We start from the raw sequence: 57,671 nt of genomic DNA, 5'->3' as shown, positions 1-57,671 counted from the left end.
TTGAAGAAACCATAGGTCCCGGATGCGGAATTGCGCCCATACAGACTGATGGATCGATTGGCCCAGTCACCCGTCAAACCAAGCTGTCCCCAGGTCTTGAGGCCGTCCAAACCCCGGCGGGCGGACTTGGAAAATGCCGCGTCCACCTCGGCAAGGTTCATGCCTTTAATGGGGTTGTCTTTGTTGACAAAAACTGCCAAAGCATCCACTGCAACTCGCACCGGAGTCGGTTTGTAGCCGAATTTCTTTTCGAATACGTCAATCTCCTTGCCCTTCATCGCCCTGGACATGGGCCCCAACTGGGCGGTGGCGGAGATCAAGGCTGGTGGAGCCGTCGAGGAGCCCTTGCCTTCCACCTGAATGTTCACGTTGGGATAGAATTCCTTGAATTTTTCCGTCCAGAAGGTCATGAGATTATTAAGGGTATCCGAACCTACGCTGTCCAGATTGCCGCTGACTCCCTGCGATTTCCCATAAGCCTTCAAGGCGGGATCTACTTTTATGGCCTCCGCCCACGCCGAACCAGTTGAAAAACCGGCTATTACGAGGGAGAGCGTTAACGCTTGAGCCACCTGTCTTAGTTTCATTTTTTTGTCCTTTTTTTGATTATTAGTGTGCCGAACTTATGTTAGGGTTTTGTTAGATTCATGTTAGAAACCCTTGAAACAACGAGTCTGAGATCCTTTATTAACTTGAAAAAGAAGCCGGGGGACATCCGAGATTGAATCCCCCCCGACCTGAAATCACCTTTGGAGGAAGGTAATCAAAAAAAATTTATCGTTCCCTTTGCCTGATCGTTTCTCTTCTCACAGGGGTCCGTGTTTTTTTAATCTCTCGGAAATAATAAAAGACCCGTATGAGGAAATGATTAGCGGAGGATGAGAAGTGCGTGATTTCAGAAAAATCAGTAAAAGGCGTATTACAGCTGCATGATCGCGGAGGAATTTTGCGGGAAGGAAGATCTAAAAATTAACTTGAAAGCGGAATTAGTAGATGTGCAAATCTCCCCGGTCCACAGCCGGTGCTCCGGTGATGTCGGCGTGCACGTAATTGAACATGATGCGGGTGTGAGGGTTCAGATACCAGTTGAGGCCGGCGGTGACGTCCTTCTCCTTCCCTCCGGCGATGCCGCCGTCATTGAGGTCGATGGTGGAAAACCGTAAGGCCATCTCTAAGGCCCCCAACCCACGGCCTTCCAGAAAATTTTTCCGTGGCTAGACCCGAGTAAACGCTCCGCGGTTATATTTTCGGTGCTCGCCAGTGAGGAAATAACTGACCATCACATAGCCTCCATTAAAATTTACACTCGAGTTACCGGACGGACGACTCACTTTGACGAGGGTGTATTCTCCCTGAATGCTGAACGAATTAAAAACTGCCGCGGCCTCCCAGCCGAATAGGTGTGCCTGTTCGGCAGAAAAGGCTCCCGTATCCACAAAGTTAACGGCCGTGAGATTTGATTCCGGCTTGGAGTCAAACTGGAGCGTGGACTCGTTGGATTCACTGAAACTGTATCCAAACCCGATATGAACCAGCTTCCTGCCTTTTTCCAGTTTTACGGGAACTGCCGTCAGCCGGGAAGTTATGCTGTAGCCGTCGTCGCTTTGAATCCGGGGCGGGTTTTCTCCTGTAGGCCGAAAAACCCCAATAGCCCAGGTGGCACGGTCTTTAAGAATGGAATCATAAAATGACGCGCCGATATTTCGAAGCGGAGCAAACGCAAGCATTAAAGAATCTTCCATGAAGGTGTCGAAATTGGAACTGGTGAAAACTTCAAGCGAAAAGGGTTCAAAAAAATGTCCCACCTGGAAATTCCCCACGAAGGGAAGTTTGGTGAGCCCCAGGTAGACATGCTTGAAAGCGGTTTGACCGACAAAATCATACTCGGCCTTGAACTTGACCCGGTTATAAAGAAGCCCCGATATAAAAAACCGGGCGCGGCGGAATTCCGCACCGCTGGCAGGTTCACTGAAGTTGGATTGAAAGGTTTCATCCGCGCTATAAAAATCATAATCCGTGTGCAGACGGCCGCCAATCATGTATTTGAATTTCTCATCGGGAGAAATAAACACAAGTCCATTTCTAAAATAGACTCGCATCTCATCATCCCTTTCCCGCAATTGCTTTTCGACCGCTTGAAGACGGCGCTCCGTGTCATCCGGGTCTGCCCATCCGCTCACAGGCAAAAACCCCGCTGCCAGGAAAAAAAAGATCAAAGCATAAACTGGTCTAGCGATTTTCATCGAACTGTTTTTTCCCTCATTGTGTGGAATCATCTTCCCACTCGTGCACCGTTTTGATCGCCTTGATATGAGCATAAACTTTCTGGCCAACAGCGATATTCAATCGGGCCAGTGATTTTCGCGTGATGGTGGCGAGAATCGGCTGACCCACATCCAGCTTGATATCGACGGAATAACGGCTTGCATCGAGAGCCCCCACCTCCATCACTTTGGCTTCCAGTATATTGAGGACACTGGTCTGGTTGTTGGGCTGGGAGGTCACGACGCTGACATCGTTGGAATGAATGTGAAGCCTAATCGCTTGCCCCACCTCGGCTAATTGCCTGGGAACATACAACTGGTGACCCATGAATTGCAAACGGGTCAGGCCAAACTCCGGCTCGTGATCCGCCACGGTCGTATCGAGAACCGCTCCCACCGCTTTTGGGTCGATATGGTTGCGAAGCTCCAGTTGGGAGAATACTTCATCGACAGGCCCCTGAGCAACCACCTTTCCCTGTTTCAAAAGCACCATGGTATCCACCAACTGCAAAATTTCACCGAGGGAATGACTGACGTAAACGATGGGAATTTGCCATTTTGTCTGCAGGCGCCGAATATAAGGCAACAGCTCGCGTTTGCGCTGAGTGTCAAGAGACGCCAGCGGTTCATCCATGAGGAGCAGTTTGGGGCTGGTGAGCAGCGCACGGCCAATCGCCACACGCTGGCCCTCGCCTCCGGAAAGAAAGTTGGGTCTGCGGTCCAGCAGATGGGCGATGTCCAGAACATCCACCACCTCGTCCAAAAAAATTCGCCGCTCCGGCGAAGGAATTCGTTTGAATCCGTAAAGCAGATTGGATCGTACACTCAAATGCGGGAACAGACGCGGCTCCTGAAATACAAGTCCGATCGAACGCTTGTGAACGGGGACGAATATTCCCTGCGCTTCGTCCTGCCAGACAGTGTCTCCAAATTTCAGGGTTCCGGTGGGCGAGCGTTCCAACCCCGCGAGACAGCGAAGCAGAGTGGTTTTCCCGGACCCAGAGGGACCGAACAAAACCGTCACGCCCTCGTCAGGAAGTTCCAGCCGGGTCTGCAAATGAAAACCGGGAAAGCGCACGTCGAAATTTGCGGATAAGTTACTCATGTGACGTGAATGGGAAGTCGCCGGTTGATGGTGTAGACGATCAACAACACCAGAAAAGAAAATACCAGCAAACCGCCAGACAGGATATGAGCCTGGGTGTAATCCATCACTTCCACGCGCTCATAAATGTCGATGGAAATGACTTTGGTTTTTCCGGGAATGCTGCCGCCAACCATCAACACCACGCCAAACTCCCCCAGAGTATGAGCGAATCCCAATACAGTGGCGGTGATGAATCCTCGCAACCCCAGAGGACAGATGACGGTCAAAAAAGCATCCCATTTGGAAGCGCGTAACGACCCCGCCGCCTCCAGAGGGAGTTTCCCCACCGCTTCAAATGATGAGTGTAATGGTTGCACCACAAAGGGAAGCGAGTACAGGGTGGAGGCGATCACCAGTCCCGTGAATGAGAAGGAAAGCGCTGAACCCGTTAATGACTTTACGGGTCCGCCGATTAAGCCGTTGGGGCCGAGGGCTATCAAAAGATAAAACCCCAATACCGTCGGCGGCAACACCAGCGGCAAAGCCACCGTAGCCTCCACATAGGTTCTGAGCCGGGAGCGGGTATGCGCCAGCCACCAGGCAATCGGCGTTCCCACCAGAAGCAGTAACACCACGGTGACGCTGGCCAGTTTCAGGGTCAATAAAATGGGACCGAGATCTATATTTGAAAATTCCATGAACCGATTTCCTTAAGGGCACCTCTAAAAATTGACTAAATGCTCCTAATCGTCAATTTAAGGAGATGGTTTTATTTTAGTGGGACAGGCGACCTGCCCTTAAATTTAAGGATAGGTCGCCCGTGCCACTGATACAAGAAATCCTTGTACAATGTTCGATTTCCTGTAATAAACTAATTTTTAGAGATGCCTTTAATTTAATTGATAGCCATAATCTATAATTATTTTCCGGGCGGTTGCGCCGCGGATGAAATCCAGCAAGGCGATGGCGGCGGGATTGCCTGCGCCGCGTTTCAATAGCACCAGATCCTGCGCAATCGGGTCGTGAAGATCGGTCGGAACGTCCCAGCGACTGCCCTTAAATTTATTTTTCGGGTCCAGAACCTGAGACAACGCCACAAACCCCAACTCCGCATTGCCGGTGGCGACAAACTGAAACGTCTGGCCGATATTTTCTCCCTGCACCACTTTGCCCTGAAGTTGATCCCAGACTCCGAGTTTTTTAAGCGTCTCAAAAGCCGCCCGGCCATAAGGAGCGCCTTTTGGATTGGCCATCGCCAGGAAATTAAAATTTTTATTTTGAAAAATTTTTGCTCCTTCCCCATTAATTTGGCGAGGATCCCGGCTCCATAACGTGAGTTGACCGATCGCATAAGTGAAGCGGGAACCGGGAACCGCAAACCCTTCTTCCTCCAACAAGCGCGGACGCAAATCGTCCGCGGCCAGCAACAGGTCAAACGGAGCGCCGTTTTTGATCTGGACATAAAGCTTGCCCGTAGAACCCGGAATCACCACCACACGGTGACCGGTCTCCTGCTCAAAGTGACGTGCAATCGCTTTCAGCGGATTGATAAAATTGGACGCCACCGCCACATGGACTTCTCCCGCCTGGGCGGAAGTATAAACACCACTGAGTGGGAATATCATTATTATGAATAAAACAAAACGCATACACCCTCGCAAACTAATAAGTCAGTTTTAAACGTTATGTATATAAAAGCATAACGAAATCCAGGGCCATATTCAACAAAATATAACGAAATGTCAATAAAAATGGCTTGGCTGAGGATAAATCAGGAAGCGAGTAAAGCCTTATAAATAAATACTAAGGTGTCAAAAACCTCACTTGCGAACAAATAGAATATGCCGAAATTAGCGAGGAAACAAAATTCCCGGATTACTTAAAAGTCACATGGGCCGACGAAGATACTTTTACCTGCGAAATGGTGAAAAAGGATGAAGAACCGGAAAGCTAGGAATGGTAGAAAAAGCTAGTTTCAAGAGGTCTCGGATTGGAACGGGGAATTCAAGTGTCCTTTCTCAGAAAAAATCCTACCTATGATCCCACGATTTTTAATTTTAAACGCACCCCTCTTAAAATCCCCCTAACCCCTGTGATATTTAACATTAGCTCTCATGCCCGGCACGGGTACTTTACAAAGGGGGAATAAAGAGGCTCCCCCTTCCATGAAGGGGGCGGGGGGGGATTTGTAAAAATACCCATTCGGACAGGATACTACGATTCAACCAAAAAACGATTGCTCAAATAAGACCGACCGAGGGTTCTTAAGGGCACCTCTAAAAATTGACTAAATGTTCTTATATCGTCAATTCAAAGAAGTGTCTTTGTTATAGTGGGACAGGCTTTCCAGCCTGTCCGCACGGGCTGGAAAGGCGGAATTAAATTCCGCACTTCCGCATAAAATTTAAGGATAGGTCGCCCGTGCCACTGATTTAAGAAACTCTTTACAATGTTCAATTCCCTTTTAAAAACTAATTTTTAGAGGTGCCCTTAAATTTTCGGAAGAGTGATTGAGAAGGTACTGCCCTTGCCCAGGGTGCTGTCGGCTTTGACGGAACCTTTGTGGACCTGGGCGATATGTTTGACGATGGCGAGGCCGAGGCCCGTGCCTCCCAGATCCCGGCTGCGGGCCTGATCGACCCGGTAAAATCTCTCGAACAGACGCGGCAAATGGTCTTTACCGATGCCATTCCCAAAATCGCGAACCCGGATGACGATCGTATTATCTTGTTGTTCGCCCACAACCTCCACCCGTTTTTCTTGTCCGCTGTATTTCACGGCGTTGTCCACCAGGTTGACAACCGCCTGCTCGATCAGTTGCCGATTGATTTTTATCTTAATATTATCAGCGCAGAGCAAATCGATGGTTGCACTCTGCTGGGCGGCGCGGTTGGAACAAGCCTGAATCGCGGACTGCAACACATTATTTAATTCCACTTCTTCCATTTGCAGGACAAAATGATCGGGGTCCTGCTCCAGCTTGGACAGGCTGAGCAGGTCGTCAATAATGGCATTCAACCGATCCACCTGCCTTCCAATAATATCCAGAAACCGCAGGGCGTCTTTTTGATTGTTGATCGCCCCTTTCATGAGAGTATCCACAAACCCCTTGATGGCCGTGATCGGGGTCTTGATTTCATGCGAGACATTGGCGACAAAATCGCGGCGCATATTCTCCAGCCGCCGGAGCCTCGTCACGTCATTCAATACAATCAACGCGCCGATTCTATTGTCACTGGCGTCCTTCAAGACCGTTCCACGCGCTTGCAGATTCCGCTCCTGGGGGCCTTGTAAAACAAAATCCGTCTCCACCACTTCCCGGCTGTTCAGGGCTTTTTTCACAAACTTCTGAAGCTCGTTATTGCGGACCAACTCTTGAACGCTTTTCCTCCTAAAATTCTTAATATCGACACCAATCAATTGCGCCGCCGCCTGGTTCATACTGATAAAGCGCTCTGCCACATCCACGGAGAACACCCCCTCGACCATACTGAAGAGTACCGCTTCGCGTTCGTTGCGCTCCTCGGTAATACCGCGGATGCGGTAGTCCAGCTGTCGGGCCATTTGGTTGAGAGCTTCTCCCAACCCGGCAATCTCCAAAGAGCCGGAAACCGGAATTTTTCCGGGAACGCCTCCTCGGGCGAATTCTTCCGCCGCCTTTTTCATCAATTCCAAGGGCCGGCTGATTCGCCGTGAAACGCCGAGGCTGACGATCGCGGCAAACAGAGCCACGGCCAATGCTCCCCAGGCAATTTTGATCTCGATCGACCGGAGTGCGTTATCTATAAAGGTGATCGAAAGAGAGGTTCGCACCACGCCAATAATCTTCCCCTCACTCTTGACCGGGATGGCCAGGTACATCATCTTTTTCTGGAGGGTATGACTGAAACGAACCGACACGCCTCTGTTACCAGAAAGAGATTCCTTAATTTCCGGACGGTCTCCGTGGTTATCCATACGCGCCGGGTCTTCGTGGGAATCGCCAAGCACCTCGCCTGTGGGTTGAATCAGGGTCACGCGCATGGAAGCACTCTTGCCCACTTCCTTGCTCAGGGAATCGAGCCGCGATTTATCTTTTTCGGAAAATTGGTCTGCAACCAGGCGTTCCACCAGCCGGGCCCGAACTTCGAGATCCATCGAGGTCCGATCGTAATAAAATTCTTGCAGAGAACTCAGCGCATACCACCCGATGGAAATCAAAGCCAACAGGGTGATCAGCAGATAGGTTGGATAAAGCTGCCACAAGAGCCTTTTTTTGACCATAACTATTCCTTGAACCGGTAACCCACTCCGCGAACGGTTTCGATGCGTCCCGCCGCGGATGCCAGTTTTTTACGCAACCCCACCACCTGAAAATCCACCGAACGCTCGGTGACTGCATAATCATCTCCCCTTACGGCTTCCACGATCTGATAGCGGGTGAACACCCACCCAGGCCGGCCCGCAAGAAACTGGAGAATACTGAATTCGGTGAAGGTCAAAGAAATGGGTTGTCCATTCACCAGCACCTCATGGCGACCGGGATGGATTTCCAGTTCAGGAAATCGCAAGACTTCTTCCTCTTTGGGAGGACCGTTTTTGCCTCTCCTGAGAACGGCACGCACCCGGGTCACAAATACTTTCAGGTTGAAAGGCTTGGTCACATAATCATCGGCGCCAAGCTCCAGGCCGGCAACAATGTCCGATTCATCTCCCTTGGCGGTGAGCATGATGATGGGGATATGCGCCGTCGTCGCATCCTGCTTCATCCTTCGGCAGACTTCCAATCCATCGACTCCGGGTAACATCAAATCCAGCACCATCAGATCGGGAAGCTGTGACCTTGCGGTTTTCAAGGCATCCTCCCCGGAACCCACACAGGTGACGTTATACAATTCGCTGGCAAGATTGTAACGGATCAGCTCTTGAATGTCCTTTTCGTCCTCGACAACCAAAATGTTTTCTCTAGACATAACCGGCTCTATTTGCTCGTTGGTTTTATGAAAGCGTTCAGGCTTTTGCAATGACTTCATAAGACAGTGCTTCAATGAGAAACATGTTAGCACTAAATGAGATTAATATCAGATCTCTCATATCAACACTTTCATTATAATGAAAAATCTCTTTATAATCATTTAAAGTCTAAAGTTTCAATAATTTCAGCCGATCTAATGATTGGGTTATTGTTTGCAAAAAATACCTTGTAGCCAGAAGTCACATAACTCTCCAAACATCGGCGTCATTGGTACCGGCTCCTCATGAAAACAGAAATCATTCAAACCCAGACGGTTCTTCAAACCGTTAGCGGCAAATCCTGCAAAGATTGCGACGAGGAAGAAGCGCAAAAAAAGCTTCTGGAGCAGAGGCTAACAGAAGAAGACCGAGTCTCTCTTTCCGGTGTCTCACCGCTTGCGGCAAGGCTCGCTTCCCATACCTCTGAAGGTGGGCTGGAAAATAACGGCGAAGGTGAAAATAGCGGAACGAAAAATCAGGTTACCCCGCGCACCGAAGCGGACCTTTCTCAAGAAGAAAGGCAGGCTCTGACCGAACTCAAAACCCGCGATCGGGAAGTGCGGGCTCACGAACAGGCGCATCTGGCCGCCGCCGGACCGTACGCCAAAGGCCCGCCATCCTTCGAATTTCAAACCGGCCCCGACGGCAAACCTTATGCTGTGGGTGGAGAAGTTCGGATCGACACGTCTGAAGTCTCTGGAAACCCCCAGGCCACGCTCACCAAGGCGCAGACCATCAAACGCGCCGCCACGGCTCCCGCGAATCCTTCCGCGCAGGATAGGCAAGTGGCCGCCCAGGCATCCCGTATGGAAGCCGAAGCCCGCAAGGAAATTCGCGAACAACGGACCGAAGAAACTGAATCGACAACTCCTGCATCAGGCGCCGGGGCAACCACGCCCATAAAAGAGGCTCAGCAAACTTCCGAAACGTCACGACCTGCCAAGCCTAACTCCCGAATTCAGAATATCTTTGAAAATTTCTCTGACACCACGGGAAAAGGCAATCTTCTCGATATCGTTTCCTGAAGAAATTCACTCAATGGTTCCCTGGACATCATTGAAAACAAAAAAAGGGCTTACGGTCAAAACCGTAAACCCTGTTTCTAATAAAATGGCGGGGCCGACGAGACTCGAACTCGCGACCTCCGGCGTGACAGGCCGGCGTTCTAACCAACTGAACTACGACCCCGCAATTTTATTCTTTATTATCTGATCGTGATAAATAATACCAGAATTCTTTCTAATACTATCTAAAGAACTCGAACAATCTTTGATCTTCCTTTGGTTTTGGCGACCCCTTTGCCTGCTATGCAAAATAAGTGCGCCTGGACCAAAAGGTCAAAATGGTGGGCGAAACAGGGCTCGAACCTGTGACCCTCGGCTTGTAAGGCCGATGCTCTCCCAGCTGAGCTATTCGCCCATTATGAAATTTCCCGCAACATCAAGTTGCCAAAACAGAAACAGGAAGGGGGAAGTATAGTAACGTGTTATTTTTCTGTCAAGAAAATTCATCGACCTGCCCAATTCTCTATATGTTTTAAACCAAAATTGTCAGATAACACTATAAATGATTGACACCTATTTTCCATCAATATATGATGATCGCCAAGGAAGTTCTTTTCTCGATTCTGCGCCAATCACATTTCACGTTTTATTTTTTCCCGGGGTACCCCCCCCCTCTTTTCCAAGAGTGATGATAACAGACATGAGAAAAAAAATTTTATCCTTTCTGGAAACCCTTCCGGTCAAGGAACTCAAACAGTTCAGACGGGTCCTGGACCAAATTATCCAGAACAAACTCAATACCGAATTGAGGAGAAGAAGCGGCCAGCGAGCCAAGGTGAGAATCTCCGCGACAGCTAACATAGAAAGAGAGTCGGAGTTTTTTCACAAGGAACATCGAATCACAATCCGCGATTTATCTACCAGCGGGCTGCTCTTCACAACGGAAGCCCCGATCATCAATAACGATATTCTGGCTGTCACATTTCGCTCCCCCTCCAACGGAGAACAACGAAGCATCAATTGTCAGGCGGTTCGCGTAAAAGAGAACCATCAGCATTCTCATTGGGAATACGAGGTCGGAGCCAAATCTGTGGACAGACAAGTTGTGCGTGCCTATAGAGAAATGCTTAAAAAACCGTGGTAGATTTTAAATTTCTTTTTCAATAAACTCTCCCTCAATCACAGTTCTCTCTTGATCGGGGACCAGGAACTCAACCCTAAAATATTATGGCCATTTCCAATATCTTTTCGCACTTGGTCGAGCTGACCAGCAACGTTACAAACGCTTACACAACGGCTTTGTATTCCGCGAATCGTAAAGAGGAAACTTTTTCTCTGCGGGAACATTTTTCCTTAAACCCGAATCTCACCCTTAAAGCAAAAATCCCGTTCACTCACGGCCCCATCCACAAGGCCATTAAAAGTAAAATGCCGATGGTCATCGATCACTTCGATACCGAAGCCGACGAACTGGATATTTTTAATAGCACTGAGAATTTGAAAAGCTTTCTTATCGTCCCCGTCATTCATGATGATATTGAGGGGGTGCTGGTGATAGCCACAAAAGATGCTTACAGCTTTTCCCCCAAGCTGCAAAAAATCGTCAGTGGATTTGCGGAACAAATCGCATGGCACCTGTTTCAGGAAAGACCGTCGCCCGCCGAGGGGAACAAAGCGTGCTTTCCATACGGACAATGAACACCTATTTACGATTCCTTGCCGACTCACAGGACCAGGCCGCGATTGCCAGACGTCTGATCGAAATCCCTCCGTCCATCCTGATTTGCGACGCCCTCGCCGTCATCTGGTTCAACGGCAATAGTTTTGGGAAAGTTCAAGAGCATCGAGGGTTTCAGGAAGACCCTTCACATTACACCGTGGTTCAAGGAGCTGGAATTATCGGCGCCTGCGCCCAAAGCTCCACTCCTATTATATCAACTGCCTTCGACAACAACCTGATGACTTTGTTTTCTGACCAGGAAAAAACAGAGCCTTTCAAGTCCGTCGCCGCAGTACCCCTCCAGCAAAATAACCGTTTACTGGGCGTGCTGGTTTGCGCCTCTTTGACCCCTGACGGATTGTCGCAACCGGAACTGGATACCCTGTCCATGATCGCCTCGGCAGCTGCGACTTCTCAGGTTTTCACCGAAAAGAAGAGCGCACCGGACAATGATAAAAACCGCGACCCGATCACCGGTGTTTACAATCATCGGTTTTTGATCCACCGCCAGCAGGCAATCTCCGAGAAAATTTTTGATGGAACGTTGCCAGTGCATTTCCTGTCCGTGCAATTGACCAATTTGCCCTCAATTTATGAAACCCATGGGATCCAACTTGGCGATTCCCTGTTACGGGGCATGGTTTCTTTATTTACCAAAAGGATTCCATCACCAAAAAATATATTTAAATATTCCGACAACTCATTTCTGATCATGATATTGAAGAGAAACCGTGAAGAAGTGGATTCTATCGAGTCTCATCTAAGAGATATATTCGACAACAAACCTTTATCGATCAACGGCACCTCCTTACAGGTACACACCGAATGGGGTCTTGCTTCCTACCCGGATGAGGGAAAAAACCTCCTCGACATCATCAGTCTTGCGTGGGTCCGAACCTCTCAACAACTGAAAGTGACAATATAAATGGTTAATTTTATGAATAGAGTTTTTGGCTGGTTTTCGTCCGATCTGGCCATGGACCTTGGAACCGCCAATACCCTGATTTACGCCAAAGGCCGTGGCATTGTCCTTGATGAACCTTCTATCGTAGCTGTTGACACCCGAAACGGGGGAGTGGAAGCCGTGGGTCTAAAGGCCAAACAAATGCACGGCAGAACCCACGCCCGCCTGGAAACCATCCGGCCCATGAAAGATGGAGTGATCGCCGACTTCGACATCACCAATACCATGATCAGTTATTTCATCAAAAAGGTGTTGAAAAATCACCGGTTCATCAAGCCCAGAATGGTTGTGGGAATTCCCTCGTGCATCACCCAGGTGGAAAAAAAGGCCGTGATCGACGCGTCCATCATGGCCGGGGTGCGCGAGGTCCATCTGGTGGAAGAACCCATGGCCGCCGCTATCGGCGTTGGCATTCCGGCCCAAAAACCCGAAGGCAATATGGTGATCGATATCGGCGGTGGCACAACCGACGTGGCTGTCGTCTCCCTTTCAGCTATCGCTTATGGAGAATCGGTCCGCCTGGCCGGTGACGAAATCGACGAGGCGATCGTGCGCTATATGCGGCTCAACCATCACCTGAATATCGGCGTTTTTGAAGGCGAGCGTGTAAAAATACAGGTCGGAAGCGCGTATCCCCTCCTGGAAAAACTGACCACGGAAGTCAAAGGACTCAATGTAAAAACCGGGGTTCCCATGTCCATTGTTATTGATGACGAAGAAATCCGTGAAGCGATGAAAGAGCCTCTGGCCACCATCATTGCCGTCGTGCTCCGGGCTCTGGAAAAGGTTCCGCCTGAATTGTCCGCGGATATCCATTCAAACGGCATCTACCTGACGGGCGGCGGCGCTCTCATCCGGGGACTGGACAAACTGGTCGAAGAAAAAACCACCCTCAAGGTTTATACTCCGGAAGACCCTCTGCTAAGCATCTGCAAAGGCGCCGGCGCCATCCTGGATAATTTTTACGAAATGAAAAAAGTTTGCATCAATTGATGCCAATTAGAGTAAAATAGCGGCATCCAATGGGAAATCAAAGCGACAAAACTTGCCAGGAATGTGGTGTCACAGTGGATCACCTGCCCACCCTGGTGGAATTTGAGGAACAGGAAATTTTTTTATTCGATCCTGTGTTCTGCAAAAAATGTCTTTTGGATTTATGCCAGAAGCATTCCGAGGTGTGCCAGAACTGCGGAGGGTTGATTCCCCCGTACACTCAGGTCGGCGTTCTCAAGGGTGATAAAGGGCAAAAACAGTTTGTGCACATGAATACATCCTGTTCCACGGTAGGCAGTGCTTTTTACGGTTACCTGGGTAAGGGCAACCTTCATCATTTCATCGAAATAGAAGCATGTTAGAAATTCAATTTGAAAACCAGAGAAGAACCATCAAGGTAGAAGCCGGGGCTAATTTGCGGGAAGCCGCCATCCAAAACAAAATAAGCGTCTACCCCCATATTCGCAAAATTCTTAACTGTCGGGGTCGGGGATTGTGTACTTCCTGCACGGTGGAAATCGTGTCCGGGAAGGTGGACCCCAGAAACGACGTTGAAAACGAAAAACTCGCCAAGAAAAGCGCCAACATTCGCCTGGCCTGCCAAATAACGGTGAACGATGATCTGGTGGTGCGAACCCACGTTTAATTCAGTCCCCGGCAGGTCATTCCCCGTTAACAAAAGCTCCTCTTCTCAGTCCTTCTCGCTACAATCCTCCATTCGCTCAAAAAACGAAATTTTTCAATAAAATCGGCATCGTTTTTAAATCTCTCATGGCTGTAAAACCATTTGACAATCCATGACCGACATTTCACAATAAATCAGCGACCCCGCCGCAAGCGGACAGGGGGCTCCGGCAAGTATTTTCATTTAAAAGCCATAGCAAGCTACGGGGAATAAAACCCACTTGTGGGATTCAATGATCTCTATAAGAAAAAATATTTTAGAAGAGGTACGCCGCCATGCGGTGGAATCATATCCTCACGAATGCTGTGGGGTGATCATAGGTCACCCGCAAAACAGAGAGGAAGATATTATTTATCCTTGCACCAATATTCAAAACCAGCTGCATGAACAAGATCCTGAGAACTATCCAAGGGATGCAAAAACAGCTTTTAATATCGATTCCGCAGAGCTGTTAAAAATTGAGAATGAGGCAAGAAACCGGGGGATGGTTATCAGAACATTTTACCATTCCCACCCGGAACACGAGGCTTATTTCTCTGAAGAGGATGAAAAACAGGCGTTGTTTGGCGATGAACCCTGGTACCCTGACGCCAACCATCTGGTAATTTCGGTGTATAATAGACAGGTTAAAGACCAGGCGCTGTTTGCCTGGCATTCTGAAAAAAAAGTCTTTGAACGGCAAAAGGACTTGAACATATAATAGTATTCATTCAATACGAAACCATTTTTAGCTAGGAGAAACACTCATGGCACTGATGATCAACGAAGATTGTGTCAACTGTGGGGTATGTGAACCCGAATGCCCCAATGAGGCCATTTCCGAAGGGGATGACATTTTCGTTATTGACTGGGAGCATTGCACCGAATGTGTGGGCTGGTATGAAGACGCACAGTGCGTGGAAGTCTGCCCGGTGGATTGCATTCCCAAAGATCCCGAGCATGTGGAAACCCTGGAAGAGTTAATGGCCAAAAAAGAAGCCCTGGTCAACGGGCAAGGCTGACCTTTAAAGAAAGAAAAGTGAACCTATGGATGCTGGCATGCAGGACGAAGTAGAATCGGTTCTCGATACCCTTAGGCCATCGCTGATGGCCGATGGCGGCAATGTGGAGCTGGTGGACATTGACGACGGAGTGGTCAAACTCCGCCTGGTCGGTTCGTGCAGTTCCTGCTCCAGTTCCACCATGACCCTTAAAATGGGAATCGAACGGGCCTTGAAAAAAGCCATTCCCATGGTACGCTGTATAGAAGCCGTAGAGTAATTTATCGAAATTGGGGAACATTCCCCAGCATCCAAGCGAGAAGGTTCTTGATATCTAAACCAACAAAAATATTGCTCCTCTACCCAGCCCTGGTGGTCTGCCTGCTGTTAGTTCTTCTGGATAACAGGGTCCAGGCAGAAGAAACAACCCGCGCTGGAAATTTCACCCTAAAATCTTTGCAGGGTGAGCAGATAAGCCTGGACCAATATAAAGGCAAATACCTTCTTGTAAATTTTTGGGCGACCTGGTGCGGACCCTGTAAAATGGAAATGCCGTCGCTGGAAGCTTTGTACCAGCGTTTCAAAACAGACGAATTCGACATCCTTGCCATTTCCAACGACATGTTTGGCGAAACGGTGGTCGGGCCGTACATCAAGGCCAACAATCTCTCGTTCACCGTATTGCTGGACAATCAATTGAAGGTGAGCTACCAGTTTGGCGTGATCAGCCTGCCCACCACCTTCCTGATCGACCCTCAAGGCAACATCATAGGCGCCAAGCAAGGCGCTGAGAACTGGGTCGAACCCGAGACACTTTTATATTTCGAACAACTGCTGAATAAAAAAAGTTGACCCAGGGTCAGGCAGTTGCATCGACACCACGAACGATTCGTTCCCAAGAAACCATGATAATAAATTTATTCCCTCGACTCCTGTTAGTGGCGGCTCTGTTTTTTTTCTTAACAGGAACCCCTGCCGCCGCAGAAAATGCAAGAGTCAACCCTCTTGAAAGTCAGATGGTTTTGATTCCCGCAGGCCATTTTAAATTTGGCACCGACCAAATGGATGAAGCCTCAGAAGCGCTTTCCATGGGCATTCCAAAACCCTGGTACGCCGATGAATCTCCACAAACAAAAATCTTTCTCCAAGGCTTCTACATCGACCAATTTGAGGTGACCAACGATCGGTACAAAATTTATGTGGACGACACCGGCGCCATCCCGCCTGGCAACTGGGCAGATAATAATTATCCCAAGGGACAGGACAAACATCCTGTGATCTGGGTCACCTGGTATGACGCCGCAAACTTTTGCGAATGGGCCGGGAAACGGTTGCCTTCCGAAAAACAATGGGAACGGGTGGCACGCGGAACCGAAGGAAGCACCTATCCCTGGAGCAACACCTTTGACATCAATTCCGCCAACCTTGCCCAGGCCACCGGCAAAAAGACGAAACTCGCCCCTGTAGGCTCTTTCCCGAAGGGAGCCAATCCCGAAGGCGTGCACGATTTGATCGGCAACGTATGGGAATGGGTCAACGACGATTATGCCCCCTACAAGGGCAATACCTATAATAACGAATACTACAACGCCGGTTTAAAAGTGATTCGCGGACATTCCGCCAGCGATATCGGTCATTTCCCTGGCCCCATGTATCTGGCCGCACTAGAAAAATTTGCCCGCGGCGGCTACCGCCAATACGCGTCCCCGGATGAACCCGCTCCCGATGTCGGGTTCCGCTGCGTCAGTGTAGAAAAACCGGCAGCTATGTTGCAAACCGCATCCCTGAAAAACACATTGGCGGGCAATTCCAATTTGCCTGTGACTGCAAGTGCGCCCAACGCACAAGTTTCATCAAGCGCTTTAACTCAGCAAACACCAAAAAACCAGAAACCGCTTTTCAGTCCCTTTGAAGCCAAACCCCAACTTCCGCAATCGGGAATGCTGGCCCTGACTTTTCTGGCCTTCGTGGCAGGCGTTTTCAGTTTTCTGTCGCCCTGCACCTTGCCGATATTGCCGGCTTATTTTGCGGTGACCGCACAGGCGGACCGGGCCCGGTTGAGCCTGATGTCCCTGGCATTTTTTATCGGGCTCGCCACTTTATTTGTCATCATGGGCGCATCGGCCAGCCTGCTCGGCCAGGTTCTGCGCGACTACATGTTTTCCCTGGCAACCATAGGAGGCGTGCTGGTCGCCATTTTTGGAGTGATGACTCTTTTCGGGTTGGGATTCTCTGGAGCCAATTTCCAAGGCAGACCCGGCTCCACATTTTTCGGATTCTTCCTGTTCGGCGCCACTTTCGCATTGGGCTGGACCCCCTGTGTCGGCCCCATCCTGTCAGGCATTCTGATCCTTGCCGCGTCCGACAAGACGGTCATCCAGGGAATGACTCTGCTATTTTGTTATGCCGTCGGACTGGGCTTGCCGTTGATCCTGATCGCCACATTCTTCGGAAAGTTATCCAAGGATAGCTTGTTCTGGAGACTGTTGAGGGGCAAGGGGTGGGATGTCACCATTGCGGGCAAAACCATTTTCCTCCACACCACCAACCTGTTCAGCGGGCTGTTGCTCATCACTCTGGGTGTTGCCCTGGCAATGGGTTATCTGACCTACATCAACAGCCTGATCCCCATCGAGTTGCAACTCTGGTTCAGCAAGATGGAAGAAAAAGTTTTGCATTTGTTCATGTAACGCCCTCGTTTTATCCACCGTTCTTTTCAACAAGATTTCAATAACCCATTGAAATTTAAAGCAATCTTATATAGACTTTGTTTAATAGTTTTTTATAAAATCAGATTTTGGAGAAGCCATGAAACTGTTAGCCAAATCATCCATCCTGCTAATATTGTTTCTAACCGCCTGTTCGGGCGTTCAGTCTGAAGTCAAAAAGAACTGGCAAAACGATGTCAGCACCCTCAACATTGAAGACTTGACCGTAAAAAATTATAACCTCATGGATGCCGGAACCCGCCTGCACAAAACTCTGGAGGATTCCATCGGCAAAACCGGTTTTCAGCTGGTCGGGGAAGAAGCGAAATTTCACCTGAAATATAAGATCGTAGAATACGACTCAGGGAGTCCGCTGGGACGCATCGCGACCTTAGGCGTTTCCTACTCGGCGCAGGCCAAATTGCGGGTCAAAGTCGCCCTCTACAATGAAGATGAAATGGTCGGTGGCTGGGAAGTAAATTCCTGGTTGAAGGGCGGGCTGTCGGATAAAAAATTGTTTGCCAAGGCGGCGGAAGAAATCGCCGTACATTTGAAGGGGGATTTGTAACCACTTCGAAAATTTTCCCCATCAAGCATCCCTGGCGCATCTAAATCCCAAAAAGTTGAAGGACGCCGTGGGTTCTATCCAGTTGCGGAAATAGGTCGGCGAAAATTTGATGGTCAGATGCGACTGCGTCAAGCCGCCGCGGATGACTTTAAATTTTTCCTTTTCCTCCGGGGGCTGGCCCTCATACGCATACCAATCCTCGGTCCATTCCCAGACGTTATATCCCATGCCGAAAACCCCGTAAGGGCTGATCCATTCGGTGCGCTTATCAACCGGTTCCACCTGCAACCCTGAAAACCCGTTATTGGGATGCTCGAAATACCGTTCCCAGGACCACTTGCGCCCATCGACACCACGCGCCGCTTTTTCCCATTCCATCTCCGTAGGCAGACGCTTTCCCTGCGATTGGCAATAGTTCTCCGCCTGCTGATAAGTGACCCAGGCCACCGGAAGTCGCGCTCTTTTAGGATCGAAACTGTCTCTCGGTGCAAACGCCTGATATTGGCCACGGGTCACTTCGTAAGTGTCGATGAAATAGGCATCCGTCATCACCGTTTGCCCACCCACTGTTTTTGGATCTTCCACATGCCCCATGATGAACCCACCCTCGGGGATATAGACCATGCCCTCGGGCACGGTCACACCAACCGGGATTTCCACGGGTAGTTGTTTGACTTCATGGCTGTCGCAGGCGAGAAGGAAGCTGCCCAATAAAAGGACAACGCTTGCGAGCCATTTCATGAGGGTCGTTTGTCGAAAGGATGAAACACTTCGCCGCCATTGATCGGCAGGGGTTTTTTGTTGAAGTCCAGAGGGTGATCGATCCCCGGCTGGATGGTTCCATCCACCGAGTACGGACCGTTTTGGGACCAGTAATTGCGTTTTCTGGAATCGGTGAACTCCATGCGGGTGATGTATTTGATATTTTTATAACCGTATTTGAAAGGAGCGATCAACCGCAATGGAAAGCCATGTTCCTTGCTCAACGCCTTGCCATTCATTCGAATGACAAAAAGCACCCGGTCGCGTTTCAGTTCTTCCAGGGAATAACTTTCGTAATAGGAATCGGCGGATTGAAAATAAACGTATTTTGCGGTGGGGTCCGGCTGCACCCGGTCGATCAGTTCTTCGATGCGAAACCCTTCCCAGGTTGCCTTGGCGGACCAGCACTCGACGCATTTCAACCGTGAAACCTGGGATTGCATTTTGAGTCCGAACAGGTCCTCATAAGTCAGGCCCACGGTTTTTTTGACTAAGCCTGTAACGACGAGGGCCCAGTTTTCCACATCCACCCCCATAAAGGGATTGGCACTGCGGATATGAAACCCCGGTAGATCACGGTTCTGAATGTACTGCTCGGGAATATTTTTATCGTTGCGATAGTCCCCGATACCAGAGGCCTGGCGGGGAATCAGCGCGGTGAGCGCCGTCAGGGAAAAAACTTTTAAAAATGCCCTGCGGCTGAACTTGAATTTTACAAACGGGAAATCCATCCATCCCTCCTTCAGACGAGGGAAATTTTTAATCAATGCGGCAAGAAAAAATCACTTTTTCCTGAAACCCAACACATCCTGCATATCATACAGCCCGACCGGCTGGTTGACCAGCCATTGGGCCGCGCGTATCGCGCCACGGGCAAAGGTTTCTCTACTTTGGGCACGATGAAAAATTTCCAGGTTCTCGCCCATGCCGCCAAAAAGCACGCGGTGTTCGCCGACGATATCCCCCGCCCGGAGCGTGTGAATACCGATTTCCTTAGGCGTGCGCTCGGTGATGCCTTTACGGCCATAAACGCCCACCTCATCAATGTTGCGGTGCAGAGCTTCCGCTACAATTTCAGAGATACGTACCGCCGTGCCGCTCGGCGCGTCTTTCTTAAATTTATGATGGGCTTCTACGATCTCCACATCATAGTCATCTCCCAGAGCCTTGGCCACATCCCGCACCACTTTAAATAACACGTTAACGCCAATACTCATGTTCGGCGCCATGACACAGCGATTTCTCTTACTGGCTTTTTCTATCGCCTGTTTTTGCGAAGCTGAGAACCCCGTGGTTCCGATGACTATAGGTCTGATTGCTTTCACCGCCGCTTCAAGCGTTTGCATGCTGGATTCTGGAGACGTGAAATCGATGATCACATCACAGGATTTCACCGCCTCATCCAGACAATCTCCAACCAGGATATTTTTCTTTCCAACCCCCGCCAACTCGCCCACATCACTGCCGATGGAAGGGTTGCCTGGGTTTTCCGTTCCGCCTGACAGCTCGGCTCCTGGCGTATCTTCAATGCAGGAGACAAGGGTCCGTCCCATCCGGCCTGCGGCCCCGATCACTAGAATTTTAGTCAAAACGCCCCCTTTGCTTTTTTTCCGCAAATGTAATCACTCGATACCATTGAACACCATCGTATATAACGTTAAGAAATCAGGGAATACTTGCGCAAGACCGATTTCAGTCGGTCGAGCAGTACCTGGGAAAGCGGCGCCAGAGGCGACCGCAGTTCATCGCCGATTTTTCCCATGAGGGCCAAAGCGGCCTTTACGGGAACCGGGTTGGTATCGATGAACAACACCTCATTGATCGCCATCAATTCATAATGCAAGGCACGGGCTTTGTCCCCATCTCCGCTTGCAGCCGCCTGACACAACTGGGCCACCTTGTCCGGGAGCACATTCGCCGTCACCGAGATGACGCCTTTGCCACCAATAGCCAGAATGGGCCAAAGTAAAGGATCGTCACCGGAAAGAACAGTGAAATCCTTTCCACACAAGCTGATGATCTCACTGATCTGCATCAGTGACCCGGAAGCTTCCTTGATTCCCACGATATTATCTATCTTCGACAACCGCTCAACCGTTTCAGGCAACATGTTGACAGCGGTCCGGCCCGGAACGTTATATAAAATGATCGGCAGATCGGTCCCTTTGGCAAGCGAGGAAAAATGGAGAAACAACCCCTCCTGATTCGGCTTGTTGTAGTAGGGCGTGATCTGCAAGGAGCCATCCACGCCCGCCTTCTGGGCATGCTCGGTCAACTCAGCCGCTTCCCAGGTGGAGTTGGACCCCGTCCCGGCCAGCACTTTCGCCCGCCCTTTACACGCATCCACGGTGATGCCAATGACCTCATCATGCTCTGCATGGCTCAAAGTGGCCGATTCACCGGTCGTCCCACAGGGAACGATCCCCTCTGTGCCTCCGGCAATCTGAAACTCGATCAACGCCCGCAACGCTTTTTCATCGACCTTGCCATTTTTAAAAGGAGTGACAATGGCGACCAGGGATCCTTCAAACATACCGCGAATTCTCCGGGAAAAAATTAGTTCTATAGTTCAACGAGGGTTCCCTCGAAGGTGATCTTTGCCGGGCCTTCCAGATAAACATCTTCAATCATTTTATCTGAGGGTTTAAAATCGATTTTAAGAATGTCTCCGCCCCGGGTTTCGACCTCAACCGGCGGTTTCACCTGATTGCGGTAGGAAGCCAGCAACGCGGACGCAACTGCCCCCGTCCCGCAGGCCAGAGTTTCCGCTTCAATTCCGCGCTCGTAGGTGCGGATGCGCAAGGAGTTCCCGTTTTTTTTCTGCACCCAGTCCACATTGGTTCCCGCCGGGGCAAATTTGGGATGAAAGCGGACCGCACGGCCAACGGCCTGAATGTCCACCGCCTCCAAATCCTCGGCATAAATAATCGCATGCGGAACCCCGGTGTTGAGGCTGTCCACATTATAAGAGACACCGTTCACTTCGATATCAATATTTTGCAAAAAATCCACAGGCTTCGTCAGCTTGACCTTGACGGTGGAACCACTCACTTCAGCAGTGATGATCCCGGCTGCGGTCTCAAAAGACAAATTACTGGGGGCGATTTTATTTTCATAGGCGTACCGCGCCGCACAGCGCCCGCCGTTGCCACACATTTCAGCGGAGCTACCGTCATTATTGTAAAAATCCCATTTGAAATCGGCCACCTCGGAATTTTCTATAAAGATCACCCCGTCCGCACCCACGGATGATTTGGGTTCGCAGACCTTACGGGCAAATTCGCGCTTGTTTTCGTTGGGCATCACGGGGACACGATTGTCAATGATAACAAAATCGTTGCCGCTGCCGCTCATTTTTGTAAATTGTATTGCCACAAACTTCTCCTAAAGATATCGGTGTCTGTTAGATGCGGATTCTGTTGTAATGATTCCATTTAAAAGCATTTTCAATAGATAACGATTCATACGGAAGGAACCCCCAAATTCCGGGCAGGCGCAAACCTGCCGAACAGATGCGCGGATCTTATCACAGGGTTGCTTTCGTCGTCAAACAACACCGAATCACGGGAGGAATGGTATAATCATACAAGAAAAAGGAGGTGAACCATGACATTGGATCTTAAAAAAAGCGTGACCCGCATCCGCGCGGGAAAAGAAATCATGACCCGGCAGAAAATTCCATATTTCACCGGAATTTCCAGGGAATCAGCGGGCGCCCAGGGGATTTCCATGAATCTGGTAATCATCCCCGCCGGAGCCAAAGCTGAACCGCATTACCATAAGGATTTTGAAACAGCGATCTACATCCTGGAAGGCCGCGTCGAAAACAGATATGGGGAAAATTTAAAAGAATCGATCGTGACCGAAAAAGGCGATTTTTTGTTCATCCCACCGGGAGTCCCGCATCAACCCGTCAACTTGAGCGCGACGGAACCTGCCGTGGCCATCGTTTCCAGAAACGATCCCAACGAGATGGAAAACGTGGTGATGTATGAGGTGGAGGAGGAATAAAAACCGTGGAAAAACTATAGGATTGTCATTGCGAGCATGTGATATTTCACCTTTGCCTTCATGCCCCGGAGGGGTAGAGCGAAGCAATCCAGTCCATTGGGTATTGGGGAGTTTTTCAATATTTTTTTGCACTTAACTATCGTAACGAGACAACCTGTTAGCGTATTGATCCTCCGCCTTAAGAGCTGGATCGCCACGCCGCTTGTAGCGGCTCGCGATGACGAGAAGTGAGAAGTCTTTTACTTTCTAAACCATCCCCACGGGGCTGTGGGAGGCGTTGAGGCGTTGCTCGGGGCGCATTTGCAACTGCGACAGCTTGTTGGTTTTAAACCGCTCGACATACAGGAAGATATATTCCCGCACACAGGTCCTGAGGTCCCATTTGGGATCGTGTTTTTTCTCGAACTCGCCGAACACATCCAGCGCTTCCTGAATGCTCAATCCCTTTTCCACGGTAAAATAGTAATCCAGCGCCAGGTCCCATTCGGGGTTCTTGTAATAGGACAGTCCATACTTCTCCGGCTCAAAAGCGATGGGACTGTATTTGCCAAGAACAAAAGTCATGAAGCCCAGGGACTGAATATTTTCCCGGTTGTTATGCACAAAATTTTTGCTATCTTCCACTTCTTCCAGAGTTTCACCGGGGAACCCGAAAAATCCCATGATGTGATTCCAGATCCCCGCATCGGAGGACATCCTGAGGTTGGTCTGAATGGCTGTAAGATCCGTCGCCTTGTCCATCAGCTTCAAGACCCGCTGGTTGCCCGATTCATAGCCAAAGTGCAAATACCGGCAACCGGAATCCCAGGCATCCTGCCAGACCGGCTCATCGAGAAGCGATTCTTCAAAGCGCATGTGGGTGGTCCACACGATATCCGTTTTTTTCTCGATCAACTGCCTGGAAAGCTTGCGGAACAACGCCGGCGGATAGGACTCATCGGTAAAATGAAAGAAACGAGTGGCGTGTTTTTTCTTGAGAAACTCGATCTCTTCGACGATTTGATCCACCTGCTTGGTGCGGAAGCCTTCCACGTAGCCCTGAAAATGGTCGCAAAACGTGCACCGCCCCCAGTAACAGCCACGCGTCGCCAGATAGGGCAGAATGAGTTCCGGAATAAAGTATTTATCCAGAGGCAATCCATCAAAATCGGGCGGCGGCAGTTTGGATAAATCTTCCGAACGCACTTCCTTATTCACGTGAATGCCCTGATCGTCTTTATAAATAAGATTGGGCAAGCCGGAAAAACTGCTTTTAGTTTCCACCGCTTCAATCAACTGCAGAAACGCGTTCTCGCCTTCATAGACCACGGCGCTGTCAAAATATTCAAATAAACTGTCGGCTTCCTTAAACACATCGCGCAGGCGGGTGATGATATTGCCACCCAGGGTGATGTGCGTGTCGGGAAAATCTTCCTTGATCATTTTGCAAAAGGTAAACGTTGAGATCAATTGCTTCTGCTGAACGACGGAGATTCCCACCACGCCGGGACGATCCTTTTCCATGACCGGTTTGATCAAGCGCCGGTAAACGTCGCGGTAGACGTTTATCTGGTCGTCGTCCAAAGCTTCCAGAATTTCGCTGGACATGAAGGGTTTGTATATCAGGTCCGTTTCAATCGGCGGAAAACAGATTTGCGCCGGATAGTACGCCAGGGAAATCAACCCCATCGTCTGGTGCAGACGATCCGTGGCCCATTCGAGTTGATCGATTTCGTAAAACGCTTCACTCCTCAAAATGGTCTTGGCTTTTTCAATGTCGGCTTTAAATTGTGCCACCAGTTCCGGCGTGCAGGTAAGCAGCTGATCCATGAGCGTCTGCTCTTCTTCATCCAGAACCCGCTGGCCTTTGATATGCTGGAGATGACTGAGTTCGCGCCCGATCCTTTCAGCGGCGAGATCCAAAAAAGGAGCGCTGAAAAACAGGTCGTACATTTCCACATTGATGTCTTTTTGCACCACCTCATGACCGGCAGGACGCAAAACCGACGTCAGGGAAGGCAAACTCAAATACGGTTCCGAAGGCAACCAGTCAGGTGGAAAAAGGAGCAGGACTTTCATTTCATCATTCCAAAAATTAAAGTATCAATCACGCCTTACAAAGCGCTTTGTCTTCATCCACGGATGTTTTTCCGCTCAACGCATCCTTGCCAAATTTATCAAGATAGAGCAAAAAATGTTCTCGGGGCAACGTGCCCCAGACTTTCAGCGATGGAAATTTTTCTTCCGCCAGCTTGATGCACTGGTTATTCATCTCCACCGCTTCCTCGCGCGACATGCCCTTGTCCGCGACAAAATCCAGATTCATCGCAATATTGGCTTCCGGGTCCTGAATGATCTTGGTGATGGAAAACTTTTCCGGATATTGATAACAACTGGAATCCCGATTCAATAAAAACACCCCCGGCCCGAAAGACTGAATGGAGTCCAGATTGTCCATCAGAAAATCGGTGGTCTCCTGGGCTTCTGCACGGGTCTCGGTGGGGAAGCCATAAAACAGGAACGAATGATTCCAGATTCCGGCGGCGCTGCTTTTTTTCAGAACGTCGCGCTCCACCTGTTTGCAGGTCCCCTTGTCGATCAGGGCGAGAATCCGGTCATTGGCGCTTTCCAGGCCAAACATCAGGAAAATGAAACCGGCTTGTTTCATTTTCCCGAACAGGGTTTCGTCCATGACTTTTTCAAATTTCAGTAAGGCAAGTGCGCGAATGTCCACCCCGCGTTCGATCATCAACTCGGAAATATCATTCAACGCATGCGGCGACATCGCTTCATCTGAAAACGTGAAATACTTGGTCTGATATTTTTCAGACATCGCTATCAGTGCGTCCACCATTTGCTCGGTCCGCTGTTTGCCGTAGCGGTGACCGTACACAAAACTGTGCGTGCAGAACGTGCATTTGCCCCAGTAGCAACCCCGGCTCTGCAAAACCGGCAGGATGGGATAAGGCGACAGATAACGTTCCATCGGCAACCCCTCAAACGTCGGCGAGGGAATTTCTTCAAAGCGTAATTCGACCCGTTCCTTATTGATGCAAACTTCGCCCTTATCCTGAAACATGAGATTGGGAACCTCATACAAACTCGATCCCTTTTTCAGAGTGGTCAGCAGTTGATGCAACGGGTCTTCGCCCTCAAACAACACGATGCTGTGGCAGAAGTCATCAAAAAATTCTGTGTGGCCCTTCAACTGACTGGCGTTGACGCTGAAGATCGGTCCGCCGAGCGTGATGTGCAAATGCGGATGCCTCTCTTTGAGCATGCGAGCCAGCGTCAAACCGGGAATGATCTGCGAAATGCCGATGATAGAAATCCCGACAACGTCGTAACTTTCCCACGACTCGGTAGGAAGCAAGGTCTCGTCATACAACTCAATAAACGGGTTGGTTTCCCTATCCTGAGTGAACTGCCGCGCCTTGAAGGTGGATTCCTCCGCCCGCGTGCCGCTTTCAAACGTGGACAAAGAAAAAATCGACGGCGAATACGCATCGGATACCAGCTTGAGCGCCGACTTGATAATCATGTCCGCCTGCCGGTAGGAATCAAAATGAAAGAACCGGTCTGGAGTCCGCATCACCGCTTTGGCGTCTTCCACCTGGGAAATGATGGCGTCGGAAAACTGGATGCCGGTAGAAAGAACATCCATGCAGGATTTTTCCTTAATCGTGAATGAACTTTTAGCGCGCATGGTTTGTAACCGTTGCCTCATCTTCTCAACCATTTTGCGCAAACGGTCGGGAGAGAGAAAATGGTCATAAGACTCAATATTAAAATCGCGTTGCGCCACCTGCCATCCCTTGGACTGCAAATAGGCAGTCAGGTAGGGCGTGCTCAGATAAGGCTGCGACGGATACCACTGTGCGGGGAATATCAGTAACGTTTTCATGGTTTAATTATCATAACATTAAAGGTCCGGGTTTCCCAACCAAGAGGCGGCTCCACCCGTTTTCGGAAAATAAAAAATTCGACAAAACTATTCAAATTATTCGATTAAACCGTTTGATTTAAAGGAACAAAATCCAATTGACATAACAAACCTGCCCCGTATAATCGAGTCCTTGCAAACAAAAAATGCCAACTCACTGTAAATAGTTAGGAAGCAAGGATTTTTCGGCTGTTTCCATAACCCCCGGATCGAAGCGGTGGATTTCACCCGCTTACCGGCTTGTTTATTAATTATAGTGTATACAGTCATTTTTTGTTGAATGCCGAACCAACATTTTTGTATTCTTAAAAACATGAACCCGTTTAAAGAAATTGGGTATCTTAATTTTAAGGCTCTTCCCAGTTCTATTTTTGAGGTTAAAAATGCGCACAAAGTTTTTTAAATTAAGATACTTAATGGTTTTGATGGCTTTGTGCCTCATTGCCCCCGGCCTGAGTTTCGCAACAGGGGAGCCCGCCACAGAGATCGAAATTTCTCTGGTAGACGGCATTGCCACCGACAAAAACGGTGGTTTCTATATTTCGAAGCGGGACCACAACACCATCGATCGGGTCGATAAAAATGGCCTGTTGACTCGTTTCGCCGGCACAGGGGAATCCGGTTATACCGGTGACGGCGGCCCGGCCCTTAAAGCCAGCTTGAAAGTACCCGCAGGCTTACTCACGGATGACAAAGGCAACGTTTATATTGCCGACCGGGATAATCATGTGATTCGAATGGTGAACCGCAAAGGCATCATCACAACAATTGCAGGAAACGGCACAGCGGGGTTCAGTGGAGATGGCGGCCCGGCTACGAAAGCCAGCCTCAATCTTCCTTCAGGATTGGTCCTGGACAGTAAAGGCAACCTCTATATTTCTGATCGCAGCAACAACCGCATCCGCGTGATCAACAGCAAAGGCATCATCGCCACTTATGCCGGCAACGGTGAAGACGGATACGGGGGGGATTCCGGCCCGGCATTAAAAGCCAGGATCGACCGGCCTTTTGGGCTCGCCATCGACAAAAACGACAACCTCTACATTGCCGACAGAAGAAACAACCGCATCCGCAAAGTCACGCCGTCGGGCATCATCACGACCGTGGCCGGAGATGGCGGTTTCTTTTTCATGGGCGACAATGGCCCCGCCTACCGGGCGAGTATCGCCGGTCCTACCGGCGTAGCGGTAGATGACCAGGGCAATATATACATCGCGGACCGCAATAATAACCGCATCCGTGTCGTCGATAAACAGGGCATGATCCGCACCGTCGCCGGCACCGGACAGCAGGATTACAATGGCGACGCGGAGCTGGCTCGGGATACCAATTTGCATTTGCCTTTCGGATTGGCGCTGGATGCGAAAAACCGCCTGTTGGTCATCGACCGCTCGCATTATCGTATCCGCAGAATTGACCCGCTCAAAGGCAAAGTGGAAACTCTGGCAGGCAATGGCCGCAAAAATTTTGCCGGCGACGGCGGCCCTGCGACAGGAGCGAATTTAAATTTTCCGCATGGGATCGCTGTTGACAAAAAGGGCAATGTTATATTTTCGGATAAAGGACATTTTCGCATCCGTAAAATTTCTCCTGAGGGCATCATCCAGACCATCGCTGGAAATGGCGACCGCGGCAATGTCGGCGATGGCGTTCCAGCTTTAGAGGCTTCTCTTTTTTCAGTCCAGTCTCTGATTCTCAACAGTAAGGAAGAAATTTACTTTGTCAGCCCCAGCGGGTTTGTCAGCATGATCCGCCATATCGACGATAAGGGGATCATGCACACCTTCATCCAGACAGCGGATAAAGAATACCTGGCGGCGCTTGCAAGCGATCAATCTCAGGGGTTGTCCATGAAAAGCAGAATCGCCATGGTCACTCAGTTTTCCGATATCGTGTTTGACAAAGATAACAACATTTATGCCTCCGACCGCATCAACCATCAGATTCGTAAAATCAAACCCGATGGCACGATCAAAAATATTGCGGGAACGGGCGGATCGGATTACACCGGCGACGGTGGCCCCGCCACCCAGGCAACTTTTCGAGACCCCAGAGCCCTGGTAATGGACCCGGCTGGAAATCTCTATATCGGCGACTCGGCCAACAACCGCATCCGCAAAATCGATACGAAGGGAATTGTTTCGACGATTGCGGGAACAGGCGAGCACAATGACACGGGCGATGGCGGGCCGGCGATAAACGCGGCAATTCGCTCTATGGACGCTCTGGCTTTCAGCCCGGACGGGGAATTGTACATCGTCGGATTCAATACGCATCGCATCCGTAAAATCACCAAGGACGGAACGATCGTTACCGTGGCAGGAAACGGTTATCAGGGATATTTCGGCGATGGAGGCCCTGCAACCCAGGCCATGCTCAAGCAACCTGCCGCCATCGCGTTTGATGCCAAGGGCAACATGTACATTTCGGACATGGGCAACAACCATATTCGCAAAGTTGACACCCAGGGGATCATTTCCACTTTTGCCGGAACCGGCACCTATGGCTGGGCACAAGATGGAGAAACGGTGGAAATCTATCTGCATAATTTCCCGTAGATCACTTAAAGACTTCTAAGGACTATGGAATAGGTAACAGTCAATCAGGAAAAAACCGGGTTTCAATCATTTTTTTCGACAACGATCCTTCTGGAGAGACAGTCAATGCTGAATTATTTATCGAAAATCGCTCTATTAACCTTCGTGGTCCTGTTATTGACCGGGGGTAACAAGGCTCTCGCCGCGGAAACAGATGTCTTTTCCGATATTCTAAAAAAAGTGGATGGTCTGATTTGTTCACAACCAAAAAAGATAACCGAATTTTACCATCCCAAGCTGGTGATCCTTTCTGATGACAAGCGCGGACTTCTGGAAAACCGGGTCAAGGCGTTTCAGCAGATGACGGCTGAGTTCCGGGAAATCAAATGCCAGACCCAACGCCAGGTTCTGGCTGGGAATAAAGGCCAGGACCTGGGATATCTGCTGGTCGACGAAATCAGCAGCATCACCTCGAAAAGCTCCGACACGGATGAACGACAACACAATGTTTGCAACTATGTATTCAACAAAGAGGGGTCTGCCTGGAAAATCGTCCTGGAGCATTGCACCAGTCTGCCCGACTACAGCATCCGTCCTGGAGATGACGCCCTGTACTACTTTCATAATCCCGTCTATTAAAACAAACTCGCTATACCCATTGAAAAAGAAACTACTCAAACTATAATGGTGCTTTGAGACCTATTTTCAACGGGTATAAAGAAAATCCACTGAACGTCCTCCATGCCGCGTTTGCGATTCCTGATATTTATGAATTTCAGGAATCGCAAGGGTGTCATTATTCCATCCGCCTGAAAAAACACCCTCTTCCTTCGGCCTTAAAAGAACAGAATATGTGCTGGCCCGTCCGGTGTGTGGGCCACCCATCCTTTCAGCCGAAGATTTGCCCATTTGCAGTTTTTGCCTGAGCCTGGGGGAAATAGATTGGCTCGATTGAAAAGAGTCGGTCAAACTAAATTCCAAGGTGATAATGATCGTAATTAAAGGCAAATTCAAAAAAAGCCCTGCCTTGAACAACAATGTTATTCACCCGGTTAAAATTTTTCTGGAATTTATATGGTTAAAGTGAAAAATATCGGATAATATTTTCCGAACTCGCATTGCAAAACTGAAACGCACCCAAATCTCTGCAAATCCACCAGGCTCCAGGGCATATTCCCAGCCATGAAAATTAAAAAAAAGAAGAAAAAAGGCCATGATTTAATTGGCTGGCGGGAGTGGGTGTCCCTTCCTGAGTTCAAAGTAAACTCGATCAAGGTTAAAGTCGATACCGGAGCCAGAACCTCAAGCCTTCATGTGTCCTATATAAAAAAAATCAAAGGAACCAAAACGGTAGAGTTTATTATTCATCCCGATCAGGACCATTCGAAGCCCGAAATTCATGCATCTGCGGTGGTGATCGCGGAACGTTCGATTAAAAGTTCGAACGGGGAGTCGAGTGTGCGCCCGGTGATTGAAACCGCCCTGGAATTGGGCGGGAAAGTTTTTACCGTCGAATTGACTCTCGTAAATAGAGATCTGATGGGATTTCGAATGCTGTTGGGTAGGGAAGCGATCCGAAACCGCTTTCTGGTCCACTCAGGAAAATCATATCTGGCTTCAAAAAGATAAAATTAGGAGAAATTAATGAATATTTGCATATTATCCAGAGGGCCAAAGCTTTATTCCACCAAGAGGCTGGTGGAAGCCGCAAAAAAACGCGGGCACTCTGTGGAAGTGATCGATCCGTTGAGTTGTTATGTGAATATCACGTCGCATAAACCCTCGGTCCATTACAAAGAACGGATACTCAACGAATTTGATGTGGTGATTCCCCGTATCGGAGCTTCCGTTACATTTTTCGGGACCGCCATTCTTCGTCAATTTGAGATGACCGGAACATATTCCTTGAATGAATCGGTGGCTATTGTGCGTTCACGCGACAAACTGCGCTCTTTGCAGATTCTGTCGAAGAAAGGCATCGGCCTGCCGGTGACCGGCTTCGCTCACTCCACCAAAATGACCAATGACTTGATCCAGTTGGTGGGAGGAGCCCCCCTGGTGGTCAAGCTCACCGAAGGAACACAGGGCAAGGGAGTCATTCTGGCTGAAACCGACAAAGCCGCAGAAAGCGTCATCGGCGCGTTCCGGGAACTCGACGCCCATTTTCTGGTGCAGGAATTTATCAAAGAAGCCGGAGGCGCTGACATCCGTTGCTTCGTCATCGGCGAAAAAGTCATTGCCAGCATGAAAAGACAGGGCAGGGAAGGAGAATTTAAATCCAATTTGCATCGCGGCGGAACCGCGCAAAAAATCAAGATCACTCCCGAAGAACGCAGTACCGTCGTCCGCTCCGCCAAAGCCATGGGCCTCAATGTGGCCGGTGTGGACCTGCTCCGGTCGAAACACGGCCCCCTGGTCATGGAAGTAAACTCGTCGCCGGGACTGGAAGGCATCGAAACCTGCACCGGGATCGATATCGCGGATAAAATCATCGATTTCATCGAAAAGGACGCACGTCCATGGAACACCAAGACCACCGGAATAGGATGAGAAAATCCGCCATTCAGATCGGCAAGGTCTGGATCAAACCGGGGGAGCGCAAAAATATTAACGTCAGCATCGCCAATCTTTATGACGGTACGGACCTTTCCTTTCCCGTAGAGGTCGTGCGGGGAAAGGTTCCCGGCCCGACCCTGTTTATTTCCGCTGCCATTCACGGCGACGAAATCAACGGGACCGAGATCATCGGCAGACTGTTGAAGAAGAAAGTTCTTGCAAAAATCAAGGGAACCTTGATCGCCATCCCCGTGGTCAACGTATACGGCTTTAACAGCTTGTCCCGTTACCTGCCGGACCGCCGGGATCTCAATCGATCGTTTCCCGGCTCCGCTACCGGCTCTCTGGCCGCCCGTCTGGCGAATGTCTTCATGAAGGAAATCGTAAAAAAATGCACCCACGGGATCGACCTTCACACCGGCGCCGTCAACCGGACCAACCTGCCTCAAATTCGCGCCTATATTGACGACGTCGAAACCAAGCGGCTGGCATTCGATTTCGGCGCCCCGGTGATAATAAACTCGAGCTTTCGTGACGGTTCCCTGAGAGAGGCGGCCCGCAGACGGAAAATCCCCATCCTCCTTTTTGAAGGCGGAGAGGCCCTGCGCTTTGATGAAAACATCATTCAGATCGGGTTGCGGGGATGCCTATCTGTTCTAAGATCTATTGGCATGTTGCCGAAAAAAAAACAGATCGAGCAGCGCCGGGAAGCATTTATTTCCTGGAACAGTCAGTGGGTTCGAGCCCCTGCCAGTGGTCTCCTTCGAACATTAAAAGGAATTGGCGCGCAAATTGAAAAGGGTGAACGTTTGGGGATCATCAAAGACCGCTTTGGAAAAGTACAGGTCGAAATAAGAGCAGAATTCGATGGAATCATCATCGGCCAGTTAAAACTTCCATTGGTCAATGAAGGCGACGCTGTGTACCACGTTGCCTCCTTCCTGAATACCCGGCAGGTCAAGAAGAGCCTCGATCAATTGGAAGGAGAAATATTCCAATCCTTTTATGACTGATTCCCTGTAAAATAATTTCTTTATGAAATTTCTTCCGTTCCCCCTAAAATAGAAGTGATGAGGAAGAAAAAAGGAAAACCTTACCCGCTGGGCGCCACCTGGGATGGCCGTGGCGTGAATTTCGCTTTGTTCAGCGAAAACGCCTCCAATGTAGAGCTGTGCCTGTTCGACGCTATCAATTTCAGAAAAGAATTTTATCGGGTTTCCCTGACCGAGCGTACCAATCATGTCTGGCATGTTTACCTGGAAGAGGTGAACCCCGGCTGTCTTTATGGATACCGGGTGCATGGACCTTATGACCCTGAAAAAGGGCACCGATTCAATCCCAACAAGGTACTGATCGACCCTTACGCCAAAGCCGTTGCCCGTACCGACAAATTTGATGAACGGCTGTTTGGCTATCAATTTGGTTCTTCTCAGGAAAACTCCAAAATGGACCGGCGGGATAACGCCGCCTGTGCGCCTCTTTCTGTTGTGGTCGATACCTCCTTCACCTGGGGGGATGACCGGCCTCCGAATACTCCCTGGAACGAAACCATCTTGTATGAAACGCATGTCAAGGGAATGACCGCCCTGCATCCCCAGGTTCCTGCCCAACTGCGCGGAACTTTTGCCGGACTGGCATCCGAACCGGTCCTCAGTCACCTCAAATCTCTTGGGGTCACTGCCGTGCAGTTGATGCCCATCCAGCAACATTTCGGCGAATTTCACCTCCAGGAAAAGGGATTAAAAAATTATTGGGGTTATAACACCATTGGCTATTTTGCTCCCGACAACCGTTTTCATTCGGGGCAGATGGGGGACCCTGCACAGGAATTCAAATCCATGGTTTGCTGTTTCCACAAAGAGGGAATGGAAGTCATTCTGGACGTGGTTTACAACCACACGGCGGAAGGCAATCACTTAGGACCCACCCTCTCCTTTCGCGGCATTGATAACCGGGCCTACTACCGGTTGAACGCCAAGAACCCGGGATTGTACGACGACTTCACCGGTTGCGGCAACACCCTCAACACAGACCATCCCGAGGTTTTGCAACTCATCATGGACAGCCTGCGCTACTGGGTAACCGAGATGCATGTGGACGGGTTCCGGTTCGATTTAGCGACCACCCTGACCCGGGAAAATCATGACGTGAACTTTCAGGGGGCCTTTATCAAAATCATCCAGCAAGATCCGGTCCTCTCTCAGGTCAAATTGATCGCAGAACCCTGGGATTTGGGCGAAGGCGGGTATCAGGTGGGCAACTTCCCTCCCCCGTGGTCCGAGTTGAATGGAAAATTCAGAGATACAGTAAAGCGTTTCTGGAAAGGCGATGAAGGAAAATTGCCGAAACTAGCCAGTCGCATCTCCGGCAGTAGCGATGTGTATCAGCACAATGGCCGAAGCCCTCAGGGCAGCGTCAATTTCATCACGTCTCATGACGGTTTCACGCTTGAGGATCTGGTGAGCTACAACTCCAAACACAATGAAGCCAATCAGGAGGAAAACCGGGACGGGACCGACGCCAACGACAGCTGGAACTGCGGCGCGGAAGGACCCACCAGAAACGCAAAAATAAAAGCCTTGCGCGTTCAGCAAAAACAAAACCTGATGGGCACCCTGCTTCTTTCCCAGGGAGTTCCTTTGATTTGCGGCGGCGACGAGCTGGGGCGGACACAGTCCGGGAACAATAATGCCTATTGTCAGGATAATGAAACCAGTTGGTACAACTGGACTTTGAACAAGGAACAAAAAAAGTTTCTCGAATTTGCGCAAAAAATCATTCACCTTAGAAAGATCCATCCGGTTTTCACCCGGACAAAATTTTTCACAGGAAAAAAAATTGGCAAATCCGTCGCCAAGGATATTTCATGGATTTCCCCCAATGGCCGGGACATGACTCAGGCGGAATGGGGCTGGACCACGCCCTTTGTCCGCAGCATCGGACTTCGGCTGAGCGGTGACGCGATTGACGATATAGACGACAGGGGCAGACTGATCCAGGGAGAAACCATCCTTATGTTGATCAACGCACATTATGAAAAAGTCCCTTTCATTCTTCCCGCCCATAAAAAAGGCACCCGCTGGGAACTCATCGTTGACACCTCATCCCTTGACCCTATTGGAATCGGTCGGGCAGGAACCGCTTATCCGCTGGCGGGCAACTCCCTCGCGGTCCTGTGCCTGAAACCGAAGCGCGAAAAATGACCGGCTGGAAACCCCGCTTTGGCGTCTGGTTTGAGAACCAAAGCGCTCACTTCCGCCTGTGGGCTCCTGAAGCCTGGTCCATAGATTTAGCAGGTTGCTGAAAAACTATTTTTGGGACCTTAAAATGTTAATTTCAAGTTTACTGTTAATTTAAGAAAACCAGTAGCACAGGCGACCTATCCTTAAAGTTTATGCGGAAATGCGGAATTTAATTCCGCCTTTCTAGCCTGTGCGCACAGCCTGGAAAGGCTGTGCCACTTAAAAGCAAAAACCTGTAAAACTTAACTTGCTGACGGATTTTTCTCTTTTTCAGCAACCTGCTAGTTCTGGAAGACGTTTTCTCCTTCTGGCCATTGACACTCCTGGTGAAAGATCTTCCCGGTAATAGTCAAAATTGAATGGGTTTCTAGAAATCCAGTGGACAAAGACGCGACCCGGATTTTGCGATTTAAAAAGGAAAGGTTTACCAATGGGTCCTAACGTGATAATTTTTGTATCAATTAAGTTTGTTGTGGAAAAATATTCACGGATCAAATAACTTCTTGTGGATCATGACATGACTCTAAATATTGAAGGAAACGAAGGTGGAAGGATTGTCGTAGAAGTCGATCCGGACCTGGAAGAACTGATTCCTGGATATCTTAAAAACCGACAGAAAGATATCGAAGAGATCCGGGAAGCCTTGAACAATAAAGATTTTGAGTTGATCCAACGTATGGGCCACACCATGAAAGGTTCTGGCGGGGGATATGGTTTTGATTTTATCAGCGCCGTTGGTTTGAGTCTGGAAGAGGGCGCAAATGAAACCAGCGTCGAGAAAATTCAAGACGCGTTGCAAGATCTTTGCGATTTTCTTGAACGGGTGGACGTGGTATACAAATAGATTCAACCCTGAAAATTATAATAATGTGGATATGTTTCCAAAACTCCAAGCGCTCCTTCCCTTAATTTTTCCTCTTTACACCCGTGTATAATTTGCGCTCGGCTTTTCTTTTTCTTTTATCCGCGCTATTGGTTGCCTTCTCTGTTCAGGCCGAAGAAAACGATTGGAGTTCCTGGCAGGAGCAATTCAACCGAATGCAGACCGAAAAAGGCGTCGCTCCTGAAAACCCCACTCTCCGTATCAAAGACGTCGAAGTCACCGCCACCCTAAAGGACACTCCTGAAGTCCACGTATTCAGCTACCGGAATCAAACCCATGAAAAATGCATCACCTGCCATGACGGCATTGAAGAGGTCAGCGCCTCGCATCCGCGCGAGTTTGGCTGCACCGTGTGTCACGGGGGCAATGGAGATTCGGTACAAAAAAATGCCGCCCATGCCACACTGATTTTTGACCCCAATGCCGGAACGGGGAAACGCAACCCGTCCAGTCTGCTGGTGGCTGACAAATCCTGCGGCCAATTGAATTGTCACGCGGGACACGCCCAACAGGATCGCAACCATATTCAACGGGTCAAAAAATCGATGATGGGCACCCTGGCAGGGGTGATTTCCGGCTTGCGTTATCAATGGTCCGCGCAAAGCACGCCCACCGCCAAATACGGAGCCTACCCGGTAACGGACGCGGATGGTCAAATCCCGGAAGAAGAGGGAGCGTTATCTCATTTGGAGGCGTTGCCCCTGTACTCTCCCAGTAAGGGGCGAGAAAAACCCCATCTTTTGGGAAATATTAAAGCGGCGCGGGTTTCCCGCCACGTGGGGGACCGGGTGTTGCGACAAAAATGTTTTCAATGTCATCTGGACTCCCCGCCAGCACCGGGGGAATTCCGGTCCCAGGGATGCGCCGCCTGCCACTTCACCTATTCCGAAGATGGTTTGTACAAAGGCCAAGACCCAACCCTGTCACGGACGGAACCGGGGCATCCCACGTTTCACAAAATGACTGCCCTGACCCCAAATATCCTTTGCACTCAGTGCCATAAGGCCACGGGTTCTGTCCCTCAGCCCGACCCTGAGGAAAATGCAGCAAGCCCCTTGCCGTTGTTTCCAGGGGAAGGACAGATACACCAGGACGTTCACTTTGAAATAGGTTTTGATTGTATTGACTGCCATACCCAGTTTGATATCATGGGCGACGGCAACCTCTATTCCAAACAGCATCAGGCCGTTGAAGTCCGGTGTGAGACCTGTCACGGGGACAGCAATTCTCTACCCGTCGCCGAAAAGGTGACCGACCCGAAAGATCGGGTGATCCGCCTGAGTCAGCATTACAACGGCTGGACCAATTCCATCGATGACCACATGATCCTATCTGCCCGCAAACGCAAATTGACCAATGTCAAAATGCTGGAAAATAAAATCATCACTCTTGGGAAAATCAGTGGGCACAAGTACCGCACCCCGACGATCCGGGGAGGAAAGAAAGCTCATGTCATCCCGGCGCACAATGAAAAGCTGGAATGTTCGGCCTGCCATTCCCAATGGGTTCCCGAATGCCAGGGTTGCCATTCTCTTACTGTCAACCGCAGTGACAATGAGTCCACGGATAACAAAAATTTATGGCAGTTATCGCCTTCTGCACCCAAGGTGACTCTTCCCAGTCTCATGGTCGGTCCTAAGGGAAAAGTCGTCCCCATGCTTCCGCAACCGCAAAGGACTTTAACTTTTACGGACGAGAAGGGAAATCCAATCGCCGCTTTGGCAAAAAATGGCGATTCGCGTGGCCCCTACAAGAATTGGACTTTTACCAATCCGCATGGTTATTCCGGGTCCAACCTCGCGTATGCCGTTGCCCCTCATTCCGTTGGCAAAAAAGTGAGATCCTGCGCCAGCTGTCATTTGTCGCCGGAAACCGTGGGGTTGGGAGAGGGAGATTTGTCGCTGGGGCGAAAATCGTCGGGAGCAGCGGATCAAATGACAGCTCTTGTTCAATCGGATATCGTCAAACACAATTCCAGTTTGGCACCAGATGCTAAAGTCAGTGTTCGCGGGGAGCCTCTTTCAGGAACCAGCCAGACAGGGGCCCGCCCTTTCAATCAGGAAGAAATCACGCGGATTCTCCGAGTGGGCAATTGCATCCCCTGCCACGATCGCTACAGCGATCGGATCTATCGGGACATGAAAAAAAGTTACGCGTTTGAACAAAAGGCAGCTCATCGTAAACTCAGAAACAAAATTTTAAACAAGAAATAATTTCACGCATGCTCCTGATAAAAAAATTCTGGTTTGCCACTCTTCTGGTTTTATTGCTCGTAAGCATGACGGCATCCTCTATTTATGGCCAAGTTGAACATCCACTTGAGCAACGGGAAGACCTCAACCAACCGCTCCCAGCTACCGAGCCTGGAGAAAATGAAACGCCTGACATCCAGACCCCGGATTTGTTTCAATGGCCGCTTCCCCTGGAGAGTTCAGAAACTTCCGAGGCAAAAAAAGCCATTTCCGAATCCACTTTTGTAGAAGAAGCGCCACCGGCAACGCCTAAAGAAGGTAGACTGGATGGTCCCGGCATCAAAGATTTACCGCCTGTTTCTCCTCAGAAAAAAAGAACGGTTCAGGTTCCCGTTTTTCAGAAAAAACCATTTGTCGATGCCGGTGATTTCCGCGATCCTTTTTTCTTTGTTCGCGGGTTTCAGGAAAATTCTCCACAGGTTTTGCAACCTGGAGTCACGGTCGATGGTCTTCAGTTCTTTTCCTATGCCGACTCCAACAAGTTCATGGAAAATTTTTACCGCAACACCAACTTCTCCCTGGACGAAGTTTTTGAGGACGTCGTGCAATTGGAATCCAGCCAGGGATGTCTGCATTGCCATAGGGGCATTGAAGAAATCAGTTCAAACCATAAGTTCAGATGCACCCAATGCCATGGCGGCAACCGCAGAGCCAAAACTCTCCCCCAGGCACACAAGGATTTGGTGGCCAACCCCTCGGACCTGGACCACGCCGCGAAATTTTGCGGAAAATGCCACGCCCAGCAGATTAAAATGGTCGAGCAGTCCGCCATGACCACTGCCAAGGGAATTATCAATACCACCCGATACGCCTGGGGCGCTCAACCTTATGATAAAGCAAAGTATTCCCTGCGCCCCAATGCAGAAGCTCTGGAAACCCTCTTGCCACTTGCGGGCAAGGAACATCCGGTCGATTCATTTTTGCGGACGAAATGCCTCCGCTGTCATGTTCAGGGCGAATCCCCACACCGCTCGGGAGATTACCGGGCCACTGGCTGTGCATCCTGCCACATGGTCTATGGAAACGACGGACTCACCTTGACCCAGGACCGGGCGGTTCAATCCCAACAGCAAACATATGCCCAGGAAAATAAAACTCGTTTTCAACAGGGGCATGCTTCCCAGTCCTTGAAAAATAAACGCGGGTACCCCGTGATGCATAAATTCACACTGGCGATTCCAAGCGTCCAATGCGAGCATTGCCATAACGCCAATGGGGTCGGCAACGAGTTTGAAGGTTTGTTGAGGAAACCCGCCCGGCCGCATCTCACGGGAACAAAAACCGACTTTGAAAAACCCGTCCTCTATGGAAGCGAGCACGAACTTTTGCTCCCGGACATCCACCGTGAACGCGGGATGCACTGCATCGACTGCCACGGAACCAACGGCATCAAAGAAACGCCAGGTTCACCCGGCATGCACTCCCAGATAAAAATCCGCTGCAAGGACTGTCATGGAACCCATTCCAAGGAACCGGCGGAGTTCCTGTTGGTGCAATCCGACCCTAACACCACGGAAATATTAAAAAGCGTGAACAGGAATTCCAACCTGAGAAAAAAAATTCAGGCAGGCAACATCATCCTGGTCAGCTCCGATGGAGTCCGAATGCCGCATATCAAGCGCGACAAAAAACAATGGGTCCTTTATTCCAAAGTCACCGGCAAAAAACATGTCATCCCCATTCTAAAAAATATTAAGCAACCGCCCGCTCATCAGGTGAACAAACACATGACCTCTATGGAGTGCCACACCTGCCACGCCCGCTGGTCGGCCAGTGACTGGGGAATGCACCTCATTAAGGAACCCTCGCTCGATCTGGACAAATGGAAAAACTGGAGTTTTTCTGATCCGACTTTACAACAATTGCTGTCTCAAAAAAATGAACAGGCCGCGCCAGGAAAAATGCTCGACTGGTTGACGGCAAAGTCAAATCCTGACGGAATTGATGGAACCTGGGTCGATGGACTGTGGTGGGATATTTTTACAGAAACCGGCTGGAAGGATATGATTCTTGGGAAAAACGCCCAGGAAAAATATACCGTCATGAAACCGAGGTATCAGTATTTTCTTTCCGAACGGAGCGGGAAAAATCTACCCTCAGGGAAAAGAGGGGAAGTTCTGAAAACAGTAGATGACAAGCCCAGCCTGATTCTGGTTCCCCATACGCCACATACCATCCGCAAATCGGTACGCAGTTGCGAAAGCTGTCATGAAAGCAATGTGGCGATGGGATTGGGCAATCCTCTCAAACGGTCTATCCAGGATGGGAAAATGTTCTTCACCGAATTCAATAAGAACAACCGCCTGCTCCCGGAATTTCAGCTCAAACAAATGGTCACGGATGAGGGAACCGTTCTGCAAACTGCGGTTCCTCCCAAGGAAACCCGATTTCTAAAATCCAAAGAAATTGCCGCCTTGGTGCAAAAAAGCGATACCTATCGAGCCTTTCGTTACCTGAATTTGCGAAACCTTCAGTATCCCCGGCTTCTCATTCGCAATGAATTTCCTTATGACCTGAAACATCTAGCCAACGAAAAAAGTTATGGCCACCCCACTCCGGTCGAGGATTTGTATTATGATTTCGAAAAAAACCAGTTCTTTGCTTCCGGCACTTCTTTAAAGGATATCCTCGAAAAACGAGCCCAGGAACCTGAAAGCCCAGCAACATCAGAGACGGGTCAAAGCCCCAGTTTTCAGGTAGAAATTAATGATGCCCCTTATCTGCAAACTCCCGCACCCCTGGCGGAACAGGCCCCTGTGGTGGAGTTACCTGAATCCAATGACCTTCCTCAACCACCCAAAGAGCAAACTCTTAAGGAAGAAGGCAATGCCATCGTCGATTTTTTCCAAGGCATCTTTAAGGAAGGTTCGCCTCAGCCTCCTCTCGCAAACCCGGATCCATCACCTCCAACAGAATAAAAGCCGCATGAAGTTTTTCATACCCGCTCTATTATTTGGATGTCTTATCATAACGTCTTCGGTTCAGGCAGATTCTACCCTTCCTGAAAAACTGGGTTGCACCTCGTGCCACCGATTTTCAAGCGATGAACCCACCGAGTCCCACAAGGCTCCCGACCTGTTTTACGCTGGCAACAAATTTCAAAAAAACTGGCTGGAGAAGTTTCTGCAAAACCCTATGGTCATCCGCAAGGCTGGGACCATCAACGATCCGGGGTTTCTGAAAGGGGCTCCCACTCTGGCCCAACCACATCCCGCGCTCTCTCGCAAAGAGGCTGCAAAGATGACTGAGTTTTTGATATCCCTGTCATTGCCCGATTTGGCCACAGAACAGATGGATGACACACCGCTCACAAAAAGCGAACGAGTGAGAACCAAGATCCTGTTTGAAAGAAATTACGGCTGCATCGCCTGTCACGAGGGGATCAATCTAGCCGGACAAGCCCGTGGCGGCATTTCAGGACCTTCTCTCGCAAACGCGGGCAACCGCCTGAAAGCAAACTGGGTTTTCAATAAACTGAAGACTCCGGAAAAAATTCTACCCAAAAGCCGCATGCCCTTATATAAATTTGATGATGCCACCGCAATCAAACTCACTAAATACATGATGACTCTCAAAATCGGCGATTGGAAATAGAACGACATGATCTCAAAAAACTGTCTATTGCTTGTTGGCTCGATCGTGTTGCTATTGACCGGCTGTGGGGAGAATGCCAGGGAAACTCCCAGGGTTGTCCCACCGACAACGCCACAGACAGCAGAGGCCCCATCGACGCCGCCAACCCCGGCCCTCGAAACATACCCGGTCACCGAAAAAACCAGAGACGTGTACCAGTGGTATTGCACCCAGTGTCATGGGGTGACGGGCAAGGGCAATGGCATCAACGCTAAACTGTTGACCGTACCGCCCCGAGATCACACGAAGGCGGATTATCTTGAGACCCGCACCGACTCCCAATTGTTCGATGCCATCCAACAGGGCGGCCTGGCGGTCGGACGGGCACCCTGCATGCCCAGTTGGGGAAACACTCTGGATGAGGACACCATCCATTCCCTCGTCCGCTACATCCGGGAATTGTGCGAATGTGAGGCGATCTGATAATAGTTTGTTATTATGAGTCGCCCTCTTAAATTCACAAGTGGGTTCTATTCCCCGTAGCGTGCTACGGTTTTTCAATGAGAATCCTTGGCGGTTGCAAAAGCCAAAAAATATTACTCTTTAAAGGTCTCTTTGTGAAAGTTATTTCCGCAGAATTTCTAACGGGAGCAGTTTCCCAAAAACAATATCCTCACAGTTCCTGCCCGGAGTTTGCCTTCGCAGGACGCTCCAATGTCGGGAAGTCTTCCCTGCTACGATCTTTGCTCAACCGCAAAAAACTGGTGCGCACCAGCTCCACACCAGGGAAAACCCAGCACATCAATTTTTTCAAGGTCAACGAAGACCTGATCTTCACCGACCTTCCCGGTTATGGATTCGCAAAAGTCCCGGCGGTCATTCAGCGCAAGTGGAAACAAATGATCGAACAATATCTGCTCACCAGGACATCTCTGACCGCCTTGATATTTATCATCGACCTGCGTCGCAATCCAACATCGCTGGATCTGGAGCTGAAAGAATGGCTCGATGCGAATGCGATCGGCTACATCCTGGTGGCAACAAAATGCGACAAGCTTTCCGCCGGAGAAAAGAGCAAACAGATAAAAAAAATAAAAGCGGCTTTTATCGGGGAAGGGCCCAGGGAGTTGATCGTGTATTCAAGTAAAAGCGGTCTGGGGCGAAAGGAATTGTGGAGCCACATTACAAAATTGGCGAACCAACAAAGAATGGAACCTGAAAAAAAGGAAGAGTTGGAAGTTGAGCTTCAGGAAGAGCGCGAGGGCTAAAAAACGTCACCCTTCAAGAAAGCCCCCCTCTCCCCAGAGGGAGAGGATTGAGGTGGCATGGGGGAAGTTATCCCCAAAGTTCATCAGGAATTTCTAACCGTTCGACCTTTTGCCCTTGGCCAATGTGTTTGTCCAGGATTTCACCAACGTCTTCAGGTTTGACCTTGCTATACCAGACGCCATCCGGGTAGACCACTACCACAGGGCCGATGGAACAGGGGCCGAGACATGAGGAACTGGAAATGATCGCTTTTCCGAACAACATTTTTTCCTCAATGCCCATCGAAAATTTTTCGAGCAGGCTTTCAGCCCCGTTTTCACCACAGGACCCACGGGGATGACCCGGCGGCCTCTTGTTGGTACAAACAAGGATATGATAACTTGGTTTTGGCATCGTTCTTCTCCAAAATAGATTGATTTGCGAGCGGAAATTCTACTTTAAGATGGCGGTAATGTGAAATGGATTTTTTTAATCGGGTGAATTTATAATTATGACCAACCCACCCGCTTCGGGACCACCCACCCCTCTGGCTCGGTTTGATACCGCCACTCTAGAAGCATCTGTAAAGTCGATTGCAGGCTCTGGGGTGAACGCTGTGGCCTGCACCCCACTTTTGGGCGATGCGTCGGATAGAAGCTATTTTCGAGTGACTTATCAAACAGACTTGGCAGACACCCATTCAACATCCATGATACTCATGCAGTTGCAGGCCCCTGTTCCTCACCAGGAAACGGATTTCACGCGAATATTAAAATTTTTAAATGCGCTGAAATTACCGGTTCCCGAATTATTCTATTATAATTCCGAGAAAGGCCTCCTTTTTCTTGAAGATTGCGGTCACGCCACACTCGAAGACTGGGTCCGGGAACATCCCGAGGATAAGGCCGCGTGTTACCGCCAGGCTGTGGAATTGCTGGCCAGACTGCACCACCGCGCCACAAAAAATATCGACGCCGATTGCCCAGCCTATCATCTTAAATTTGATGTTGAAAAACTGATGTGGGAACTGGACTTTATGCTGGAGCATTACGTGAAGGGTCTGAAAAAAATTTCCTTGACGGCACAGGAATTGGAGAAAATCCGGGGACATTTTCTGTCTCTCTCAGAAACCCTGGCCGCCCAGGAGCCTACCTTCACGCATCGCGACTACCATTCCAGAAACCTGATGGTGACGGACGGCAGGCTCATCCTTCTGGATTTCCAGGACGCCCGGATGGGTCCCTGCCAGTATGACCTGGTATCTTTGCTGAAGGATTCCTACGTCCGCCTGGATGATGCGTTCCGCAACGAAATGATAGAACACTTTATCCAACAGAAAGAAAAAGAAGAGACTCGTGCCGTCGATCGCCAGGAGTTCATCCGGATATTCGAATGGATGTCCATTCAGCGTAATTTAAAAGCGGTGGGAACCTTTGCTTATCAAAGCGTCGTCAAGAAAAAACACCGCTACCTTGAATATATCCCGCAAACGCTGGACTACGTGCGACAGACTTTGAGCGCACAGTCGGATCTTTCGGGACTCAAGCAAATCCTGACCCAGTATATTCCGGGACTGGTTGCAAAAAATACGCAAGGAAAATAATTCGGCCATGATTTTAAAACGCTACGTATTAAAAACATTTCTTTCCTTTTATCTGGTGTCGGCCACAGGCTTTGTAGGGGTTTTTCTGATCGGCGATTTTTTTGAGCGGGTGGATGAGTTTATCAGCCGGGGAGCGCCCATGACGGACATGATTTTATACTATTTTTATAAAATCCCTTTCGTCACATTTTACATGGCGCCTCAGGCCGTATTGCTGGCCACGGTCATGACCATTTCTTCCCTGGCAAAGACCAATGAAATCATCGCCATGAAAGCGTGCGGGGTCAGCATCACGCGTATCACACTTCCCGTTATCGCGACCTCTCTGGTCATCGCCCTTTTGGTGCTTGCCAGCAGTGAATTTATCACTCCGAAAACCAGTCAGCAAATGAACCATATTTTTTATGTCAAAGTCCGGGGAGGACAAACCAGCATCATCCACATAGAAAAGGAAAAAATCTGGTACAAATCAAAAACCGGGTCCATCTGGAATATTGGGCAATTCGATTCCGACAAATTGACGTTGTCGAACGTGAGTATATTTTTAACCAGCGAAAATCAATTCATCACCCAACGCATCGACGCCGATCAAGCCATTTGGATCGACAACCAATGGCAGTTTATGGAGGGTTCCATTCGCTCATTTGGACCCAAGGGATTGGAAACAACAGAATTTTTTGAGAAGAGGTCTTTTATCGTCCCCGAAATACCTGCCGATTTCGTCATCCATAAAAAGCGTCAGGAAGAAATGAGCGTTAGAAATATGTATGAAGAAATTAAGGAAGATCAATCGATGGGCAGAGATGTGGTGGGTAAATGGGTGGATTTTAATTACCGATTGTCCTACCCCTTCATCGCGGTTGTACTGTCCATCATAGGGATTCCTCTCTCCTTAAGATCCAGCCGGCATGGAGGGTTGTTATTTTCCGTGGCCATCAACCTGGCCAGTGGCGTGTCGTTTTCGTTTCTCTATGCCATGTGCCTTTCTCTGGGGCGGGGGGGGACCTTTGATCCCGTTCTGGCCACCTGGGGTCCAATCGTCCTTTTCATCTGCATGGGCTTTTATCTCCTGCTCACCATTGATAGCGAAAAAGCCCTGCCTTTCCTCAAATGAAACCAACCGCTTCTATCGACATCGGGTCCAATACGGTGAGGCTCTTGATCCTGCAAGCCGGGGCGCATGAAAGTTTCCGTGAACTCGACTCCGCACGCCGAATCACGCGGCTGGGGGAAGGAATGGATGCTAATAAACGCCTGGCTCCCGAACCGATGGAAGCCACGCTACAGGCCCTGGAAGAGTTTCGGGAGATTTGCCGGAAATACGGTGACATCCCCATTCGCGCGGTGGCGACAAGCGCTGTCCGGGAAGCTGAAAATAAAGAGGAGTTTCTTCAGCAAGCCCTTAAGCGAACGGGCATCGTGATCGAGGCGATCTCATGGGACGAAGAAGCCCGGCTGACTCTGGAAGGGGTATTTTGGAAAATTCCTCACCAAAAACGCAAAATTCTGACTTTCGATATTGGCGGTGGCAGTACGGAGTTCATCCTTTCCAATGGCAGACAAATTGCCGGGTCTCTCAGCACCCCTCTGGGGGTGGTTCGGCTGACTGAAAAATTTATCTCCCGGCATCCCATTTTGGACACGGATTACGCAAACCTGACGGCCCACATCCAATCGGTTTTATCTGCGGTTAAAAGTCAATTACCGGAAATTCACCCTGAAATTGCCATTGGAACCGCAGGGACCGTAACCACTCTTGCGGCGCTGGACCAAAATATTTATCCTTACGATCCAGAGAAAATACATGGCGTGTCTCTGCCTCTCAACCGGATTCAAAGCATTCAGGATGACTTGAAAACCAGGTCTCTCGAGCAAAGGCTACTGTTAAAGCCTCTTGAACGGGGCCGGGAAGATCTGATCATTGCCGGAGTCGCCATCGTCCTGGAAACACTGCGTACCTTCGGGTGCCCGGATCTCCTGGTCAGCGAAACCAGTTTACGCGAAGGAATCATCCTGAGTGCCCTTGCCAATACCTCCAAAACAACGCCGGGGGACTCTGGAAGGGATTGAATTTGACTTCCCTTCCCGATTCAGTTAATTTTGATAATATTATGAAAACAAAACCAACCAAAACAAAAAAAAATACTCCTTCCGTGAAATCCAAGCCATCTTCTAATGGCAACCAGATCATGAAAGGCCGGGATATCATTGTACGGGCTTTGGAACTTGCGGGAGTTGAAGTTATTTTTGGTTACCCCGGCGGGACTTCCATGGAGATCCACCAGGGTTTGACTTTGAGCAAACAAATCCGCATGGTATTGCCCCGTCACGAGCAGGGTGGCTCTTTTGCCGCCGGAGGCTATGCCAGAAGCACCGGCAAAGTAGGCGTGTGCATGGCAACATCCGGCCCTGGAGCCGTGAACCTGTTGACCGGGATCATTGATGCTAAAATGGACTCCATCCCTCTCGTGGCCATCACCGGGCAGGTTCCCTCTACCGTTTTAGGCAGCGACGCTTTCCAGGAAACGGACATCGTCGGGGCCACATTCCCATTGGTGAAACACAGCTACATGATTCAGGATATCAACGATATCCCCAAGGTGATTCAAGAAGCGTTCGTCATCGCTAAATCCGGACGACCGGGGCCGGTATTGATAGATATTCCAAAAGATATCCAGCAACAGGAAACCGTTCCCGACTTTGACATTGAGTTTGATTGCCCGAGCTACAAACCCAATTTGCAACCCTCGTCCATGCAGATTAAGAAAGCCATGCATGCGATCAAGGAAGCCAAGCGGCCGCTCATTTACGCCGGAGGCGGCATCATCACGTCCGAGGCTTCCAAAGAGTTGCGTGCCTTTGTCAAAAAAACCGGGATACCGATCACCACCACCCTCATGGGCCTTGGGGCTTATCCCTCCGAGGATCCGCTTTCGCTGAGAATGCTGGGCATGCACGGCGCCGTCTATGCCAATATCTCCATCAATCATGCGGACCTGGTGATCGCGCTTGGCGTGCGTTTTGACGACCGTGTCACCGGAAAACTAGCCGAGTTTTGTAAAGGGGCCAAGTTCATTCAGGTGGATATCGACCCCTCGGAAATCAATAAAAACCGCATCGTCGATATTCCCATTCAGGGAGATGTGAAGCTCGCCCTGAAAAAAATGAACGATCTGGTGGACTCAAAGATGGATATCCAGCCCTGGGTCGAGCAAGTCCAGGCCTGGAAAAAAGAGTTCCCTTTACAGTATGAAATGCACAAAAAACATATCGTTCCTCAACACGTGATCGTTGAATTGAATAAATTGGCCGAGAAAGACGCCATCGTGTCTGTAGGCGTGGGACAGCACCAGATGTGGACGGCACAATACTGGAACTTTGAGGAACCCTTGAACTGGCTCTGCTCTTCGGGTCTCGGAGCCATGGGGTTTGGTCTGCCTGCGGCGATGGGCGCCCAGGTCGCTCATCCGGACCGGCAGGTTATCAATATCGAAGGCGATGGCAGTTTTCTCATGAACATTCAGGAACTGCAAACGCTAAAAATTGAAAACATCCCTGTAAAAAATGTGGTTCTCAATAACGCGCACCTCGGAATGGTGGCGCAATGGGAAGACCGTTTTTATAAATCCCTGCGCGGTCACACTTTTTTGGGAGACGCTCATTTTGCAGATGTGGCCAGCGCCTTCGGCATCAAATCGGAAAGCATCAGCAAACCTGAAGAAGTCGTTCCGGCGTTAAAGCGCATGCTGAAACACAAGGGGCCTTATGTGCTGGACGTAAAATATCCCTATAATGACAAGAGCATGGGACACGTCATGCCCATGATTCCCTCCAACCATACTTATCTGGATACCTTCCTGGATGAGAAACACACCCTCAAGCAATACTGGCAAAAAAAGGGCGTTCTCAAGGACTGATTTTCCCAGACTGAGAGGGAACCGTTTCAAAAAAATTCAGTATCCCAAGTTCATTTATGGAATACACATCGATGACAACGTGGACCCGCTCAATTAGTTTCTGAGTGTTATGACGCCAGATAATTTTTCCCAATCGGGTGTTTCCCTCTTAGGTCCACAGCAATCTCTTCGTTCAACCCCGGAAAAATAAAATGATCACTTTTAGCAGATTCCTAAAAGGAATGGAGTGAGATGTCTCTTTCAAGCTTTTGGCTAAAACATGACGAGAAAATATTCAAGGCCATAGCCGTCCTGTCCCTCTTGATGATGATATCAATACTGGGCAACATAACCGGGTTCTTTAAAAATGACTTCCTGTTCGATATATTCATCACCCTGGACCCTGATTTACCCAAAGAGGATCTGCCATCCTATTACTACCAGGCATTTATTTTAGATATCTGGTTTTTACTTTTTGCATTTATCAATCTGAAATATTTTCTGGGCACCGCAGGATACAAATCCATCAAGTTCGGAAAAATTTCCGCCATTGCCTTGACTTGGTTTCTTCTATTTGTTCTCATTTCCCCCCCCTCCTACGTCATAGACTATAAACCTCTGACTCAATACGAAAGCCTCTTTTATCACGAAGATGGAATATTCGAGTCCCTGACAGCCGTCTTCCTTTTTTTGGCGGCATTAGGATTTTTCTATTCTGCAAGAATTTCCATTAAGAAAAAACTGGATAGGAAAATTGTATCCGTCCTGTTCTTTCTGGGTTTCTTTTGTCTGTTTTTCTGTATGGAAGAAATCAGCTGGGGGCAGAGAATATTTGCCATCAGTTCCCCGGAGTGGGCGCAAAAATTCAATTCCCAGGACGAAACCAATATGCACAATATATGCAACGAAGTTTTGCACACGAAACATTGCCTGCAATTTGTACAAATCATTTTTAATACTTTTTTCTCATTGGCAATCCTATTTTTCGCGAGCCTGAAAAACCGTATTTCTCAACCCTCCGTGCAAGGCCTTTTGCATTTGGAAAAGTTTTACTTCATGGCAATAATTATAGCCATCGCCACTGTGCTCCCGAACGAACTCAATGAAGAATTAATTTCCCTGTTTTTCCTCACTTATAGTTATGATGTATGGAAATTTTACAGGGATTTCCAACCCCTTAAAAAGATGGCCGTTTAAAGAACCGCGAGGGGCGATTGTTTTTTCACCTTAAACCCCATAAGCGGAAAAATCCGGCTCGGAAGAGGGTTGCCATAAACCCATCGCACGTAACTATTGAGTCCAGCGTCACGCTGGCCGCCATCACACCCTGACGATGCACAAACCTTCGCAAGAAAAATATTCACGGGTTCTTCTATGGGGTCCCGCGATGATCGCTCTCATCTTTTATTTTTGGAGCGCCCTGCAATCTGACTTCTCCAGACGCGAGGCCCGCGAGGCGATCCCGGTTGCCAACATGTTTCAAGGGGAAAGCATCTGGCTTCCAAAAATACACGACAACCAATACCGCACCAAACCTCCCTTGTTTTACTGGGCGGGACTCCTGTCCTCCAAGGCCCTGGGAAAAGTCAATGAAATCTCCTTACGGTTGCATTCGGTCCTGGCGGGGGCAGGCGCTGTCTTTCTGACCACGTTATTGGGTTGCTGGCTTTTTTCGTCCGTCACAGGGTTCATGGCCGGTTTGATCGTCGCCACTTCCCTGCAATTCACCTATCTGAGCATCCTTGCCCGCATCGATATGCTTTTTGTTTTTTTTATCACTCTGGTCCTGACGGCTTCCTGGAAAATGATCCATGCCAGTGATGCCCGAACCCGGAGCCTTTTTTCATGGATTGCCACTTTGGGCTTGGGGTTCGCCTTTTTGACCAAAGGTCCCCTGGGCTTGATCTTTCCTTTATTGGCTGTGTTTATTTACACAAGAATCCAGAAAACACAGCTCCCCTGGGGCAAGCTTCTTTTAGGGCCTCTGTTAATGACATCCTTCTGGCTGATCCAGGGGAGCATTGAAGGCGGAGAGGAATTTAAGTCGATGATCTACAGGGAATCCATCGGCCGTATCACAGGAGACCCCTCCATTGCCTTCCACAACGAACCGTTCTATAGTTATTTTTTCATGATTGCTTATGGATTCTTACCGTGGAGTTTGCTCCTCCCTGTCGTTCTCTACCAGGGAATCCAAAACCACTTGCAGAACTCCCGCTGGCTGTATCCTGCCGTGGCTTTTGTCACCTTGTTTATCTTGCTATCGCTGGTTCCTGGAAAACGCGATGCTTATCTGGTCCCGGTCTATCCGATGGTTGCCTTATTGATCGCTCACGGCATTTCCCATTCCGCCGACAAAGTCAACCGCCCCTTCAAGGGATGGACGTGGACATGGCAATTTATCATGGTGGCGGTGGCGGGTTTGGGGATATTTGTTGCCACGGTGGCGTTCAAACCGGAGATACTCTCTGTCTTATCTAATTTGGATTTTGTCCACCCCAATGACCGTTGGATGGCCGAACGTCTGGTCCAGAATCATTTCCCTGCGAAAGTATTTTTTGCCGTCGCCACCACCTGCCTGTTGTTTTCTGCCGGGATGATCTATAAGGGATTGAAAAAAAACTCTGCGCTGACATCCTGGGGATCGATCGTGGTTCTGACCCTGCTGACGCTTCTATGGGTGCGCGGCCCTCTCACCCGTGTGGAGAATTTTTATTCTTCCTTTAGGACTTTTGGCGAGCAGACCAGTCATATCGTAGGTGAAAACTCTTTGGCGGGTTCCGGGGAAATTTTTGAAGACCTGCGTTTCTATCTGAACCTACATTTTGACAATAAAAGTCCTGACGAGGCCGCTCAGATTCTGATCGAAAATTCGGACACTTATTTACTCATCCCCGAAATAGACAGCAAAGGAATTCTGCAGGCAAACCCCGGATTTCAAGTCATCCTGGAATCAAGTGGAGGGATCAAACGAAAGTATCAATTGATTAAAGATATTCCAATGCAATCCAAAAAGTAAACCAGGAATCAAATGAGCCTAAGAAAGGCTTCCCTATGTTTTTTAAAGCCCTTCCTTAAAACTGTATTCCAAGTAAGCCCGCTCAATATTGCTGTCGATTCTCTTGGCTTGTCCCCAGGATTCATATTTTCCCTGTAAAACAGGGTGCAGGATTTCTTTTGTCTCTTTGAGATTTTTTCCCTTTTTTACCTGCTCAAGGACAAGGCTTTTTAAAGTAATAAGGTAATGTTTCATGGCAATGATGATCGGCTTGCCGCCAACATCCCCATGGCCGGGAATCACCAGCTCATTGTCCTGGTCTTCCAAATACTGTAACCCCGCAATCCATTCCTCGACATAGCCATCCCCGAGATCTGGAAACTGGCGGTTATAAATCAGGCCGCCGGCAATCACGGTCCTGAGTTCCTGCAAAATTATTAACGTATCCCCATCTGTATGGCCCCGCCCCAGGTGAACCAATTGCAGATGATACCCGCCCAGATACAATTCCATATTTTTCTCATAAATCATAGTCGGCGGCGTCACCTGGACGGCATCCAATCCGGGAATATCGAGGGCTTTGAACTTCTTCAAATGTTCTTTACCGGAAGCCCCTATAAGGGAACGTCTCACATTTTTGTGGGCAATGATGGTCTTACTACTGCGAAACACTTGATTGCCAAAGGTATGGTCGCCGTGGTAGTGCGTGTTGATGGTATAGACAATGGGCAGATCCGTACGTTTCGTGATCTCCGCCATGACTTTTTCAGCTTCCGCCGGGCTCACCCCGGTATCGATCACGATCACCCCTTCTTTGGTTATGATGAAGGTGGTATTGGAATCGCTCCCTTCTCCATGGACAATGGTAAAAATGTTCGGCAACACTTCCACGGTTTTAGCGGCGGCCTTAGAAAGAGGCAAAACATTTAGAAACCCCGCAACAATCCACACGAAAAGAACTATTTTCCAATTTTTCACAACCATTTTCTTAATCTCTCAGAAAAAACGTTAATCTTAGGAAATAATGGCGTCTTGTGCAGAATCTGTAAATCTGGACAGAATCCATACCACGACCCCAATTGCCCCTCTCTGTGCTTGGTTTTAAGGGATGCGCGCATCCTAACACCATCCTTCGGGACGGACAAGAGACTTTCGCCCCACTCACCCCACTCCGGCACATGAAAAAAAAATCGCTCGTTGAGCAGATTACGAAGGAACACGGCTTTTTTCAAGTTTGATTTTATGTTATTTTAAGGATATGGAAGATTACAATAAGAATAAATACGACTTCCTCCTGAGTTTGCTCAGTGAGGGAGATGCGATGGTGTGTCTCGATGCCCGCCATCCCGAAGTCGATGTTCCCGAAGGGCATAAAAGTGATCCTTCGCTGAACCTGATTTTAAACCTTAATTTTCGGCGCCCCCTGGAAATCCTGACAGAAGGCGTCTTTGTCACCCTTGCTTTCCAGGGAAGACCGCACAAATGCGTGGTTCCGTTCGATGCCATTTGGGCCATCTACGACCCCACCCTTAAAAAAGGTCAGGTTTGGGAGGAAAGTCTGCCAAAAGATATCAATCTGGAGGAACAACTGGTCGGCAAGAAAAAGTTGAAACCGCAGAGACAAATGCCCGCCGTCAAGCAGGGAGGCAAAAAAGACGTTCCTGGGGAGAGTCAGTCACCTAAGAAGGACAGAAGCCATTTGCGCGTCGTAAAATGATATAACCATGACCGGGGCACAGCCCACCGGGAATTCTGGGTACAGATGCAGGATTGAGCCGATTTTTTCACTGTTCAAGAGAATTTCTTAGGGTCGGGGCAAGGACAGGGAATGAAATCCTGCAAGGAGAATGAAATTTTCCTTTTACAAAGACCCTGGGATGGATTACACTTTCTCCCTGCGTTTTGAGGTTATTCAAGGCGAAATCAATTACGGTGGGCGTAGCTCAGTTGGTAGAGTCCTGGAATGTGGCTCCAGATGTCGCGGGTTCGAGCCCCGTCGCTCACCCCATTTTCATATTATCGTGCGCCTGTAGCTCAGCTGGATAGAGTTCCGGACTTCGAATCCGTAGGTCGCAGGTTCGAATCCTGCCGGGCGCACCATTTTATCGGATGCATCGTCCCCTTAATTTCCGCCGGGTCGGCGGCTGGGAACGGATAAGCGTCCACTGTGAGATCGGAGGGGATTGAGTCGAAAAGTCCCTTACGGTATGTTCAACTGAAATTTTGAGATCATTGGAGAGTCCTTATGCAAACTAAAAAAACACCGCTACTCATTGCAACGACCTCCTCGTTCCTACTAGCCGGATTTTTATTTTTCACATCCATGGCCGGAGCCAACCCTGCCGCCCATGTTTCGGGTTTGAACTCCCTGATAGGGGCCAAGAATACTGACAGCGCCGGTAGCTACATCCATGAGGCCGACAAACAGGAAGGTAGCAAAAGCACCAGTGCTACCGAGGCGAGTGAAAGCAAAGCCGACGCCCCCCCCAAGGGTCATGGAATGATGCAGGGGAAAAAAGAAGGCAGTGGCGGTGACAAATATTCGCATGGCGCTCCCCACGCTGGAAGCCATGGATCGTCAGGGCACAAAGGGTCTCATGGGAAAAACCCTTTCAAGCACATTCTATGTTTTGAAGAGAAACTGGGTTTGACAGCAGCGCAGGTTGAGCAAATCAAATCCGGGGAATTTGAATATGAAAAATTTAAGGTCCAGTCCCATGCCAGCCACGCCATTGCGCACATGGAACTCGACCGACTGGTTCATGCAGAAACCCTTGACGAGGCCAAAATCAGGAGCGTGGGGGACCAACTCATCGAAATCAAATCTGCAACCATTCGCGCCATGATCGAGGCAAAAATCTTGCTCCTGAAAATTCTGACACCAGAACAAAGGAGTAAGGTTAAGGAAATGCATTCCAGGCGTTAAACAGGGATGCTTGAACGAATCGGGGCGTAGCGCAGCCTGGCTAGCGTATCTGCTTTGGGAGCAGAGGGTCGGAGGTTCGAATCCTCTCGCCCCGACCATTTAAAAAGGGTTGCCGGAATCCCGGCAACCCTTTTTTATGTTGAATCTGAAAAGTCTTATTTTTCAGATACGTGAGTAAATTTTTATCCACTATGGTAAGATAGCCAAGTTGGCCTTCACAGAAACAGCCAGAAAATCAATGCAATTCGTTTGGCATCTTTTTTGCTTTCCTTCCTTAAAGTCCTGATTTCAACACCCAAAACATAGACAGTTTTCTGGTCATGGGATCATCTACCGGAAAACACTGCATAAGAAATATGCTGTCATAACAACCCAATGAACCAACAAAGTTTTTCACAAATTCCATAACCTGAAACTATGATGTAAGGACTTATTCCGAGCCCTCTTGCTTGAGGGCCTCTGTCCAACCGCTAATATCGACAATGCGAATGACCGGGTTTGAAAAAGCAAAGCTCTTATGCTCCGGTTTGATTTCAATGTAAGGCTGGGAAAACAGGCGACTGTATTTTTCATACAACTCATAAACCTGCGGGCCTTGCCCCTCTAATTTGCCTCCAATCAGATAGCGGTCATAAACAAAACTGCTGACCAACAAGTATTCAACCCCGCTTTTTTTTGCCCCTGTAATATCCACATCCAGAATTGTTCTAAAGTCACCATTCAAATTGAAGGTATTGGTGTACCTGCCATACAGCACCTTTTTCCCTGAAGACTCGACCCACTCCTGAGACTTAGAACGGGTATCCCGGGTTAAATGATAATTCAGCAGAATGGAATCGTACAGCGGCCACAGAATGAATAAAATCATGAGCGGCAAACTCAAGCTTTGAGTCGTTCGCATGCGAAACGCGGATTGTATCCAGGACTCTACAAAAGGAAGGGAACGGCATGAAAAAATGATCAGCAACGGAATGACCGGGATCATATAACGCATGAAATCCGGAAACGGCTTGAGAGGGATTACTTCGTTTGAAAAATAAAATATCGTCACATAGAGAAAAAATAATTTTTCAACGTTGGAAGTTCCCTTCCATTTTACCGCCACACGGAACAAGCCTCCCAGAGCCAGCAACGTAAGACCCCAGGAAATTCCCGGAACAATGCTATGCAATAAGTGGAAGCTGAAGCCCTGCGGGATGGCATGAATCTTAAGCCGATGGCCTCTTATCAAATGACCCGCTTCATGATTCACACCCTCAAAAAATTTTTCAGGATGCAGAAATATCGGATAGTTGACAACGACAAATACAACAAACGCCACCCCAAAACCGATGCCGATACTTTTAAAAAGCCAGCGCTTGTCCACCTTCGGCCAGAAAAATGGAATGAGAAAATAAAGCGCTCCCAAAAGAACCGCTTTGTATTGCGCCGAAAAGGCAAGGCCCGTGGCCAAACCCCAAAGAAAATTTCGAGCCAAAGTTGGCCGATCCATGAATTTTAAAAAGCCAATCAAAGACAGCAGGCTAAACGCCGTAAATATCATATCCTCCTTAAAATAGTGCGCATGAATCACCATAATGGGGGATACGGAAACGGCGAGGGCCGCAAACAAAGCGTATTTGATCTCCAGGATTTCCCGGGCCAGGAGGTAGGTAAACCAAACGATCAGAACACCAAAAAATGCTGAAACCGATCGGCAAAGAAAAATCAGCCGATCACCATTTTCAAACCCAAAGACGCTGTTCAACACCCTTGCCGTTTGCAGCATCAAGACCGGGTGGCGAAAATCCTGATTGCCCTCGAGGATAAAACCCACTTTTTTCGGTTCATCTCCGTGAAACGGGCCGGGAAAATCTAAATTGTAAAAATTGAGGAAGCAGGAAAAGGCCAATAGCGCCCAAAGGATCCAATAATGAGATTTTAAATTGGGTTGGGAAGGAGAAATTTGGACCATTGATCCGAAATCAGATAGAAGTTTTTTTTGAAGGCTTAAAGCGCTTGCAACATCTTTGCGGATTGTAGCATTCTCCGGGTTTCTGAATTAATTTAAATTTTCATAGCCCAAATTCTCTTTTCTAACGACGACAAAACGAATATGATGTTTTTAAGAAGAGGCCTCCGAAAATATAAGAAAATCCTCAGACAAATTGGGATTTCTTTTTCTACCATCAGGGTCTTCCGGGCTTTGCAACTTAACAGGAGATGAGGATGTCTTTATGGCTGTTGATCGGCATCGGCGGGTTCATAGGTGCCATAATGCGCTTCGTTCTGAGCGGTTGGATTCAAAGCGGAGTGACAAATTTTCCTTTGGGCACATTAGGAGTGAATTTCATCGGCAGTTTTTTTCTCAGCCTGATACTTTACCTTTCAGAATACCGGGGCTTCTTCAGTGAAGAAATCAGAATCTTTTTAACCATCGGAATTCTGGGTTCGTTCACCACCATGTCCACATTCAGCTTTGAGTCGTTTAAACTGCTGGAACAAGGGGAACTGGGAGCCCTGAGTCTGAATGTCATGGGAACCTTGATTCTGACTTTTCTTGCAGTTTATCTGGGTAAAATACTGGTCGCCAACCTTGGAGGGAGTTGATCATGAAAAAAGAGTCCGAAGCCATTCTACTGCGAATATTTATTGGCGAATCGGATAAATACGACGGCAAACCCCTTTACAAATATCTGATCGACCTATTTAGAAAAGAAGGGTTGGCCGGGGCAACGGTATTGAGGGGAATTTCCGGATTTGGCAAATCCAGCCATCTGCATACCACCTCCATCCTGAGACTTTCCACCGATTTGCCCATCGTCATCGAAGTGGTCGACAAAAAAGAGGCTATCGACCGGATCAAACCCCGATTGGATGCAGTGATAGAACAAGGCCTGATCACCGAAGAGACGGTAAAAGTCGTTCTCTATGAAGGCAATAAGAAGGAATGATTAAGAGGTGAGAAGCGTTGCAACCCCCAATTTCAGGTGAAATTTGGAAAAAGCTGACATTTTTCTCCAAAATAAGCAGAAGCCCCCCCTCTTTATTCCGCTCCTTTTTATCGAAAAATTCAGCCTTCGAGAGAGAAGAAATGGGAAATATTAAGAAATAAAGGGGTCATGAAAAAAATCATCACTCCTTAATTTCTACAGACCGTCACCTATGCTATAATCTCCCTCCTTCTAAGGGAACCAAGGATCAAACACAACATATTGCGCCTGTAGCTCAGCTGGATAGAGCAACGGACTTCTAATCCGTAGGTCGCTGGTTCGAATCCAGCCAGGCGCACTTATTTATCAATGACTTAACTATTTA

The 57,671-nt window shown here is 49.1% G+C and carries 53 protein-coding genes, 6 tRNA genes and 1 pseudogene (1 of these 60 running past the window's edge); 40 read left to right on the top strand and 20 right to left on the bottom strand.

Translation table 11 applies throughout. The features are described 5' to 3' along the window. The 7 genes and pseudogenes from O3C58_03365 to O3C58_03335 form a co-directional block, all read right to left on the bottom strand. A protein-coding gene (locus O3C58_03365; GenBank protein ID MDA0690900.1) for a phosphate ABC transporter substrate-binding protein PstS family protein crosses the window boundary here: on the bottom strand, window positions 1-587 show its 5' portion. The gene continues 412 nt to the left of window position 1, outside the view; 587 of the gene's 999 nt are visible here — the first part of the coding sequence; it begins with the start codon at window positions 585-587; the stop codon falls past the left edge of the window. Window positions 588-986: 399 nt separating this feature from the next. Continuing rightward, a pseudogene (locus O3C58_03360) lies at window positions 987-2,039 on the bottom strand (porin). A gap of 220 nt (window positions 2,040-2,259) precedes the next feature. Further along, a complete protein-coding gene (modC, locus tag O3C58_03355) occupies window positions 2,260-3,369 on the bottom strand; it encodes a molybdenum ABC transporter ATP-binding protein (GenBank protein ID MDA0690899.1) in 1,110 nt (369 codons plus the stop codon). Continuing rightward, window positions 3,366-4,049 carry a molybdate ABC transporter permease subunit gene (gene modB, locus O3C58_03350; GenBank protein MDA0690898.1) on the bottom strand — a complete coding sequence of 228 codons (684 nt, stop codon included), beginning with the start codon at window positions 4,047-4,049 and terminating at the stop codon, window positions 3,366-3,368. Before modB ends, modC begins: the two co-directional genes overlap by 4 nt. 192 nt (window positions 4,050-4,241) lie before the next feature. After that, a complete protein-coding gene (modA, locus tag O3C58_03345) occupies window positions 4,242-5,000 on the bottom strand; it encodes a molybdate ABC transporter substrate-binding protein (GenBank protein ID MDA0690897.1) in 759 nt (252 codons plus the stop codon). 841 nt (window positions 5,001-5,841) lie between these two features. Next, the gene (locus O3C58_03340) at window positions 5,842-7,614 is read right to left on the bottom strand and encodes an ATP-binding protein (GenBank protein MDA0690896.1); all 1,773 of its coding nucleotides are present in this window, start codon (window positions 7,612-7,614) and stop codon (window positions 5,842-5,844) included. Window positions 7,615-7,616: 2 nt separating this feature from the next. Continuing rightward, entirely contained in the window at window positions 7,617-8,303 is a 687-nt protein-coding gene (locus O3C58_03335; GenBank protein ID MDA0690895.1) for a response regulator transcription factor, read from the bottom strand. A 285-nt stretch (window positions 8,304-8,588) separates the two neighbouring features. Here O3C58_03335 and O3C58_03330 point away from each other — a divergent pair, with 285 nt between their 5' ends. Continuing rightward, window positions 8,589-9,368 (top strand): putative metalloprotease CJM1_0395 family protein, encoded by a 780-nt coding sequence (locus O3C58_03330; protein MDA0690894.1) that lies wholly within the window; start codon window positions 8,589-8,591, stop codon window positions 9,366-9,368. A gap of 86 nt (window positions 9,369-9,454) precedes the next feature. Here the strand turns inward: O3C58_03330 and O3C58_03325 are convergent. Beyond that, a tRNA-Asp gene (locus O3C58_03325) sits at window positions 9,455-9,531 on the bottom strand. A 155-nt stretch (window positions 9,532-9,686) separates the two neighbouring features. Beyond that, window positions 9,687-9,762, bottom strand: a tRNA-Val gene (locus tag O3C58_03320). Window positions 9,763-10,047: 285 nt separating this feature from the next. On the opposite strand from O3C58_03320, the gene O3C58_03315 reads away from it, so the two are divergent. From O3C58_03315 to O3C58_03260, 12 genes are all read left to right on the top strand, one after another. After that, on the top strand, window positions 10,048-10,491 hold the full coding sequence (locus tag O3C58_03315; GenBank protein MDA0690893.1) for a PilZ domain-containing protein: 444 nt from the start codon (window positions 10,048-10,050) through the stop codon (window positions 10,489-10,491). A gap of 83 nt (window positions 10,492-10,574) precedes the next feature. Continuing rightward, window positions 10,575-11,045: a GAF domain-containing protein gene (locus tag O3C58_03310; GenBank protein ID MDA0690892.1), complete on the top strand. Its 471-nt coding sequence runs from the start codon at window positions 10,575-10,577 to the stop codon at window positions 11,043-11,045. Further along, window positions 10,976-11,992, top strand: coding sequence for a diguanylate cyclase (locus tag O3C58_03305; protein MDA0690891.1), 1,017 nt, complete (start codon window positions 10,976-10,978; stop codon window positions 11,990-11,992). Before O3C58_03310 ends, O3C58_03305 begins: the two co-directional genes overlap by 70 nt. 12 nt (window positions 11,993-12,004) lie before the next feature. Then, window positions 12,005-13,024: a rod shape-determining protein gene (locus O3C58_03300; GenBank protein ID MDA0690890.1), complete on the top strand. Its 1,020-nt coding sequence runs from the start codon at window positions 12,005-12,007 to the stop codon at window positions 13,022-13,024. A 29-nt stretch (window positions 13,025-13,053) separates the two neighbouring features. After that, entirely contained in the window at window positions 13,054-13,386 is a 333-nt protein-coding gene (locus O3C58_03295; protein ID MDA0690889.1) for a hypothetical protein, read from the top strand. Further along, the gene (locus tag O3C58_03290; protein ID MDA0690888.1) at window positions 13,380-13,670 is read left to right on the top strand and encodes a 2Fe-2S iron-sulfur cluster binding domain-containing protein; all 291 of its coding nucleotides are present in this window, start codon (window positions 13,380-13,382) and stop codon (window positions 13,668-13,670) included. The genes O3C58_03295 and O3C58_03290 overlap by 7 nt, the downstream gene beginning before the upstream one ends. A gap of 271 nt (window positions 13,671-13,941) precedes the next feature. Continuing rightward, complete coding sequence (locus O3C58_03285; protein ID MDA0690887.1) at window positions 13,942-14,409, top strand: M67 family metallopeptidase; 468 nt, start codon at window positions 13,942-13,944, stop codon at window positions 14,407-14,409. Window positions 14,410-14,455: 46 nt separating this feature from the next. Continuing rightward, window positions 14,456-14,710: a YfhL family 4Fe-4S dicluster ferredoxin gene (locus O3C58_03280; GenBank protein ID MDA0690886.1), complete on the top strand. Its 255-nt coding sequence runs from the start codon at window positions 14,456-14,458 to the stop codon at window positions 14,708-14,710. A gap of 37 nt (window positions 14,711-14,747) precedes the next feature. Beyond that, window positions 14,748-14,969, top strand: coding sequence for a NifU family protein (locus tag O3C58_03275; GenBank protein MDA0690885.1), 222 nt, complete (start codon window positions 14,748-14,750; stop codon window positions 14,967-14,969). A 47-nt stretch (window positions 14,970-15,016) separates the two neighbouring features. Next, window positions 15,017-15,541 carry a TlpA disulfide reductase family protein gene (locus O3C58_03270; GenBank protein ID MDA0690884.1) on the top strand — a complete coding sequence of 175 codons (525 nt, stop codon included), beginning with the start codon at window positions 15,017-15,019 and terminating at the stop codon, window positions 15,539-15,541. Window positions 15,542-15,594: 53 nt separating this feature from the next. Then, window positions 15,595-17,379, top strand: coding sequence for an SUMF1/EgtB/PvdO family nonheme iron enzyme (locus O3C58_03265; GenBank protein MDA0690883.1), 1,785 nt, complete (start codon window positions 15,595-15,597; stop codon window positions 17,377-17,379). A gap of 118 nt (window positions 17,380-17,497) precedes the next feature. Then, on the top strand, window positions 17,498-17,965 hold the full coding sequence (locus O3C58_03260; protein ID MDA0690882.1) for a hypothetical protein: 468 nt from the start codon (window positions 17,498-17,500) through the stop codon (window positions 17,963-17,965). 21 nt (window positions 17,966-17,986) lie between these two features. On the opposite strand, the gene O3C58_03255 is transcribed toward O3C58_03260, so the two are convergent. The 5 genes from O3C58_03255 to dapF form a co-directional block, all read right to left on the bottom strand. After that, entirely contained in the window at window positions 17,987-18,706 is a 720-nt protein-coding gene (locus O3C58_03255; GenBank protein ID MDA0690881.1) for an SUMF1/EgtB/PvdO family nonheme iron enzyme, read from the bottom strand. Beyond that, the gene (locus O3C58_03250; protein MDA0690880.1) at window positions 18,703-19,458 is read right to left on the bottom strand and encodes a molybdopterin-dependent oxidoreductase; all 756 of its coding nucleotides are present in this window, start codon (window positions 19,456-19,458) and stop codon (window positions 18,703-18,705) included. Before O3C58_03250 ends, O3C58_03255 begins: the two co-directional genes overlap by 4 nt. A 51-nt stretch (window positions 19,459-19,509) precedes the next feature. After that, entirely contained in the window at window positions 19,510-20,316 is an 807-nt protein-coding gene (gene dapB / locus O3C58_03245) for a 4-hydroxy-tetrahydrodipicolinate reductase (GenBank protein ID MDA0690879.1), read from the bottom strand. 68 nt (window positions 20,317-20,384) lie between these two features. Continuing rightward, window positions 20,385-21,260, bottom strand: coding sequence for a 4-hydroxy-tetrahydrodipicolinate synthase (dapA, locus tag O3C58_03240; protein MDA0690878.1), 876 nt, complete (start codon window positions 21,258-21,260; stop codon window positions 20,385-20,387). A 29-nt stretch (window positions 21,261-21,289) separates the two neighbouring features. Continuing rightward, window positions 21,290-22,102: a diaminopimelate epimerase gene (gene dapF / locus O3C58_03235; GenBank protein MDA0690877.1), complete on the bottom strand. Its 813-nt coding sequence runs from the start codon at window positions 22,100-22,102 to the stop codon at window positions 21,290-21,292. Between the two features lie 231 nt (window positions 22,103-22,333). Between dapF and O3C58_03230 the strand changes: the two genes are divergently transcribed. Next, window positions 22,334-22,738 carry a cupin domain-containing protein gene (locus O3C58_03230; protein MDA0690876.1) on the top strand — a complete coding sequence of 135 codons (405 nt, stop codon included), beginning with the start codon at window positions 22,334-22,336 and terminating at the stop codon, window positions 22,736-22,738. A 246-nt stretch (window positions 22,739-22,984) separates the two neighbouring features. Here O3C58_03230 and O3C58_03225 read toward each other — a convergent pair whose 3' ends face one another. Beyond that, window positions 22,985-24,796, bottom strand: a complete 1,812-nt coding sequence (locus O3C58_03225; GenBank protein MDA0690875.1) for a radical SAM protein — start codon at window positions 24,794-24,796, stop codon at window positions 22,985-22,987. Window positions 24,797-24,824: 28 nt separating this feature from the next. Continuing rightward, on the bottom strand, window positions 24,825-26,621 hold the full coding sequence (locus O3C58_03220; GenBank protein ID MDA0690874.1) for a radical SAM protein: 1,797 nt from the start codon (window positions 26,619-26,621) through the stop codon (window positions 24,825-24,827). Window positions 26,622-27,076: 455 nt separating this feature from the next. On the opposite strand from O3C58_03220, the gene O3C58_03215 reads away from it, so the two are divergent. Both O3C58_03215 and O3C58_03210 read left to right on the top strand, forming a co-directional pair. Beyond that, complete coding sequence (locus tag O3C58_03215; GenBank protein ID MDA0690873.1) at window positions 27,077-29,218, top strand: hypothetical protein; 2,142 nt, start codon at window positions 27,077-27,079, stop codon at window positions 29,216-29,218. A 105-nt stretch (window positions 29,219-29,323) separates the two neighbouring features. Beyond that, entirely contained in the window at window positions 29,324-29,836 is a 513-nt protein-coding gene (locus O3C58_03210) for a hypothetical protein (GenBank protein MDA0690872.1), read from the top strand. A 66-nt stretch (window positions 29,837-29,902) separates the two neighbouring features. On the opposite strand, the gene O3C58_03205 is transcribed toward O3C58_03210, so the two are convergent. Continuing rightward, window positions 29,903-30,166 (bottom strand): hypothetical protein, encoded by a 264-nt coding sequence (locus O3C58_03205; GenBank protein ID MDA0690871.1) that lies wholly within the window; start codon window positions 30,164-30,166, stop codon window positions 29,903-29,905. Between the two features lie 213 nt (window positions 30,167-30,379). On the opposite strand from O3C58_03205, the gene O3C58_03200 reads away from it, so the two are divergent. The 10 genes from O3C58_03200 (at window position 30,380) to yihA (ending at window position 42,971) form a co-directional block, all read left to right on the top strand. Then, window positions 30,380-30,826, top strand: a complete 447-nt coding sequence (locus O3C58_03200) for a RimK/LysX family protein (protein MDA0690870.1) — start codon at window positions 30,380-30,382, stop codon at window positions 30,824-30,826. Window positions 30,827-30,841: 15 nt separating this feature from the next. Beyond that, window positions 30,842-31,747 (top strand): 30S ribosomal protein S6--L-glutamate ligase, encoded by a 906-nt coding sequence (gene rimK / locus O3C58_03195; GenBank protein MDA0690869.1) that lies wholly within the window; start codon window positions 30,842-30,844, stop codon window positions 31,745-31,747. Continuing rightward, window positions 31,717-32,766, top strand: a complete 1,050-nt coding sequence (locus tag O3C58_03190) for a M14 family metallopeptidase (GenBank protein MDA0690868.1) — start codon at window positions 31,717-31,719, stop codon at window positions 32,764-32,766. The genes rimK and O3C58_03190 overlap by 31 nt, the downstream gene beginning before the upstream one ends. 57 nt (window positions 32,767-32,823) lie before the next feature. Next, entirely contained in the window at window positions 32,824-34,956 is a 2,133-nt protein-coding gene (gene glgX / locus O3C58_03185) for a glycogen debranching protein GlgX (protein ID MDA0690867.1), read from the top strand. 556 nt (window positions 34,957-35,512) lie between these two features. After that, a complete protein-coding gene (locus tag O3C58_03180; protein ID MDA0690866.1) occupies window positions 35,513-35,839 on the top strand; it encodes an Hpt domain-containing protein in 327 nt (108 codons plus the stop codon). Window positions 35,840-36,033: 194 nt separating this feature from the next. Continuing rightward, window positions 36,034-38,091, top strand: coding sequence for a hypothetical protein (locus O3C58_03175; GenBank protein ID MDA0690865.1), 2,058 nt, complete (start codon window positions 36,034-36,036; stop codon window positions 38,089-38,091). A gap of 8 nt (window positions 38,092-38,099) precedes the next feature. Beyond that, entirely contained in the window at window positions 38,100-41,048 is a 2,949-nt protein-coding gene (locus tag O3C58_03170) for a hypothetical protein (GenBank protein ID MDA0690864.1), read from the top strand. Window positions 41,049-41,055: 7 nt separating this feature from the next. Next, window positions 41,056-41,724, top strand: a complete 669-nt coding sequence (locus O3C58_03165) for a c-type cytochrome (GenBank protein MDA0690863.1) — start codon at window positions 41,056-41,058, stop codon at window positions 41,722-41,724. A gap of 6 nt (window positions 41,725-41,730) precedes the next feature. Beyond that, window positions 41,731-42,186: a cytochrome c gene (locus O3C58_03160; protein MDA0690862.1), complete on the top strand. Its 456-nt coding sequence runs from the start codon at window positions 41,731-41,733 to the stop codon at window positions 42,184-42,186. Between the two features lie 134 nt (window positions 42,187-42,320). Next, the gene (gene yihA / locus O3C58_03155; protein MDA0690861.1) at window positions 42,321-42,971 is read left to right on the top strand and encodes a ribosome biogenesis GTP-binding protein YihA/YsxC; all 651 of its coding nucleotides are present in this window, start codon (window positions 42,321-42,323) and stop codon (window positions 42,969-42,971) included. A gap of 67 nt (window positions 42,972-43,038) precedes the next feature. Here the strand turns inward: yihA and O3C58_03150 are convergent, their stop codons facing one another. Further along, the gene (locus O3C58_03150) at window positions 43,039-43,365 is read right to left on the bottom strand and encodes a (2Fe-2S) ferredoxin domain-containing protein (GenBank protein MDA0690860.1); all 327 of its coding nucleotides are present in this window, start codon (window positions 43,363-43,365) and stop codon (window positions 43,039-43,041) included. A gap of 97 nt (window positions 43,366-43,462) precedes the next feature. Between O3C58_03150 and O3C58_03145 the strand changes: the two genes are divergently transcribed. The 6 genes from O3C58_03145 (at window position 43,463) to O3C58_03120 (ending at window position 51,469) form a co-directional block, all read left to right on the top strand. Then, complete coding sequence (locus O3C58_03145) at window positions 43,463-44,554, top strand: phosphotransferase (protein ID MDA0690859.1); 1,092 nt, start codon at window positions 43,463-43,465, stop codon at window positions 44,552-44,554. A gap of 7 nt (window positions 44,555-44,561) precedes the next feature. Continuing rightward, entirely contained in the window at window positions 44,562-45,668 is a 1,107-nt protein-coding gene (gene lptG / locus O3C58_03140) for an LPS export ABC transporter permease LptG (GenBank protein MDA0690858.1), read from the top strand. Continuing rightward, window positions 45,665-46,624: a Ppx/GppA phosphatase family protein gene (locus O3C58_03135; protein MDA0690857.1), complete on the top strand. Its 960-nt coding sequence runs from the start codon at window positions 45,665-45,667 to the stop codon at window positions 46,622-46,624. The genes lptG and O3C58_03135 overlap by 4 nt, the downstream gene beginning before the upstream one ends. Window positions 46,625-46,665: 41 nt before the next feature. Beyond that, the gene (gene ilvB, locus O3C58_03130; protein MDA0690856.1) at window positions 46,666-48,471 is read left to right on the top strand and encodes a biosynthetic-type acetolactate synthase large subunit; all 1,806 of its coding nucleotides are present in this window, start codon (window positions 46,666-46,668) and stop codon (window positions 48,469-48,471) included. Between the two features lie 231 nt (window positions 48,472-48,702). Further along, entirely contained in the window at window positions 48,703-49,647 is a 945-nt protein-coding gene (locus O3C58_03125; protein ID MDA0690855.1) for a hypothetical protein, read from the top strand. A gap of 190 nt (window positions 49,648-49,837) precedes the next feature. Then, window positions 49,838-51,469, top strand: a complete 1,632-nt coding sequence (locus O3C58_03120) for a glycosyltransferase family 39 protein (GenBank protein ID MDA0690854.1) — start codon at window positions 49,838-49,840, stop codon at window positions 51,467-51,469. A gap of 42 nt (window positions 51,470-51,511) precedes the next feature. On the opposite strand, the gene O3C58_03115 is transcribed toward O3C58_03120, so the two are convergent. Further along, the gene (locus O3C58_03115; protein MDA0690853.1) at window positions 51,512-52,432 is read right to left on the bottom strand and encodes an MBL fold metallo-hydrolase; all 921 of its coding nucleotides are present in this window, start codon (window positions 52,430-52,432) and stop codon (window positions 51,512-51,514) included. A gap of 274 nt (window positions 52,433-52,706) precedes the next feature. Here O3C58_03115 and O3C58_03110 point away from each other — a divergent pair, with 274 nt between their 5' ends. The 5 genes from O3C58_03110 to O3C58_03090 all read left to right on the top strand — a co-directional run bounded on the left by O3C58_03110 (window position 52,707) and on the right by O3C58_03090 (window position 54,472). After that, complete coding sequence (locus tag O3C58_03110; GenBank protein ID MDA0690852.1) at window positions 52,707-53,165, top strand: ClpXP protease specificity-enhancing factor SspB; 459 nt, start codon at window positions 52,707-52,709, stop codon at window positions 53,163-53,165. A 215-nt stretch (window positions 53,166-53,380) separates the two neighbouring features. Beyond that, window positions 53,381-53,456, top strand: a tRNA-His gene (locus O3C58_03105). 15 nt (window positions 53,457-53,471) lie between these two features. Continuing rightward, window positions 53,472-53,548, top strand: a tRNA-Arg gene (locus tag O3C58_03100). Window positions 53,549-53,693: 145 nt separating this feature from the next. Continuing rightward, window positions 53,694-54,374, top strand: a complete 681-nt coding sequence (locus tag O3C58_03095; protein MDA0690851.1) for a Spy/CpxP family protein refolding chaperone — start codon at window positions 53,694-53,696, stop codon at window positions 54,372-54,374. 20 nt (window positions 54,375-54,394) lie between these two features. Further along, window positions 54,395-54,472 (top strand) — tRNA-Pro (locus tag O3C58_03090). Window positions 54,473-54,804: 332 nt separating this feature from the next. Here the strand turns inward: O3C58_03090 and O3C58_03085 are convergent. Next, window positions 54,805-56,190, bottom strand: a complete 1,386-nt coding sequence (locus O3C58_03085) for a glycosyltransferase family 39 protein (protein MDA0690850.1) — start codon at window positions 56,188-56,190, stop codon at window positions 54,805-54,807. Between the two features lie 392 nt (window positions 56,191-56,582). Between O3C58_03085 and crcB the strand changes: the two genes are divergently transcribed. From crcB to O3C58_03070, 3 genes are all read left to right on the top strand, one after another. Continuing rightward, window positions 56,583-56,963: a fluoride efflux transporter CrcB gene (crcB, locus tag O3C58_03080; GenBank protein MDA0690849.1), complete on the top strand. Its 381-nt coding sequence runs from the start codon at window positions 56,583-56,585 to the stop codon at window positions 56,961-56,963. A 2-nt stretch (window positions 56,964-56,965) separates the two neighbouring features. Next, the gene (locus O3C58_03075) at window positions 56,966-57,307 is read left to right on the top strand and encodes a DUF190 domain-containing protein (protein ID MDA0690848.1); all 342 of its coding nucleotides are present in this window, start codon (window positions 56,966-56,968) and stop codon (window positions 57,305-57,307) included. A 263-nt stretch (window positions 57,308-57,570) separates the two neighbouring features. Beyond that, a tRNA-Arg gene (locus tag O3C58_03070) sits at window positions 57,571-57,644 on the top strand. The last annotated feature ends 27 nt before the right edge of the window (window positions 57,645-57,671 follow it).

This window comes from Nitrospinota bacterium, assembly GCA_027619975.1.
Lineage (GTDB): Bacteria > Nitrospinota > Nitrospinia > Nitrospinales > VA-1 > JADFGI01.
Note: the sequence above shows the minus strand (reverse complement) of the source record. Positions and strands in the feature narration are given on the sequence as shown.

Bases quoted from the DNA above. Each gene is read 5' to 3' on its own strand.
- modC (MDA0690899.1), bottom strand. From the start codon at position 3,369: ATGAGTAACTTATCCGCAAATTTCGACGTGCGCTTTCCCGGTTTTCAT.
- modB (MDA0690898.1), bottom strand. From the start codon at position 4,049: ATGGAATTTTCAAATATAGATCTCGGTCCCATTTTATTGACCCTGAAA.
- modA (MDA0690897.1), bottom strand. From the start codon at position 5,000: ATGCGTTTTGTTTTATTCATAATAATGATATTCCCACTCAGTGGTGTT.
- O3C58_03340 (MDA0690896.1), bottom strand. From the start codon at position 7,614: ATGGTCAAAAAAAGGCTCTTGTGGCAGCTTTATCCAACCTATCTGCTG.
- O3C58_03335 (MDA0690895.1), bottom strand. From the start codon at position 8,303: ATGTCTAGAGAAAACATTTTGGTTGTCGAGGACGAAAAGGACATTCAA.
- O3C58_03330 (MDA0690894.1), top strand. From the start codon at position 8,589: ATGAAAACAGAAATCATTCAAACCCAGACGGTTCTTCAAACCGTTAGC.
- O3C58_03315 (MDA0690893.1), top strand. From the start codon at position 10,048: ATGAGAAAAAAAATTTTATCCTTTCTGGAAACCCTTCCGGTCAAGGAA.
- O3C58_03310 (MDA0690892.1), top strand. From the start codon at position 10,575: ATGGCCATTTCCAATATCTTTTCGCACTTGGTCGAGCTGACCAGCAAC.
- O3C58_03305 (MDA0690891.1), top strand. From the start codon at position 10,976: ATGGCACCTGTTTCAGGAAAGACCGTCGCCCGCCGAGGGGAACAAAGC.
- O3C58_03300 (MDA0690890.1), top strand. From the start codon at position 12,005: ATGAATAGAGTTTTTGGCTGGTTTTCGTCCGATCTGGCCATGGACCTT.
- O3C58_03295 (MDA0690889.1), top strand. From the start codon at position 13,054: ATGGGAAATCAAAGCGACAAAACTTGCCAGGAATGTGGTGTCACAGTG.
- O3C58_03290 (MDA0690888.1), top strand. From the start codon at position 13,380: ATGTTAGAAATTCAATTTGAAAACCAGAGAAGAACCATCAAGGTAGAA.
- O3C58_03285 (MDA0690887.1), top strand. From the start codon at position 13,942: ATGATCTCTATAAGAAAAAATATTTTAGAAGAGGTACGCCGCCATGCG.
- O3C58_03280 (MDA0690886.1), top strand. From the start codon at position 14,456: ATGGCACTGATGATCAACGAAGATTGTGTCAACTGTGGGGTATGTGAA.
- O3C58_03275 (MDA0690885.1), top strand. From the start codon at position 14,748: ATGCAGGACGAAGTAGAATCGGTTCTCGATACCCTTAGGCCATCGCTG.
- O3C58_03265 (MDA0690883.1), top strand. From the start codon at position 15,595: ATGATAATAAATTTATTCCCTCGACTCCTGTTAGTGGCGGCTCTGTTT.
- O3C58_03260 (MDA0690882.1), top strand. From the start codon at position 17,498: ATGAAACTGTTAGCCAAATCATCCATCCTGCTAATATTGTTTCTAACC.
- O3C58_03255 (MDA0690881.1), bottom strand. From the start codon at position 18,706: ATGAAATGGCTCGCAAGCGTTGTCCTTTTATTGGGCAGCTTCCTTCTC.
- O3C58_03250 (MDA0690880.1), bottom strand. From the start codon at position 19,458: ATGGATTTCCCGTTTGTAAAATTCAAGTTCAGCCGCAGGGCATTTTTA.
- dapA (MDA0690878.1), bottom strand. From the start codon at position 21,260: ATGTTTGAAGGATCCCTGGTCGCCATTGTCACTCCTTTTAAAAATGGC.
- O3C58_03230 (MDA0690876.1), top strand. From the start codon at position 22,334: ATGACATTGGATCTTAAAAAAAGCGTGACCCGCATCCGCGCGGGAAAA.
- O3C58_03225 (MDA0690875.1), bottom strand. From the start codon at position 24,796: ATGAAAGTCCTGCTCCTTTTTCCACCTGACTGGTTGCCTTCGGAACCG.
- O3C58_03220 (MDA0690874.1), bottom strand. From the start codon at position 26,621: ATGAAAACGTTACTGATATTCCCCGCACAGTGGTATCCGTCGCAGCCT.
- O3C58_03215 (MDA0690873.1), top strand. From the start codon at position 27,077: ATGGTTTTGATGGCTTTGTGCCTCATTGCCCCCGGCCTGAGTTTCGCA.
- O3C58_03210 (MDA0690872.1), top strand. From the start codon at position 29,324: ATGCTGAATTATTTATCGAAAATCGCTCTATTAACCTTCGTGGTCCTG.
- O3C58_03200 (MDA0690870.1), top strand. From the start codon at position 30,380: ATGAAAATTAAAAAAAAGAAGAAAAAAGGCCATGATTTAATTGGCTGG.
- rimK (MDA0690869.1), top strand. From the start codon at position 30,842: ATGAATATTTGCATATTATCCAGAGGGCCAAAGCTTTATTCCACCAAG.
- O3C58_03190 (MDA0690868.1), top strand. From the start codon at position 31,717: ATGGAACACCAAGACCACCGGAATAGGATGAGAAAATCCGCCATTCAG.
- glgX (MDA0690867.1), top strand. From the start codon at position 32,824: ATGAGGAAGAAAAAAGGAAAACCTTACCCGCTGGGCGCCACCTGGGAT.
- O3C58_03180 (MDA0690866.1), top strand. From the start codon at position 35,513: ATGACTCTAAATATTGAAGGAAACGAAGGTGGAAGGATTGTCGTAGAA.
- O3C58_03175 (MDA0690865.1), top strand. From the start codon at position 36,034: ATGCAGACCGAAAAAGGCGTCGCTCCTGAAAACCCCACTCTCCGTATC.
- O3C58_03170 (MDA0690864.1), top strand. From the start codon at position 38,100: ATGCTCCTGATAAAAAAATTCTGGTTTGCCACTCTTCTGGTTTTATTG.
- O3C58_03165 (MDA0690863.1), top strand. From the start codon at position 41,056: ATGAAGTTTTTCATACCCGCTCTATTATTTGGATGTCTTATCATAACG.
- O3C58_03160 (MDA0690862.1), top strand. From the start codon at position 41,731: ATGATCTCAAAAAACTGTCTATTGCTTGTTGGCTCGATCGTGTTGCTA.
- O3C58_03150 (MDA0690860.1), bottom strand. From the start codon at position 43,365: ATGCCAAAACCAAGTTATCATATCCTTGTTTGTACCAACAAGAGGCCG.
- O3C58_03145 (MDA0690859.1), top strand. From the start codon at position 43,463: ATGACCAACCCACCCGCTTCGGGACCACCCACCCCTCTGGCTCGGTTT.
- lptG (MDA0690858.1), top strand. From the start codon at position 44,562: ATGATTTTAAAACGCTACGTATTAAAAACATTTCTTTCCTTTTATCTG.
- O3C58_03135 (MDA0690857.1), top strand. From the start codon at position 45,665: ATGAAACCAACCGCTTCTATCGACATCGGGTCCAATACGGTGAGGCTC.
- ilvB (MDA0690856.1), top strand. From the start codon at position 46,666: ATGAAAACAAAACCAACCAAAACAAAAAAAAATACTCCTTCCGTGAAA.
- O3C58_03125 (MDA0690855.1), top strand. From the start codon at position 48,703: ATGTCTCTTTCAAGCTTTTGGCTAAAACATGACGAGAAAATATTCAAG.
- O3C58_03120 (MDA0690854.1), top strand. From the start codon at position 49,838: ATGATCGCTCTCATCTTTTATTTTTGGAGCGCCCTGCAATCTGACTTC.
- O3C58_03115 (MDA0690853.1), bottom strand. From the start codon at position 52,432: ATGGTTGTGAAAAATTGGAAAATAGTTCTTTTCGTGTGGATTGTTGCG.
- O3C58_03110 (MDA0690852.1), top strand. From the start codon at position 52,707: ATGGAAGATTACAATAAGAATAAATACGACTTCCTCCTGAGTTTGCTC.
- O3C58_03095 (MDA0690851.1), top strand. From the start codon at position 53,694: ATGCAAACTAAAAAAACACCGCTACTCATTGCAACGACCTCCTCGTTC.
- crcB (MDA0690849.1), top strand. From the start codon at position 56,583: ATGTCTTTATGGCTGTTGATCGGCATCGGCGGGTTCATAGGTGCCATA.
- O3C58_03075 (MDA0690848.1), top strand. From the start codon at position 56,966: ATGAAAAAAGAGTCCGAAGCCATTCTACTGCGAATATTTATTGGCGAA.